Here is a 56,620-nt window from a genome sequence, read left to right as displayed (position 1 = left end):
TTCTTGTCGGGCACGAAGTCGATCAGCATAGGGAAACCTATACCCCATTTGTGAAACGACCGGAGTGTGCAACCGGAGAAAGCGCCGGTTGCACACACTGCCGCTCTTTTCGGAACTCGGGTATGGTCGCCCCAGCCGCCTCTTCCGCGGCCGGGCCGCAAACGGGTGACGAGTGGGCTTTGATTGTGACTGGAACAATTCCTGAACCGACGCTTGACGAATTCCTGCATAAATCGGCGGAGAAAAGAATCGACTGGGTGAACTCGTCCGACGGGTTCACCACGGGCACCGTGGAACGAGTCGGCCTGTTTCTCTCGTTCGCGCGGCCGCGCACCTGTCTGCCCGGCATGCTCGCGTTTTATCTGGGTTGTGTACTGCTGGGCGTGCCGATGGGTATCGACGTTCTGCTCGGTTTCTTCGTCACATTCCTCTACAGCGCCGTGGCGAACCTGTTCAATGCCTATTCCGATATCGCGGAGGACAACCAGAACATCCCGGCCCGGCTGTACCTGCTCGGCCTGTACGGTCGCCGGCGACTGCTGCGGAGCAGTTACGCCGCCGGCGCGGTGATGCTGGTGGCCGCAGCCGTGGTGAGCCCGGCATTCCTGCTGCTCACGGCCCTGTGCCTGCTCATCGCCCACCAGTACTCGTTGCCACCGCTGCGGATGAAGGCGCGGCCGATGGGTTCGCTCGTGTTCTTCGCGCTCGATGTGGCATTGCCGTTCCTGATGGCGCCCGCCGTCGTGGAGAACGGTCCGGCGATCGCGGGAAATTGGTCCTTCCTCAGCATGGCCGCGTATTTGTTGCTGTGGTTCGTCGCCAAGGGATTCGTGAAGAACCTGCCGGATTTCGAGGGCGACCGCGAAGCCGGATTGTCGACCTCGGCCACCATCTTCGCGACACGGCAGCAGGCGGCTGTCGCTGCTGCCGCCGCCACTGTTCTCGTTTATCTCGGTCCGCTTTTCCTGGTGGTCGCCGGGCAATTCGAAGCGAAGTATTTGTTCGCGCTTGCCTGGTTCCCCGTGGCATGTGCGCAGGGCGCACGAATGATCCTGCGCGACGACAATCAATCGGCGAACAACATGCTTCGATTCGACATGATCGTATCGACGGGATATCTGTCTACCTGGGTTTTGCTGGCGGATCCATCTGTTACTTCGCTGCTTGTTGTCGCCGGATCTCTGGTGGTCATTTTCGCTATGGACGCGCTGAAACTCGATACCCGGAAAAAGGAAGACATCGGGTGACGGCGGAAAGGACGACAGCGGTGCGCGACGCGGTATTGCTGAACGAATATCGATCCGGTGAGGAGGCCGATACCTCGGCGGCCGCGCTCGACCTGTCCAACAACGCGCTGCCCTTCGCGCCCCTGCCGAGCGTGCGCACCGCGATCGCCGACGAGGTCGAACACGCGGCCGCCTACCCCGCCGCCGCGTACGGCGATTTGCGCAGCGCCATCGCCGAATTCGCCGGCTGCACACCGGATCAAGTCGTCGTCGGGCCGGGCAGTGTCGGTGTGCTCGCCTATCTGCTGCGCTGGGTCGCCGGACACGGTGGGCGGGTCGTCTACGCGGTGCCCGCGTTCGACGCCTACGAACGGGTGGTCCTCGGCGCGGGCGGTATCGCGGTGCCGGTAATCGGGACACCGGACCGATGGCAGCCCTTGACGGAGATGGTCGCCGCGGCGGGCGACGACGCGGCCGCGATCCTGATCTGTTCACCGCACAACCCGACCGGTGAACAGGTGACGCCCGAGGAGATCGAACAGGTACTGGCACGAGTGCCGGACCACACGGTCGTCGTGGTGGATGAGGCGTATATCGAATTCGACCGGGACAACGACCGGTCGGCGGCCCTGCGAATGGCCGAGGAGCACCCCAATCTGGTTGTGCTCCGCACGTTTTCGAAGGCGTACGGACTCGCGGGGCTGCGGGTCGGTTACGCGGTCGGTCACGGTGACCTGATCGGCGCCTGCCGGTCGATGGCGATGCCGTTCGGGGTGAACCGGCTCGCGGTGGCCGCGGCCGTCGCCTCGCTCGGCGTGGTGAACGAGCTGGAGGCACAGGTCGATTCGGTGATCGCGGTGCGGACGGACTTCGTCGCGGCCATCCGCGGACACGGCATCGACGTGCCCGATTCGTCCGGCAACTTCGTCTGGGTGCCGACGCCGAACCCGGCGGCACTCGTGGCGCACCTCGCCGAGTCGGGCATCGCGGTGCGCTGCTACCCGGACGCGGGCGTCCGGATCACGGTTCCTGCCAGGGGGCACCTCGCCGACGTCGTCGACGTACTCGCGCGGGGATACAGACGAGTGGAGGCACTGACATGCAGATGAACACCAATCTGGGCGCCGACGTGCTCGGGCGGCCACGGTTCGCCGACGCCCTGGTCGACCGGCTGATCGGCCACGATGTGCGCTACCTGTTCGGCATGCCTGCCGAATCGGTGAACTGCCTGGTCGACGCGGTAGGACGGCGGTCGGAGATCGAACTGATCGCAGTGCGGCACGAGAGTGCGGCCGCCTGGATGGCGGTCGGTTACGCGCAGGGGTCGGGCACCGTCGGGGTGTGCTTCGGCACGGCCGGACCGGGTGCCACCCACCTGTTGCCCGGCGTGTACGGCGGGCTCTACGACCGGGTGCCGGTGCTGGCGATCTCCGGCCAGGTGGCGCGCGCCGAGATCGGCACGAAATCGTTCCAGGAGATCGACTCGGCGCGACTGTTCCGTGACGGAACGTGGCGCTCCACCGACATCGTCTCGCCCGACCAGCTCGCCGTCTTCGATCAGACGGTGCTGTCGGTGCGGCTCGAACAGACCTCAGCGCACCTGGCCGTGCCGTCCGACGTGCTCAACTCGCCCCTCGAGGGGCTCGAGCAACAGAGCCCGTACCGGTTCGGCGCACGGACAACGCCCGACCTGGACAAGAAGCGCGTCGAAGATCTGGCCGAATACCTCTGCTCCACACCGGGTGTCATCGTGCTCGGCGCGGGCGGCCGGGCCGTCGCGGACTGTGCGCTGCTGCTCGCGGACGCACTGGATGTGCCGATCGTCGCCCTGCCAGAAGCGGGAATTCCGGACTGGTCGGTGCCGCCGGTCGAGGAGTCCGACGCCCGGCAGGTGCTGTTGATCGGCAGGCCGACCGCCGGTGTGGCACGGCACTTTCCCTCGCTCGAGCTGCTGCTCGAGATCACCGATGTGGCCACGTCGGGCTTCGACGAGGAGAGCAGGCGGATCGGGATCGCCGGGGAGGTTCCGCAGATCCTGCACGCGCTGGTGTCGGCCGTGTGGAGCAGGCGTGGTACCCCGGCCGCGGCGAGCGCCCCTGTCGCACCGACAGATCCGAACGCACCCGAGGGTTGGGGTGTGCTCGCCGACGCGCTCGCCGGTGCGTCGGTGGCGGTCGACCCCGGGGCGACGAGGGAGCTCGCCCGCCGCTATCTCGGTGAGCGCGCGCACCTGCACAGTTCCTGGAATTTCGAGGCTGAGGGTTCGGCGCTGCCGCTGGCCATCGGTCTGGCCCTCGCGAACGGCGCTCGCTCCTACGCGCTCACCGACCTGGACTCGCTCGACCAGTACATCTCCGAATTCTCCACCGCCGCACGCTACGACGTGCCGGTGACCGTGGTGTGCCGGGCCGAGCCCGGTGTGCCGGTGAGCGACCTGGCCAAGGCGTTCGGTATCGGGGTGTTCTGGGCCGGTGACGCCACCGAACTGCGGTCGCGCCTGAGCGAGGACCGGCACGGTCCGGCACTCGTCCTCACCTCGGCGCTCGCGGACGACCGGCCCGCTCCGGCGCCGGATATCGATGCCGTCGACTACGTCACCGATCTCTTCGCGGCACTCGCGCACCGGGGCATCGGCTCGGCGTACCTGTCGAAGAACAGCCGCGCGCGGCTCGGTGCCACCGCTGAGCTGGACCTGCATGTCGTCGCCGATGTCCAGGCCGCGGCCATGCGGGCGACCGCGGCGTACAAGGCCGACGGCACCACCTCCTGCGCTGTGGTGACCACGCCCGCCGAACTCCTCGGCCAGCTCAACGGGCTCTACGACGCGGCCTTCGACGACGCGTCCGTGGTGCTGGTCTCCGTCGAGACCACACCCTGGCTGCTCGATCCGGTCGACGTGCTCGCCGATATCGCCGCCGTCTCGGTGGTTCTCGACGGTGGTGCGCAGGACGCGGTCCGGCTGCGCGACGCCTTCACGACCATCGCCGGTGGTGGACGCGGCGTCACCCACATCCACGTGACACGACGCGCTATCGCCGCCCGCACCAGCGCCGCCCTCGTGGACAGCGCGCGGTCGTTCGCGATCCCGCCGTCGCTGATCGGGCTGCCCGGCCGGGCGACCGCGGCACCCGAGGACATCGTGCGCGCTGCCGAACTCATCGGTGCCGCCTCCGGGGATATCTCGATCATCGTCGGGCGCGGGGCGGCGGGCGCGCGACGCGAACTCGTCGAATTGGCCGCTCGCACAGGCAGTCCGCTCTATTGCACGATGGGTGCGCTGGCGGCCGACGTGGTCGGCGAACACTGCGCGGGACTGGTCGGCACCTCCGGGACCGACGACGCCATGCAGCGGGTCCGGCGCAGCGGGCTCGTGATCGTTGTCGGAGTGTCCTGGCGCGGTTCGGCTTTCGAGATGGTCGGGCACAACCCGGTGATCTCGGTGAACACCGATCCGCTCACCTTTCTTCGTCTGCCGTCGGATTCGGTCGGTCTGCTCGGTGACGCGCGGGAAACCATCGAAGCTCTGGTCGGCCTGCTCGGCGAGGAGCGCGACGCACCCGAGGTCGCCGAACGACCGCGCCGCAAGCCGCGAGAGAGCGCACGCAAGCTCCGCGCCGCCACGGTGGCCCAGATCATCGACAACGAACTGGCGGGTCTCGACAAGCCGTCCACCTTGAGCGTCGACGTCGGCATCAACACGCTCTGGGCCTACCGCTACGTGCGCTCGGCCCACCGCTACCTGTGGACCGCCTCGTTCGCGACCATGGGATTCGCGGTACCCGCCGCCGTCGACGTGGCCGTGCGCCACCCCGACGAGGTGTCCGTGGCGATCGTCGGCGACGGCGGCATCGGCATCACCCTGGCCGAACTGCGCAACGCCGCCGACGTACGTTCGCCGCTGGTGATCGTGGTGTTCAACAACAACGCCCTGGCCGCGATCAAATTCGAGAGCTGGATCATGGGCTGGCCCGACCGTGCGTCGGGCTTCCACGAAATCGACTTCGCCGGGTTCGCCAGGCACTGCGGGGTGCGCGCGACAACCGTGCGCAGCGCCAAGGAGTTCGGCAATGCCTTCCGCACCGCACTCGCCGGTGACGGGCCGACGCTGATCGACGCCAGAATCCCCGCCGCCGAAGCACCCGTGCTCGCCGGACGCGCGCACATCCGCCAATTCGCCGGCCTGCTCACCGGGTGGGCCCGCGACGGCAAGAACGCCCGCACCGGCGCCCTGTCCACCCTGCTGGCCTTCGGCGCGGAGAAGGCGGTGCGCGTCGCGCGCCGCGCCGACCCGCGCCGGTGAAACCCGAGGAGATCGCGATGGCCGGAACACGCCCTGCCACCCCGCAGGCCATGTTCACCCGAATCGCACCGCGCTACGACGCGGTGAACTCGCTGCTCACCCTCGGCGGCGACAAACGGTTGCGCCGCCGCGCCGTCCGCGCGCTCGACCTGCGGCCGGGTGCGGAAGTGCTCGATATCGCCGCCGGGACGGCCGAGATCGGCGCTGCCCTGGCGGCGGTGTACCCGCTGCGCCTGTCGTATGTTGCCGTCGACCTCAACGAGCAGATGCTCGCCGTCGCCGCGCACAAATTCGCCCGGTTGCGCCGCAAGCGGCCGAGCAACGACTGGCAGCTCGCCCTCGGCAGCGCGGAATCGCTCGACTTCCCGTCGTCGAGCTTCGACGCCGCCGTGATGTGTTTCGCGCTCGACGACATGGACGACCCCGCCGCCGCGCTCGCCGAAACGGTCCGGGTGCTGCGCGCCGACGGACGGTTCCTGCTGATCGAACTCGCCATGCCCGACAGCCCGCTGCTGCGCAACCTGCTGAAACTGCGGCTGCGACTCATCCGCGGTGTCGCCGCCATCGCGGGCATGGACTCCGTCGCCCACATGACCAGGGAAGTCGAACTCGATCGCGGCGTCGAACACACCCTCGCGCGCTGCGAGAACGCCGGCCTGGAACTGGAATCCACGGCCCGGCACCTCGGCGGGCTGGTCCGTGCCCACGTCTTCCGTAAGAGGAAAGGTTTGTGATGACCGAGAAATGTCCCCACGCCACGGCGGAGAAGGTGCCATCCGTCACCGGAATCACCAGTCGCAGGCTCTCCAACCGGCACCTGCCCGGCCCGCCCGGTCACCGGATCATGGGCTCCTATCCGGAATACGCCAAGGACCGCAACAAATTCCTGCGTGACGCGGTGCGCCAGTACGGCGATGTGGTGCGGATCAAATTGCCGCTGCGTGATCTGGTGGTGATCGCCAATCCCGAAGACGCACACGCGGCGATGGGCGATACCTCCGGCGACTACAGCAAATTCGGCAACTACCATCCCGCGATTGCCAAGCGGCAGAACGGTTTGTCCTTCATCGAGGGCGAATTGTTCCGCGAGCGCCGTCGCATCGTCAGCCCGCTGGTGACCCGCGACGGCCTCAAGAGCACCTTCCACGCCAATGCCGATGCCTACCTGGCAAGCCTCGAGTCGAATATCGCCGCCGCGACCGACGCCGACGGTGTGACCGACCTGCAGGAGGCGATCTTCCAGACACTGCTGCGCGGCGTGCTGGCCCAGACCTTCACAGAACCGTTCACGCCCAAGGAAATTCACGATCTACACGACGGTCTGTCGACGTTCACGAAGTTCCTCGGTTCCACGCTGAAGATCGCGGATCCGCCGAATCTGGTTCGCCCCTGGGGCCGGTACAAGATCCGGCCGTGGGCGGTGTACTCGGCGGGAAAGATCGTGCGCGACCGAGTGGTCGAACGGCAGAACTCGCCGTCGCTCGGCACCTACAACGACGTGCTCGACGGCATGCTCGCCGGCTACAAGAAGCTCAAGACCCCGATGACGTTCTGGGACCTGTGCTTCGACGTGGCGACCATGACCAGCGCCTCCTACGGCACGACGGCGGGCGCCATCACCCAGACCGTCGTGCGCACCTGCCTGGCCGAGGAAGCCAAGAACCGGCTGGTCGAAGAGGCGAGTTCGGTCGACCTTTCCAAGCCGACCATCGAATCGGTGCGCAGCATGCACTGGGTGAAGGCGTGCTTCGAGGAAGGCATGCGCATGCAGGGCCTTCCGCTGCTGCTGCGATTCACCGCGCGGGGCGCGAACTACCAGGGCTACGACATCGCGCCCAACACCATGCTCGGCGTGCCGATCTCGACGATCCACCGCGACCCGCGCTGGTGGACAGACCCGGACGTGTTCGACCCCGAACGGTTCTACGACCAGAGCAAGCGGGTCGACCAGCCGCGCGTACTGCACTACCTGGCCTGGGGCGCGGGCCCGCACCGCTGCACCGGCGCACAGCTCGGTTACCTCATCGCGCCGTACCTGGTCGCGCTCATCTTCAGCCGCTACAAGATCGAGCTCCCGCCGAACTGGCAGCTCGTGGAAGACCCAGGCCTGGCGCCGATGATCAAGGGCGGCTTCAACGTCCGGCTCACCCCCCGATAACCCACCGACGAGAGATCTGAGAGATTCGCATGAAATTCGCAGAGCGGTACGACATCGCGGCCCCCATCTACGACCGGACGGCGTGGTTCCTGTCCCTCGGTGGCATCGACAAACTGCATCCGGGCCTGGTCGAAGGCCTCGACCTCACCGGTAAGAAGGTGGCCGACCTCGGGTGCGGCACCGGTCTCGCCTTCCCGGCGCTGCTGTCGGCCGTCGGGCCGACCGGGCACGTGATCGGGGTGGACAACAACGCCGCCATCCTCGCCAAGGCGCAGAAGCGGGTCGACGAGAACCATTGGCCCAACGTCACTCTGCTCACCGAGGACATCGCCGAGCTGCCCGTGAACCAGGACGTGGACGTCCTGTTCAGCTGCATCGCGTTCAGCTGTGTGCCGCACCCGTCGGACAAGCTGGCCGAACTGCTCGGCAACCTCACGCCGGGCACCCAGGTGCGCATCATCGACGCGCTGCCGCGCACGTCGGGGCTGAGCCGGTACCCGATCAACGGCTACAACTTCGTGAAGTCGGGCATCGTCGGATCGCATTTCCGGGAGCTGCACCCGTTCGAGCAGGTCTTCCGTGACCGGCTGACCGACGTGGTCGTCGACTACCTGCACGGCGGCATGTACACCCGCCTGACCGGCGTCAAAGGCGCGTAGGCACTCCGCGCGCACCGGCGGCGACGGCGGTGCGCGCGGCCCCTTGGTTACACCTCTTCTCGAGAGACGGCCGAATTGAGTATCTGGGAACTGAAAGTCGACGGCGGTGGCAAGACATTCGGCGAAAGCACCGTGCTCGACGACGTGGACTTCCACGTGGACCGCGGTGAATTCCTCGCCGTGCTCGGGCCGAGCGGCAGCGGCAAATCGACGCTGCTGCGTGTGCTGGCCGGACTCGAACAGCTGACCGCCGGAACCATCAGCTGGAGCACCGACGGTGCCCGGCCGCGCACCGGGGTGGTTTTCCAGCAGGCGCTGCTGCTGCCCTGGCTCACCGTCATCGACAACATCTCGCTCGCCGGCCGGTTCGCCGCGCACCGGCGCGAGTTCGACAGGGACTACCCCGAAACCCTGCTTGCCCGTTTCGGGTTGGGGGCGCTGGCGCAGCGGTACCCCGGCGAGCTGTCGGGCGGGCAGGCGCAGCGCGTCGCCGTGCTGCGTGCCGCCGCCACCCGGCCCCGGCTGCTGCTGCTCGACGAACCGTTCAGCGCCCTCGACCCAGCAACCCGCCTGGACCTGCGGAAATGGCTGGCCGAACTCGTCACCGAGATCGAGGCGACGGTCGTGCTCATCACCCACGACGTGGACGAGGCGATGGATCTGGCCGACCGCATCGTGCTGCTCGACAAGGGCCGCATCCGGCGCGAATGGACCGAGGTGCGCGACGGCGGCGACGCGTTGCGCGCCGACATCCTCGGGCAATACCACCCGGACGAAGTAGTGGTGTCGTGAGCGGGCTTTCACGACGGCACCTGCTCGCCGGGGCGGCCGGACTCACCGCGGCCGCCGGGCTCTACGGGTCGGCCGACCTGGTCCGCAGTGCGGCAGGCGCCGGGCAACGGCGCGAACAGGCACTGCGCATCGGGTACCTGCCGATCACCGACGCGGCGCCGCTGTTGATCGCGCACTCGGCACACCTCTACCCCGCGGGGTCGGTGAGCAGCGCCAAACCGGTGATGTTCCGCAGCTGGTCGGGCCTGGCGGAAGCGTTCGTCTCCCGTCAGGTGGATGTGGCGCACCTGTTGATGCCCATGGCGATTCAGCTGCGGCAGGTGCTCGGGGCGAACGTGCGGGTGCTCGGGTGGAACCACACCAACGGGTCGGCGCTCACCGTCGCACCCGACATCACCGAGCTGGAACAGCTGATCGGCACCCAGGTGGCCATTCCGTTCTGGTGGTCGATCCACAACATCGTGCTGCAGAAACTCCTGCGCGCCCACGACATCACACCTGTGGTGCGCCGGACCGCGTCGCGCGCCAAGCGGACCGTCGAGCTCATCGTGATGAGTCCGTCGGACATGGTTCCCGCCCTCGCCAACAGGTCCATCTCCGGCTATGTGGTCGCCGACCCGTTCAACGCCATCGCCCAGATCAAGAAGATCGGGCGCATCCACGTGTTCCTCGGTGACGTGTGGCGTGAACACGCCTGCTGCGTCCTGGTGACCCGCGACGACGTGATCACCGAACGACCGCACGCCGTCCAGGCCGTGACCGACGCGGTGGTCGCGGCGCAGCTACGGATCGGCACCGACCGGCCGCGCGCCGCGGAAGCACTCACCACCGGCAGCTACCTGCCGCAACCCTTGCCCGCCGTGCGGACCGCGCTCGCCTACCCCAACCCGCCCTACCAATTCCAGCGGCCCGACTGGTCGCCGCAGCTGGTGGGATTCCAGCCCTACCCGTACCCGAGCTTCACCCGGCGGCTGGTCGAGGAGATGCACGAGACCGTCGTCGACGGCGACCGGGGCTTCCTCGACACCCTCGACCCGGCCCGCGCGCACAGCGAGCTCGTCGACGACACCTTTGTGCTGAATTCCCTTGCCGCACAGGGTGGGCGACAAGCGTTCGGGCTCACCGGCCTCGACCGAACTGAACAGGTGCACCTGCTGTGACTACAACGACCCAAGCCCCACCGAAAACCGGCTCGACCGTCTCGCGCTCGGTCCTGGCCAGGGTGTGGCCGCCGGTGCTCGCCGTGCTCGTCACCGTCGGGCTGTGGTGGACGGCGACCACGGTGCTCTCGCCGGAACACTCGCTGCTGCGTCGCACCGCGCCCCAGCACGTGCTGCCCGCCATCGCCGATCTGCACGAACGCGGTGTGCTCGTCTCCGACGCGGGAATCAGCCTGTGGCGGTTGCTGATCGGGCTCGCGATCGCCACCGTGCTCGGTGTGCCGATCGGGTTGCTGATCGGGCTCAGCACGCGGATCGAACAAGCCGCCTCGCCGGTGGTGCAGTTCCTGCGGATGATCTCGCCGCTGTCGTGGACCCCGATCGCCATCGCCGTGTTCGGCATCGGCAACCAGCCGGTGTACTTCCTCGTCGCCGCGGCGGCCGTGTGGCCGATCATGCTGAACACGGTGGCGGGGGTGCACGCCATCGACCGCGGCTTCCTCGACGTGGCGCGCTCGTTCCACGCGACCCGGGGCGAGCAGCTGCGCGTGGTCATCATTCCGGCGGTGCGCGACCACATCCGTACCGGGCTGCGGCTCGGGCTCGGCACGGCCTGGATCGTGCTCGTGCCCGCCGAGATGCTAGGTGTGCGATCGGGACTCGGGTACCAGATCCTCAATGCCCGTGACCAGCTCGCCTACGATCAGGTGGTCGCCATCATCCTGGTGATCGGCGTGCTCGGATTCGCCGTCGATTTCCTTGCGGGCAAGTTGCCGGGGCGGTCCCTGAACAGCCGTACGTACCGATGATTATGTGATGTATGTCACTGACATGTTTGCCCCGGTGAGGTCGTGTTTGTGATTGAGCATGGGAAACCTCCTCTGCCGGCGGCATGGGTTAGGGCAGCCTGACCCATGCCCCTGGAAACTGTGCTGGCATCAGGGGTTTCGGTCTACTAGGCTCCAGACGTTCTGTCTGCTGTGCCGGTCTTCACACTGCTCGGGGAGAAGTTGGGAGCATCTCACAAGGGTGCGCCCGCTTGACGAGTCTCGCGTGTCGCTTGATCGCACGCCGCACCACACCTGATGGATAGGAACTTCAATGAACATCCGTAAAACCGTTGCGGGTGCCGCCTTGGTTATCGGGGCCATGACGGTGGCCGCTGGGACGTCGCATGCCGAGCCCGTGGCGCCCGAGGGCATCAAGTACTCGGTGAAGCTGGTCGACAAGACCGTGGTCGCCACCGTGAAGAATGGGACCTTCTCGCTGGTGGAGCAGGAGGGGGAGACTCCCGAAGCGCCGAAGACCCAGGTTGCCGAGATCAAGGACAGCACCGGTGCTGTCGTCATGGCCATGCCGATCGCGTTCTCGATCTCCGGCACGGAGATCCCGACCAAGGCTGAGGTCGTCAAGGACTCCACGGTGCTCGAACTGACGCCGGAGCGTCCCCAGGGCGTCGAGATCGCGGCCCAGCCGGTCGCGGTCAAGCCGGTCCTGCAGGGCCAGGAGATCGCCTCCGCCCAGGAGAACCAGAAGGCGATCAACGACTTCTCCTCGAAGTTCAGCATCGGCACCGCCATCGGCACCTTCGTCGGCACCGCCATCGGCGCCGTCATCGGTTGCGTCGTCACCATCCCGCTCGGCTGCCTGCCCGGCCTGACGGTCGGCGCCGCGGCCGGTGGCATCATCGGCATGATCGCCATCGGTGGACCGGTGATGGCTGTGACCGGGTTGGAACTGCTGCAGGTGCTGCAGGCGCCGGACGGCACTACTGTTTGGGCTGACAAGCCGAAGTAGAGGCTCGCTGTAGAAGCCCCGCTCCTTTTGTGGAGCGGGGCTTTTCGTGTGTTTGGGGCGGAGTTCGCTAGGTGGTGGTGTCCCAGCCGTAAGGAACTACCTCGGTGTTTTTAGCGCCGGGGAGGTGCGGAACCGCCTTGGTGTTTTGTGCACCACAAAGGTATTGGGCTGTGTTTATTGGAGCGCTGGCGCGCTCGAGCGCGGCCCCTGGGGGGCCGCGCGAACAGCGCTCGAGACTCGCGCTTCGCGCATGCGCTTCGAGCGCTGTTCGCGCGGCCGGGCCGCTACGCCGCTTCGCGGCGATCCCTCCTCGAGGTCGGGATGTGCGGGGTTGGGGAGGCTGTCATGGCGGACTGCCTGGAATGCGGTTGGGGGCGTGCGTCACTCAGGTCTGCCACCTGCCGCACTCCCGCCCACACGGCACGACTCCTAGATCACGCCTTCACGACGTAAGGTGCGACGCTTCCCAGCTTCTCGCAGGTTTCCTCGAACTCTCGTTCCGGGCGGGACTGGCCGACGATCCCCGCCCCGGCACGTAACCACGCCCCTTCGCCGGTTTGGTAGATCGCTCGCAGAACCAGTGTCGCCTCGAGTGCGCCGGTTGGTGAAACACACACGACCGCACCGGAATACAGCCCGCGCTCGTCGTGGTCGTTGCGGAAGACGGAGTCGACGCCCGCTTGTTTCGGGATGCCGGAGGCGGTGACGGACGGGAACAGTACTTCCAGCGCGTCCCAGGCGGTGCGTTCGGGAGCGAGTTCGCCGCGGACGGTCGATGCGAGGTGCTGCACGCTGCCGCGTTCGCGCACGGCCATGAAGTCCGAGACCGCCGTGGTACCGGGAACGGCTACCTCGGCGATCTCGGCGAAGGACGTTTGCACCGAAATGGCGTGTTCGACAATTTCTTTCGGATCGGCCAGCAGGTCGACCCGGGCCGCGCTGTCCGCTTCGGGGCCGAGGCCGAAGGCGCGGGTACCGGCTAGTGGTTCGGTCGTGACCACTCGGTCGTCGTCGACGGAGGCCACCAGCTCGGGGCTGAATCCGGCCGCTTCCAGACCGCCCAGGCGCAGCAGGAAGGAGCGGGCGGGGGTGTTGTTGGCTCGGCCGAGGCGGTAGGTGGCAGGGACGTCGACAGCGAAGGGCAGTGCGACCTTGCGCGACAGAATCACCTTTTGGTAGCTGCCGGAACGGATTTCCTCGACAGCGGTGGCCACCCGGTCCTGGTATCCGGTGACATCGGGCCGCACGTCGACCGGATGCGCCGACGGCAGCTCGGCGCCCTGCGAGGCCGCGATGAGGTCGTGGATATCGCACATTTCGGCGGGGGTGGCGCCGCTGATCCGCACACCGTCGGCGTCGATGCGCACTTCGATGCGGGGAATCATCAAGTTGGCCAGCGAGGTCAGCGGGTTGAGATAGCGGGTGGCGCCGAGGGAATAGGCGCAGAATTCGAACCCGATCCAGCCGTAGGCGTTGCGGCCGTCCAGGGGCAGGCTCGCCAGGGCGGCGTCGACGGCGGCGGCAGGCCTGCCGGTCCACGCGCGGGCGGTGGTCTGCTCGCCCCAGGTGGTGCGCAGTTCGTTGGCGTCGAGTTCGACGCTGCCGAGTGGGTCGGCGGCAAACACCCAGACACCGGGCTGTTCGTACATCACGTACTCACCGAATCGATCGGCCGAGGCCAACCACGACATCGCTGCGGCCGGATCGGTCACATATTCCACCCGTGTGGGCTGTTCCGTCGACGACAACGATCCTCCAAGGTAAAGCTGACCTAATTTAGCTTGGTTAGGTTAGCATTACCTCCAGGTTTTGCTACCCGTGTGCGGGGTAACCTTGCCCACTCATTGTCACCCGCGAACGCGCTGTCGGCGAAGTTCGGTGCGCTACGGCGAATCTGCGGCTTCAATGGAGAGATGATCGACAACGATGGGCGGCCCACGCGCACGACTCCGCAGGCGGACTCGGTAGTCGCCCTGGTCGACGCGGCCTCCGGCGTGGAGCGCGAGGTGATCGGTGCCTGGATCGCCGAGGGCGGGCTGGCGCGCGAGATCGACTCCGACGGACCTGTCACGCAGGTGGATCTCGATGCCAAGGCGCTCATCAAACGGCTGGTGGACCGGCGCGACGACCCGCTGGTCGTCCCGGTCCGGGTGCTGTGGCTGCCGCCCGAGCGCGACGGCGTGCGCCGAGTGACCTTCGCCGACCTGGCCATGCTCACCAACCCGCGCAAGCCCAACCGTCTGGTGCAGCGCCGCCTGCTGCGCACCCACCCCGACCGCCACCAGGTGCTGGTCGGCGCGCCCGCGCGGCTGAGCGAGCTGCGCACCAACTATCCGGAGGCCGCCGCGCTGCTGCGATCGGGCTCGCCCGACGCCTTCGCCCGCTCGGTGCTGCGCGCGGCGGTCGTCGCGCTCGAACGCGCGGAACGCACCGTCATCGGCGACCGCTACAAGGTGCCGCAGCTGGTGGCCGAGGAAATACTGGACTCACCGGAATTCCAGCGCAAACTCGATTACATCGCCGACGAATTCGGCTCCGATCCCGCCCACGTCCACCGCAGCGCGGAGAAGGCACTGCGCGAGCTGGTCGCCGCGCAGAGCAGGCTGGTGTCGGATCTGTTCACCCAGGCCATGCGCCCGGTGCACGCCTCGACCTGGAAGGTCGACACCGATCTCGGCGGCCTGGACGCCCTGCGCTCGCTCAACCGCAAGTACCCGCTGGTCTTCCTGCCCTCGCACCGTTCGTATGTGGACGCCTTCGTCCTCGGCGACGTGCTGGCCCGCAACGACTTCCCACCCAACCACGTGATCGGCGGGGCGAACCTGAACTTCTGGCCGATGGGCCCGATCGCCCGGCGCACCGGCACCGTGTTCATCCGGCGCAGCTTCGGCGACGACGAGGTGTACAAGGCGGTGGTCGAGGAGTACTTCGCCTACCTGCTGTCCAAGCGGTTCAATATGGAGTGGTACTTCGAGGGCGGCCGGACCAGGACCGGCAAGCTGCGCCCACCGAGGTACGGATTGCTCAATTACCTTGCGGCGGCGGTGCGTTCGGGTCGCGTCGAGGACGTGATGCTGGTGCCGGTATCGATCACCTACGAGCGGCTCAACGAGCTCGGCGCCATCGCGAGCGAGCAGGCAGGCGGCAAGAAGAAGCCGGAGGGTATCGCGTGGCTCGCGAGATACGTTCGTAGTCAGCAGCATTCGGCCGGTCGCGTGTATGTGCGCTTCGGCGAGGCGATTTCGGCGCGCGAGCGGCTCGAAACCCATGGCGACCCACTCGGTGAGCGCCCCAAGACCATTCCACTGCACGACACCGCGACCGGGGCCACCAAGGTCCCCGACGAGTCGGAACTCAGTGAAACCGAACGCAAAGCCGTGCAGCGCTTGGCCTTCGACGTGGCGGTACGGATCAACGCGGTCACCCCGATCACCGTCAACGCCCTGGTCACCCTGGCACTGCTCGGCGTGCACGAACGCGCGCTGACGCTGGGCCAGGTGCGCACCGTGCTCGACCCGGTCCTCGGCTATATCGATCGACGCGGCCTGCCCGCGGGTGAATTGTCCAAGCTGCGCGACGAGCAGGGGCTGCAGGTCGTCCTCGAACAGCTGGCGCTGGCCGGGGTGGTCACCGTGTATCGCGGCGGACTGGAACCGGTGTACTCCATCGAACCCGGCGCCCACCTCGAGGCGGCGTTCTACCGCAACAGCGCGGTGCACTGGTTCGTCAACCGGGCCATTCTCGAGCTGGCCGCGCTCACCGCCGTCGAACAGCCGGGCGACGACCCGCTCCGCGCGGCCTGGCGGGCCGCCTTCGCGCTGCGTGACCTACTCAAATTCGAATTCTTCTTCCCCGAACGCGAGGAATTCGCCGACCAGATCATCGAAGAGGTGCGCGTGATCGTCCCCGAATGGGACGAGAACACCCCCGACGACCGCCTCGATCAGCAGTTCCTCGGCGCGCTCACCGAGTCGGGCTTCGTCATGGCGCACCGTGTCCTTCGCTCGTTCTTCGACGCGCAACTCGTGGTGGCCGAGCGGCTCGCCGCCCGCCCGGCCGACGCCGTGATCGACCGCAAGGAATTCATCGACGAATGCGTCGCCGTCGGCAAGCAGATGCTGTTGCAGCAGCGGCTGCACAGTCCCGAATCGGTGTCGACGGAATTGTTCACCAGTGCGTGGAAATTGGCGGACAACCACCACTTGATCGCCCCGGCGGAGCCCGGCGGCGAGGACGGCCTGATCGCGCGCCGCAACGAATTCGCGCAGCAATTGCGTGATCTCGGCGAACGGATCGCCCGGGCCGCCTCGCTCGACCCGTCGAATCGGAACTCGCTGTGAGCGGCATCGACGACGCGGTCACCGCTATCAGAACCGGCCCACAGGGCGATCGGGTGCTGGCCGTCTTCGACACACGAGCCGTGGTCGACGCCTTGCCTCGAAAGCGATTGCCCGGCAGGCGTCGCCGGCGCGGCGACGCTCGACGGAATGCGATGTTGACCGGCTTCCGGCGGGACCATCAGCGGTTCCTCCGTGAAGCCGAACGGGCGTGGGCCGGTGTGCCGGAAGCGGAACTCGAGAAACTGGGTCGCGGCGTCTTCCGCAAGGAGATGTACGGCCGGATCTTTCCCGAAGCCTGGCAGCTGGTCCGTGAACACCGATCCGCCGGGCACACAGTGCTTTTGGTCAGCGAATTGCCGGTGTACCAGGTGGGTCCCTTCGCCGAACTGCTCGGCATCGACAACGTGCTGTGCACGAAGTTCGCCACGGACAACGGAATTCTCACCGGTCAGCTCGACGGGCCGCCGCTGTGGGGAACCGAGAAGACCGAAGCGGTGGGCGAATTCGCCGCAGCACGCGACTGCGAGATCGGTTATGTCTACGCCGACAACCCAGCGCTGCTCGAATCGGCCGGCGTCCGGTCGGTAGCCCCGACTGAGTTCCGGCCACGCACAGCGCCGAGCCCGATCGACTACGCCCGCACCGTCCTCGCCTTCGTCGCCCTCGTCACCGGTGCCTTGACCGGTGTGATCCGCAAGTCCTACACCCGCGATCGCCAGGCCATGGCCGACGCCCTCATGCACGACGGGACCACCGCGACGCTGCGCACCCTCGGCGTCGAGCTGCGCGTGGTCGGAGCCGAGAACGCCCGTGCCCCACGGCCCGCGGTGTTCCTGTTCAACCATCAGAGCCAGTTCGACGTGATCATCGTTCCGAAGGTGCTCAACGGTGGCGTCACCGGCATCGGCAAGAAGGAACTGCGGTCGCATCCGCTCTTCGGGCCGCTCATGCGCTTCGTCGGTGTCACCTTCATCGACCGTTCCGATACCGAACGCGCGAAAGCGGCGCTGGCACCGGTTGTTTCGACGCTGCGCGAAGGCCTGTCGATCGCCGTCGCCCCGGAGGGCACGCGTTCGTACACCCGTGGGCTCGGCCCGTTCAAGAAGGGCGCCTTCCACATCGCCAAGCAGGCGGGCGTCCCGGTGATCCCGATCGTCATCCGCAATGCCGGTGACATCGCCTGGCGCGACTCGCCCATCGCCCGAAGCGGTGTCGTCGATGTGGCGATTCTGCCGCCGATCGATGTGTCGACGTGGAATCCCGCCGCGATGGACGAGGAGATCGAAGAAGTCCGCAGGCTCTACGAACGCACCTTGCTGAACTGGCCGAGCGCCTGACTGCTCACCTCCCGGACTGTGACCAGGGTCTCAGGCGGATGTCGCCGCCCGCCCTTGACCTGAACCATTCTTCAGGTTTGAAGATTGTGTCACCACCGAATGAGGGAGAACATCATGAGCACCGCAGTCACCACCGCAACCATTACCCGCACCCTGCCCGCCCTGAACCGGCCCGTCGCCGTGCTCGGCGCTGTCGCCGCCGCCCTGATCGCGAATCTGATCATCTGGGGAATCGGCGAGGCGGCGGGCGGTTCGTTCACCACAACCACGGACGGCAAAGTCTCCGACGTCGCTCCTGGCGGGGTGATCCTGATGTCGGTGGTTCCGCTGCTGATCGGACTGACCGCCGCGGTGCTGATCTCCTACAAGTGGACCGGGGTGCTGCGAGTCGCCGCCGTCGTCGGCTCGGTGCTGTCGATCGCGACCATCGGCATGACCTTGACCGCCGGCTTCGACACCGCCTCCACCATCGCCCTGTCGCTGATGCACGTGGTGCTGGTGCCGGCCATGGTGATCGCGCTGGAAGGCGTGCGCCGCCACATCGCCGAGCAGTGACACACAGCGAAAAGGCCCGGCCGGGAACGTTCCCGGCCGGGCCTTTTCGCGTGTGGTCTAGACAGAACGGCCGAACAGGAGCTTCCACGGCATGAGTGCCGATTCCAGCTGCACCTTCAGGCTCATCTTCGACGCGCCGACCGTGCGCTCCTCGAACCGGATCGGCACCTCGGCGATGGTGTAGCCACGCTTGATGGCGCGGTAGTTCATCTCCACCTGGAACGAGTAACCGTTGCTGCGGATGGAGGCCACGTCGATGGCGCGCAGAGTGTCGGCCTTCCACGCCTTGAAACCGGCGGTCGCGTCCTTGACGCCCAGGCGCAGAATCAGGTTCACGTAGAAGTTGGCCCAGGCCGAGAGGGCCTTGCGGTACCACTTCCACTCCTCGGCGGTGGAGCCGCCGGGGACGTAGCGGGAGCCGAGCACCACGCCGACATCCTCGGAGGTCAGCTTCTCGAGCATGGCCGGGATCACCTCGGCCGGGTGCGAGAGGTCGGCGTCCATCTGGATCACCACGTCGGCGCCGTCGGCCAGGGCCTGGGTGATGCCCGCGATGTAGGCGCGGCCGAGGCCGTCCTTCTCGGTGCGGTGCAGCACGCTCACCACGTTCGGCAGCTCGGCGGCCAATTTGTCGGCCACCTCGCCCGTGCCGTCGGGTGAGTTGTCGTCCACCACCAGCACATGCAGATCGGGCACCGGCAGCGCCGTCAGCCGCTCCACCGCCACCGGCAGATTTTCCCGCTCGTTGTAGGTCGGCACAACAACGGTAACCCTCAAGGGTCGCCCTCCCTGCTCACCTGGTAACGCCCGGCGGCCCAGGGTGCGGGCGCCGAGGCACGTCATCGATTCGTTATGACCGTACTCGATAGACCTGATGTGTTCCTGAGCGGCCGCCCGGGGCCCTCACCACAGCTGCCCGGCGTGGACCAGCGCGTCGACGACGAGCACGACACCGAACACGACGAAAAGGACACGGACTACCGGCGGTCCGTACCGGGTCACCCCGCGCACGAGCATCCGGTACATCCGCCGTGCCCCACGGGTTCTGCGCAGCGCCAGCGCGAGCACGGCCAGCGGCAGCACCAGCGCAACGAGGCAGTAGGCCGCCACCAGCACCGGCCAGCTCGCGGGCAGCGGACGCTGCGCGGAAATCAGGGCGAGCGCCGCCAGGTACGGCACCGAGGTCGGCACCTTCGCCAGACCGAGGGTGAAACCGATCACCCCCATCAACCACGGGTACTCGCGCACCGGCCGGACCCACCGGCCGCCGGGCGCCGCGCCCGCGTCGACCGGAATCGCCGCCACCGCGATCAGGACGAGCCCGATCACCAGCTCACCCCAGTAGCGCAGGGTGGGGGTGAGGTCGAAGTCGAGCAGGCGGACGAGGAAGTCGATACCGAGCACCGTCGCGACGCCGAACAGCACCGAGACCGCGAAGACACCGCCGAGGAAGCTCAGCACACCGACCAGGGGCGAACGCCTGGCCAGCCTGCTGTCGGCGACCACGGCGGTGGTGATCGCCACCAGCAACACGTCGAGCGCGTCCAGCAGGGCGAACCCGAGCAGCGTGAGCAGGAGGACAGCCATCGCGGCCGACCCTACCGGTCGGTCAGCTCGGCGCCGACCAGGGGTTTCTCGAGAACCGGCCGTCCAAGAGTGCTGGACGGCCCCACGAACGGCCCCAGGTGGTTACGCTTTTCAGTGCCGGCAGCGCCGGGATCCGCGATCGTGAAGGGGCAGACATCGTGGCAGAAATGTCATTCGACCCGTCAGCGCTCGACGCTTATCAGCGTGCGGCAGCTCGGGTTTCCGAACTACTTGGCACTGCGGCCACCCAGACGACCACCGCGGCGGGCGTCGATCTTTCCGGATTGGGCGTGCTCGGCCGCGAATTCGCCGCCGCGTGGACCCAGGCGGCGGGCGCGCACGCCTCGACCCTCAGCACGGCCGGGAATCTCGTCAGCGCCTACCAGGACATCCTGACCCGGTTCGGCGACGATGTCACCGGCGTCGACACGGATGTGGCCGCGGGCCTGCGCGCGGTCGAGAACGAGGTGGCCTGATGCGCACGAAATCGCTCGTCACCGAGAACACCCTGAGCACCATCACCCCCGAAGAGGCCGAGGCCAAGATCGAACCGGTGATCGCGCTGCTCGAGGTGCCGCTGCTGGAATTACGGAAGGCGCTGGGCACCAACACCTCCGCCGATCCCGATCCCGCCGTCGTCTCCGCCCTCACTTCCGCCTCGGCCGCGACCACGGCCACCGAGGACCCGCACCGGCTCGGCCTCTACGCGCTCGAGTCCACCGACACCGCCGCACCGGCGACTCCGGCGCTGCGCCGGACCGCCACCGAGGTGTCGGCCGCGGCCGATCGGGGTGAGCGCCTGAGTACCCTGCTCGGCCAAGCGCATACGACGCAGGCGAACGCGGCCGCCAAGGTGGACGCGATCATCGCGGAGTTCCGGCGCAAGGCCAAATCCGCCGCACCCGCCGTGAACAGCAACAATCTCGACGCCATCGTGGAGCTCGCCGAGGAGGCGATCCAGGAGGCCGTGGGGGTGGTCGGTGCGGCCAGCACCGAGATGGACCAGCACACCCGCGACACCCAGGGGCTCACCAGCGATCTCGGCGGGACCAACGGGGTGACGGTTCCCCCGGGGGCGACCGAGGTCGCGCCGGGCGTGTACGTGCTCGGCACCGGCGGCACCGACACCTCCACCTGGAACGACGAGAAGACGACCGACCCGGCGGTCGCGGCGCAGATCGCGTTGCAGGAGGCGCTGATCGACGGCGGTGTGAGCCTCGGTACGGCGGCCATCGATGCCGGTGTCAGCTTCGGCACGCACCTCATCGACAAGATCGCCGAAGTCGCCATGCACGGCATCGACAAGGGCGCCGAGCTGGCGACGACGGGCATCGACACCCTGGCGGCCGGGGTGGACGGTACGGCCGACACACCGGCAAACACCGCGCCCGCGACGACCGCGCCCGGCACCAATGGCGCTGGCAACAACGGCAATTCGAACACGTTGTTCGGCGGTCTCGGCGGCAACTCCGGTGGTTCCGGAGGTGCGAACCCGGGTGGTTCGGGCGGCGCGAATTCCGGCGGTGCGAACTCGGGTGGCGCGAACTCCGGTGGTGCGGCACCGAAGCCTGAGGCTCCCGCACCCGCGCCTACCAATCCGACGCCCAAACCCGAAGCGCCACAGCAGGCCCCGTTCCAGCAGGCACCCGCGCAGCAGCAGCCGATGCAGGGTGGGGTGATTCCACCCGCCGCGCGCCCGCAACAGGATCAGGAGAGCGAACGACCGTCGAACGCCCCCAAACACGGGCAACCCGGAGTTGTCCCGGCGAACGCCTAGGCCGCGGGCATGGACAACCCGTTCGGTGCCTATTTCTCGTCGCCGGACGCCACCGGGCGCCGTCGTCCGCAGGGTAAACGACGGCGCAGGCGGCGGCGCGAGGCCGAGCCGCAGACCATCGGGACCAACCCGGAGATGTGGCCGCCGCCGGAACCGGAACCGTTCACCGACGCCCCGGCGCCGCCGCTGCTGCCCGAACCCGTCTACCGCCACCCCGACGAGGACGACGACGGGTTCACCGGTGACTGGAACGACTGGACCGATGCCGACTTCCCCGTCGAACCGGTCCGCCACGACGATGTGGATTGGAACGACTGGGCGACGACGACCGCCACCGAGCAGAGCGGTGACCACGTGGAGATGCCGGTGTTGCCCAAGCTCAAGGATTTCGGCGGCGGCGGCCCCATCGCCCGCAGGCCGCGCAAGAACTACAACGACGAACGCTACGACGACGGCCACGGCCGCACGAAGGCCGCCGCCGCGATCAAGGGCGTGGTCGGCGCACTGCTGTTCGTTGTGCTGCTCGGCGTGGCCGCCACCATCTTCCTCGGCCCGAGCGACCGATCCGCCTCGGACACAAGGCAAGCCGGCCTGTCGAACATCACAGCTCCCACTTCGAGCACCACACCACCGTTGCCCGCGCACGCGCTCCCCGGCTGCGAGGAGTTCCGCACCACCTCCATCACCGTGAGCGCCGAACGCGGCGACGCGAGCTCACCTCAGGGCGCAATCCTCGGTTTCGAGTACAGCTACTACGTCGACCGCGACGCCGCCAAGGCCAGGTCCTTCGTCACCGACAACGCCCACGTCGGTGACGAGGCCGCCCTCGCCGCGGGCATCGCCACCCTGCCACCGGACATCAAGTACTGCACCCACATCACCCGTGGCGATTCCACCGATACATCCATCTGGCACGTCACGATCCATCAGCAGTGGCCCGGCGACACGGCCATCGAGAAGGTGCATCAGACCATCAAGACCACCGAGATCTCGACCGGCCGCTACCGCATCACCAGCATCGACCACCGCCGCTGACGCGAAAATCCCCCGCACCGACCGGTACGGGGGATTTCTCGTGCGACCCTGACGGGACTCGAACCCGCGACCTCCGCCGTGACAGGGCGGCGCGCTAACCAACTGCGCCACAGGGCCTTGCTGCTTTCTCGCGGGGCGACTGTACCCCGGTCGCTGCCGTTTCGGGAAACGCGCAGGTGGTGGTGGCTCTCCTCGCTCGTCACCGTCTCGGCGCGCACCGACAGACTTCGGTCACCGGAGGCGATCTGTGATTGACACGACAACGTCGGCACGCCAAGCTAAGCAAGCGCTCATTTACTGTAAGGAGACAGCTCATGAAGGCTTGGCAGGTAGGCCAACTCGGTGAACCACGAGAGGTGTTGCGATTCAACGAGATCGACGACCCCGTCGCCGGTGCGGGACAACTGCTGGTGCGGGTACTCGCCGCTCCGGCCAACTTCCCCGACGTGCTGCTGTGCCGTGGGCAGTACCAGGTGAAGCCGCCGCTGCCGTTCACCCCCGGTGTTGAACTGTGCGGTTCGGTGGTCGCGGTCGGTGACGGCGTCACCGGGTTCGCGGTCGGTGACCGGATCGTCGGCACCACCGACCTACCCGGCGGCGCCTTCGCCGAGATGGCGGTACTCGACGCGGCCAACGCCTTCCCCGCCCCCGAAGCACTCGACGACGCCGAAGCCTCCGCCCTGTGCATCGGCTACCAGACGAGCTGGTTCGCCCTGCACCGGCGCACCCGATTGCGCGCCGGGGAAACCCTGCTCGTACACGCCGCGGCCGGTGGCGTCGGCAGCACCGCCGTGCAGCTCGGAAAGGCCGCCGGTGCCACCGTGATCGGCGTGGTCGGCGGGCCGGACAAGGCCGAATACTGCCGCGAGCTCGGCGCCGATCTCGTCATCGACCGGCACACCTCGGACTTCGTGCCGATCGTCAAGGAGTTCACCGGCGGGCGCGGCGCCGACGTCGTCTACGACCCCGTCGGCGGCGACGCCTACGCCAAGTCGACCAAATGCATCGCCTTCGAGGGCCGCATCCTGGTGATCGGCTTCGCCGGCGGCACCATCCCCCAACCGGCCCTCAACCACGCCCTGATCAAGAACTATTCGATCATCGGCCTGCACTGGGGTCTTTACAAGCAATACAACCCGCAGGCGATCCGCGACTGCCACGACGAACTGACCCGGCTCGCCGCCGCGGACCAGCTGAAGCCGCTGATCAGTGAACGCCTGTCGCTGAGCGACGTGCCCGAGGGCCTCGGCCGGCTCGGCGACGGCACGACGGTTGGCCGCCTCGTCTTCCACCCCTGAACGCGAAAATCCCCTCGACCAGATGCTCTGGTGAGGGGATCTTTTGTGGCCAGGGCCGGGATCGAACCGGCGACCTTCCGCTTTTCAGGCGGACGCTCGTACCAACTGAGCTACCTGGCCGCAGGCACCCGTACGGAATGCCATACGCGAAGCGCCGGATTGCTCCGGCGCTTACTTGCGACCCTGACGGGACTCGAACCCGCGACCTCCGCCGTGACAGGGCGGCGCGCTAACCAACTGCGCCACAGGGCCTTGCTTTACCTACACTACAGTCCGAAGACTGTACCCCCTACGGGATTCGAACCCGCGCTACCGCCTTGAAAGGGCGGCGTCCTAGGCCGCTAGACGAAGGGGGCTCGTTCCGAATCTCTCCGGGGCGGCTTCAACGTTTCCGTTGGGAGCTCGCATAGCTTATGACACCTCGGTGCGCTCTTCCAAATCGCCTGGTCAGGCGCCCAAACCGAGGTCGTCGAGGCGGGCTTGGGCGCGCCAGCCGTCGGTGCGGAAGTGCTGTATCCACACCGGCGTCGCCATGGCCTCGACGATCACCTCGAGCACCTCGGCGAAGCGGGCACGCAGATCGGCGGCCGAACCGGTGCCGATCGGGTCGACGAGATACCGCTGGCCCGCCAGCGCCGCGGCGAGGGTTCTGGTGAACCGGTCGGGGTCGGCGTCGGCGCGCAGCTGACCGTCGTCGATCGCGCGCACCGCGAGCACCCGGGTGGCCCGGCCGAGGATGCGACCACCGCCGTTGCCCGCGTCGCGATGGAAGTCGGGTTCGATCACCAGGCGGTACTCGGCCTGCACGATGGTGTCGTGCTCGAGCCGCAACGCGACTTCGTCGACCATGCCGTGCAGCACGTCGAGCGGACCGAGGTCGGTGCGGGCCAGCCAGCGCTCCGCGCACAGCCGGTACCGCTCGACCGCGGTGTCGAGCACCGCGCGTGCGAGGTCTTCCTTGGAGTCGAAGTGGAAGTACATCGCGCCCTTTGTCGCGCGCGAACCTTCCAGAATGCGGTTGAGCGATGCCGCGGCATACCCGCTCTTCCCGAACTCGACGGCCGCGGACTTGATTATCGCGGCGCGTGTGCGGCGCGCCCGCTCTTGCTGCCGTGCCATGCTCGAAACGCCTCCGAACCTTCTCGTCGCCGCCGATCAATGACAGACCCGCGGCGCGAATTGTGGTTATTTTTCATACTTTTGGTATGTAAACTCGCCGAATGCCGGTACCCCTCCGGCTGGTATAGTTCGCCGGCCCGGGTGCGCCACAGGGGGTGCACACTCGGGCTCAATACCTGTGAGAACCGCCTCCTCCTGCGGTAGCGACTGCCCCTTTGCGAGGAGTTCGCGCGCCTTCGCGTTCACCCCGGCACATCGAACCCCCGATGAATTCCGCGACACCGCACCCACCACCGGGCGCCGGAAAGTGCGGCCCCGGTGATTGTTTCGAAATTCACCAGGTAATCACCGTACCCGCATTCCCCGAACGGCAACATGCGAATGGGACACCCGGTCCGTTTTTCCGGACTGGCAAACCGGGCGCAACCGTGAGCCGTGGCGCCGAATGCGAAAACCGCACTCGCACAGCATTGTTGGCCTGTCCAGCGCCCCCCTGCGGCGCACTCGCGGACCCCGGTATCACCCACACACTCCTGTTGATCGAAAGCTGTTGACCCACAACACTATTCGATGACACGTCGCGACGGGAAGTGGGAACGGCGATGTGCTCCAGCCCGTCAGCCGGGCATCGCGCCGGGGCGCGCCACCGTTACCGGGGCCGACCGGACCATGTGCGCCGGAAGCCCGGCTGATGGGGGACACTATTCGGCGTCGCGGCGAGGTGTCGGTTAGACTCCGCTGCGCGCCCCTTTAGCTCAGTTGGTAGAGCTGGTGACTTTTAATCACTAGGTCGTAGGTTCGAGTCCTACAGGGGGCACCATCACTTCACCGTGACCACTGTCACGTGGCACTTCCCGGCCGCGCCGGAAGAGCCGGCCGTCATGGCCCCTGAACAGGCGAACGACCTCGCCGACAGCACTTCCCGCGCCGCGACACCGAGAGTTCATCCGGTAGGCGCTAACGCCGCCGCCACTACAGCGATAGTCCCTACGCTGCGGACCGAAGACCTAGACTCGTCAGTACGTCCTACCGGCAGCTGCCGATGTTGTGGCGTTGTTCAACTTCATCGGCTTTACGCCCAGTTGCGTTTCGCATCACACCTACGGTGCCGTAAGGTATGGCCGCATCGCGACGTTCGACCGCAAGCACGACAGCGAAGGGTTTTTACATGGCAAGGGATCTGACTCAACTCGAACTGCTCACGGAGTTGGAGCCGGTTGCCGAGGAAAACGTCAACCGGCACCTGTCGCTGGCCAAGGAATGGCATCCGCACGACTACGTCCCGTGGGACGAGGGCCGCAACTTCGCCGCCATGGGCGGCATCGACTGGGATCCTGAGCAGTCCAAGCTCAGCGAGGTGGCCAAGGCCGCCATGATCACCAACCTGCTCACCGAGGACAACCTGCCGTCCTACCACCGTGAGATCGCCGAGAACTTCTCCCAGGACGGCGCCTGGGGCACCTGGGTCGGTCGCTGGACCGCCGAGGAGAACCGCCACGGCATCGTGATGCGTGACTACCTGGTGGTCACCCGTGGCGTGGATCCGGTGGCCCTCGAGAACGCCCGCATGATCCACATGACCAACGGGTTCGCCTCCCCCACCGAGGTGGACGCCGGCTTCCTGCACTCGGTCGCCTACGTGACCTTCCAGGAACTGGCCACCCGCGTGAGTCACCGCAACACCGGCAAGGTGTGCGACGACCCGATCGCGGACCGCATGCTGCAGCGCGTCGCCGCCGACGAGAACCTGCACATGATCTTCTACCGCAACCTCTGCGGCGCGGCGCTCGACCTGTCGCCCGACCAGGCGATCGAGGCGATCTCGCTGATCGTGGAGAACTTCCAGATGCCCGGCGCCGGGATGCCCAACTTCCGGCGCAACGGTGTGCTGATGGCCAAGCACGGCATCTACGACCTGCGTCAGCACCTCGAAGAGGTCGTGCAGCCGGTGCTCAAGAAGTGGAACATCTTCGAGCGCACCGACTTCACCGCCCGTGGCGAGGCCACCCGCGAGCGCCTCGGCGACTTCCTGGAGAAGCTGAGCCAGGACGTCGTCAAGTTCGAGGAGCAGCGCGACCGCATGCTCGCTCGCGAAGCCAAGAAGCGCGAGATGGCCAGCGTCTAGGACTCACGAAAAAGCGCCGCCCGCCGGGATTCCGGTGGGCGGCGCTTTTTCGTACAGCCGGTTACTTCATCGGCAGGGCACCGTCGGCGCTGCCGACATCGGTGATCTTCCAGTCCTGCCCGGCATCGACGGTGATGTTGTAGGTGACGGTGTTGCGCAGGCCGTCGGGGTTCTGCGCGTTGGTGGTGCTCACGTCGACGAACGCGGCGACCTTGTACACCTGGCCCTCGCGCTCGAGCACCTTCGCGGTGATCGGGGTTGCGGTGGAGGCCCAGCGCAGCGGGACGACGATGTCCTCCAGCTTGTCGCCGGTGACGTCGAACTTGCCCGCGAGCTCGGTGGACGTGCCCGCCTTGAGCTTGGCCACCCAGGCGTCGACGTCCTGGTAGTTCAGCGTCGCCGAGCCGACCGAGTAGTCGAGGGCGATCTGTTCGGCCTTCGCGTCGTCGGCGGCCTCGGCACGCAGATCCGAGACATCCGAGCGCGCCGAGCCGTACAGCACGCCGAGCACGACGACGGCGACGGCGAGCACGGCGATGGCGGCACCGCCGACCAGCGACGAGACACTGATCGCCACGGTCGCCTTACCGGGCGCGGCGGGGGTGGTGGTCGTGGCGTCTTCGGCCATGAGGGTCTTCTCCGATGATGTGGGGACAGCACGCCGCCGGACGCGGCAAAGCACAGGCTACTGAGGCGAGGGACATAGCCCGAACGTCGAGTACCACATAAATGCCGTCGAAGCTTTGTGGAGTGGCCCGTGACCCGGCCGAAGTCGCCGGTACGCGAGATCGATCACATCCGGGTGGATGCGAGAATGGCAGACGTGACTATCACGATGCCCCAGGCACCGACCACGCTGCGGATCGGGCCCTACCCGGTCGATCCGCCCGTCGTGCTCGCACCCATGGCGGGCATCACCAACCTGGCCTTCCGCAAGCTGTGCCGCGAATTCGGCAGCAAGACCGCTATCTACGTGTGCGAGATGATCACCGCCCGCGCGGTGGTCGAGCGCAACGAGAAGACGCTGCACATGATGTCGTTCGACGCCGACGAGCATCCGCGCTCGATGCAGCTCTACGGTGTCGACCCGAAGACGCTCGGTGAGGCCGTTCGCATCGTCGTCGGTGAGGGCTGGGCCGACCACATCGACCTGAATCTCGGCTGCCCGGTGCGCAAGGTCACCCGACTCGGTGGCGGTTCCGCGCTGCCCTACAAGCGCAGGCTGTTCGCCAATATCGTCAAGGAGATGGTGAAGGCGGCCGAACCGGCAGGCGTGCCGGTGACGTTCAAGTTCCGCATCGGCATCGACGACGAGCACCACACCTACCTCGACACCGGCCGCATCGCCGAGGCCGAGGGTGCCGCCGCCGTCGCCCTGCACGCGCGCACCGCATCGCAGCTGTACTCCGGCACGGCCGACTGGTCGGCCATCGCCCGGCTCAAGGAAGCCGTCACCACCATTCCGGTGCTCGGCAACGGCGACATCTTCACCGCCGACGACGCCCTGCGCATGATGAACGAGACCGGGTGCGACGGCGTGGTCGTCGGCCGTGGTTGCCTCGGCAGGCCGTGGCTGTTCGCCGAGCTCAGTGCCGCCCTGCGCGGCGAACCGGTCCCCGAGGGCCCGACCCTGGGCCGCGTCGGCGAGATCCTGATCCGCCACGCCACCCTGCTCGCCGAGCACGACGGCGAGGACAAGGCGATGCGCGATATCCGCAAGCACATGGCCTGGTACCTGATGGGCTTCCCGGTCGGCTCGCAGCTGCGCCGCAGCTTCGCCACCGTGTCGGCGCTGAGCCAGATCGAGGACCTCGTCGCCCAGCTCGATCCGGACGTGCCCTTCCCCACCGACGCCCTCGGCCCACGCGGTCGCCAGGGCTCGCCGCAGACCAAGGTCGTGCTGCCCGACGGGTGGCTCGACGACCCCGAGGACGACACCGTGCCCACCGCCGCCGATGTGATGCACAGCGGGGGGTAAAGCTTCGGCGCTGGTCAGCGCGTCGCAACCGGATTCCGTGCGAATCTGTTGTGCACTGGAGTGGCTACTCGTGGCGGAATCGTTATCATTGCGGACATCGTTCGGCTCCGGTTCGACCGAGCAGCCGAACGATGACGCGTATGCGGCAGATAGAGAAGTGAGGTTCGCTGGTGGGTGACGATCGGCGCGGGCGTACGCCCCGGCCCGGAGGTCGCGCCCCGTGGGAGCGCTATCCGGCTGCCGAACCGCCCGCACAGAAGGACACCGGTTCCCGCCGATCACGGCACGCCGACGCCGATCCCGACGCGGCCCCGCTCACCGTCCAGGACCTCGTCGACCGGGTCGACAGCGAACGAACCAAACGCAACCGCCGCGCCCCCGCCGATCCATCGGGTACTTCCCGCGCCGGCCGCCGCGCCCGCGACCAGGCACCCCGCCCGACCCCCCGCCCCGACATCGCGGCACGCGCCGAGGGTTCGGCCGGCGACGCCCCCGCCGCACCGCATCGCGCCGACTCCCCCGCCGACCGCATCGCGACGACCGCGATTCCCGCGCAGGGCAAGACTTTTCCCACGCCGGGCAAGACCGCGCCCGCCCAGGGCAAAACCGCACCGGCGAAGGGGAAGACGGTCCGCACGGCACCGCCCGCTCGTCGGGTCGACGAGCAGGTCACCGATATCCTGCCCACCGTCACCGAGACCCCGGCGGCCCCGCCGAAGCGCGTCGAGCCCAAGCGGGTCGAAACCAAGACCGCCGCCGCCCGGACACCCGAACGGCGCCGCGCGAAGCAGGCACGCCTGGCGGGACGGGTCGCGGTCACCTTCTTCGCCGTGCTGGCGCTGGTGGTCACGGGTGGTGGCTGGAGTTACCTGCGGGCGACGAACAACGGCTTCACTCAGGTGTCGGCCCTCGACGGTGCCACCGAGGACGTGCTCGACGGTGACATGCAGCTCGGTGACGAGAACTACCTCATCGTCGGCACCGACACCCGCGCGGGCCTGAACGCCGACATGGGCGCGGGCTCCACCGTCGACGCCGAGGGCGCGCGCGCCGACACCGCGATGCTGGTGCACATCCCCAAGGACCGCTCCCGCGTGGTGGTCGTCTCCTTCCCGCGCGACCTCGATGTCACCCGGCCGCAGTGCGCGGGCTGGGACAACGACAAGGGCAAGTACACCGACCAGAAGTTCCCGTCGGCCATGGGCGACAAGCTCAACGCCGTCTACGCGCTCGGTGGGCCGCGCTGCCTGACCGACGTGGTGCGCAAGATGTCGGGCTTGAGCATCGGCCACTTCATCGGCATCGACTTCGCCGGGTTCGAGGCGATGGTCGACCAGATCGGTGGCGTGGAGGTGTGCTCGACCAAGCCGATCATCGACGGTGTGCTCGGCACCGTGCTCGAGAGCTCGGGCAAGCAGCGCGTGAACGGCGAGACGGCCCTCAACTATGTGCGGGCCCGGCACGTGGTCGGCGAGGAGCGCAGCGACTACGACCGCATCCACCGGCAGCAGACCTTCCTCGCGGCCCTGCTGCGTGGTGCGCTGTCGGGTCAGGTGCTGCTCGACCCGGCCAAGCTGCAGGGTTTCGTCGAGGCGTTCCGTCAGCACACCTTCGTCGACGGTGTCGAGACCAAGGACCTGATCCTGCTCGGCCGGTCGCTGCAGAAGGTCAACGCGGGCGCGGTCACCTTCATCACCGCCCCGACCGCGGGAACCACGTCCTACGGCAACGAGATTCCGCGCGAAGCCGACATCAAGGCGATCTTCCGCGCGATCATCGACGACCAGCCGCTGCCCGGTGAGCAGACCGCGCCGCCGATCACCAACCCAAGCACACCCGCGGCCCCCACCCAGGCACCCAAGATGTACGCGGTGAGCCCGGCGTCGGTGTCGCTGCTGGTGACCAACGGCACCCAGACCGCGGGCATGGCCAGGCAGGCGGCCAACAAGCTGTCGAACTTCGGTTTCGGCATCTACAACGTCGCCAACGCCACCGAATACACCGACACCACCGAGGTGCGCTACGCCGAGGGCAACGAGGCGGCCGCCGCGACCGTGGCAAGTGCCATCCCCGGCGCGGTCCTGCAACGCGACGACGACCTCAGCGGCATCATCGAGGTGGTCGTCGGCTCGGACTACACGGGCCAGGTGCGTACCCCGACGACGGTCGGCGCCGAGCTGCCCGCGGTGTCGCTGGGCGAGCCGGTCTCGGCCGCGCCGGTGCGTCTGCCCTCGGATCTCGAGCACATGAACGCCGCCGACACCAGCTGCGACTGAGCCTGCCCGATTCACGACGCGCGCTGAGCTGGCACGACTGTGCCACACGGCATTAACCCGGTGTTGGGTGACAGGGGTACCGGTACCCACTAGGGTCAGCCATTATGCGTGTCATCTACAACGAGCAAATGGCCGAGCTCGCCAATCTGCTCGGCGAAATGGCCGGTCTCGCCGGCCAGGCCATGGAGCAAGCAACCCAGTCGCTGCTGCAGGCCGACCTCGCGCTCGCCGAGCAGGTCATCGGCGAGCAGGATCGGATCTCGGTGATGATCGCCGAGGCCGAGGAGAAGGCGTTCGCGCTTCTCGCGCTGCAGGCTCCCGTCGCGGGCGACCTGCGTCAGGTGGTCAGTGCCATCCAGATCGTCGGCGACGTGAATCGCATGGGCGCGCTGGCCCTGCACGTCGCCAAGGTGACCCGCCGCCGCCACCCCAACCACGCCCTGCCCGAATCGGTGAACGGTTACTTCGCCGAGATGGGCCGCATCGCGGTGAACATGGGCGCCGGTGCCAAGGAGGTGCTCGAGACCCGCGATCCCGAGCGCGCCGCTCAGCTCAATCAGGACGACGAGGCGATGGACGACCTCCACCGCCACCTGTTCACCCTGCTGATGGACCGGGAGTGGAAGTACGGCGTCGCCGCCGCCGTCGACGTCACCCTCCTCGGCCGTTACTACGAGCGCTTCGCCGACCACGCCGTCGAGATCGGCCGCCGCGTGATCTTCCTGGTCACCGGTGTGCTCCCGGACGGCGAAATCGAGAGCTGAAGCAGTACAACGAGAAAGCCCCCGCCCTCCCGAAGGAGTGCGGGGGCTTTCTCGTTGGATCCCTTATCCGAAGCGGCCCGAGATGTAGTCCTCGGTGGCGCGCTGGGTGGGGTTGGAGAAGATCTTCTCGGTGTCGTCGATCTCGATGAGCTTGCCGGGCTTGCCCTGGGCCTCGAGGTTGAAGAAACCGGTCTGGTCGCTCACGCGGGCGGCCTGCTGCATGTTGTGCGTGACGATGACGATCGTGAACTCCTTCTTGAGTTCGGTGATCAGGTCCTCGATCGCGAGGGTGGAGATGGGGTCGAGGGCCGAGCAGGGCTCGTCCATCAGCAGCACGTCGGGCGAGACCGCGATCGCGCGGGCGATACACAGACGCTGCTGCTGACCACCCGACAGACCACCACCGGGCTTGTCGAGGCGGTCCTTGACCTCGTTCCACAGGTTCGCACCGCGCAGCGAGCGCTCGGCGACCTCGTCGAGTTCCTTCTTGTTGCGCACACCCTGCAGCTTCAGCCCGGCCACCACGTTGTCGCGAATCGACATGGTGGGGAACGGGTTCGGGCGCTGGAACACCATGCCGATGGTGCGGCGCACACCCACCGGGTCGATCGCCGAACCGTAGATGTCCTCACCGTCGAGCAGCACGGCACCTTCGACGCGGGCGTTCGGGGTCACCTCGTGCATGCGGTTGAGCGAGCGCAGCACGGTGGACTTGCCACAACCGGAGGGACCGATGAAGGCGGTGACGCTGCGCGGGAGCACGGTCAGGTCCACGTTCGACACGGCGTGGAAGCTGCCGTAGTAGATGTTGAGATCTTTGACGTCGATCCGCTTGGCCATGGGAGTTTCCGTTCGCTTCTATCGGTTCCGGGTGAGCAGCTTGTTGACCGCGGCGGCAGCCAGGTACAGCAGCGCGATGAGCAGGATCAGCGTGAGCGCCGCACCCCAGACACGCGCGCGACCGGCCGGCTCCGGGTTGGCCAGCTCCTGGTAGATCAGCAGCGGCAGCGAGGCCATGTTGCCGTCGAAGATGTTCTGGTTGATCGACTTCGAGTAACCGACCAGCACCAGCACGGGCGCGGTCTCACCCATCACGCGGGCAAGGGCGAGCAGGATGCCCGAGATCATGCCCGGCGCGGCGGTGGGGATGACGATCCGCAGGATGGTCTTCCACTTGGGCACGCCGAGCGCGTAGGAGGCCTCGCGCAGCTCGTCGGGCACCAGCTTCAGCATCTCCTCGGTGTTGCGCACCACCACCGGAAGCATCAGCAGCACCAGTGCCAGCGACACCGCGAAGGAACTCTGCGGCATACCGAGCGTGGCGATCCACAGCGCGAAGATGAACAGCGCCGCGACGATCGAGGGCACACCGGCGAGGATGTCGACCATGAAGGTGGTGACCTTGGCCAGCTTGCCGCGACCGTATTCCACCAGGTACACAGCGGCCATCACACCGAGCGGCACCGCGATGACGGTCGCGATCAGCGCCTGCACGATCGTGCCGTAGATCGCGTGGTACACACCACCGCCGGACTGGTCCGGCAGGATGCCCTTCTGCGAGTTGAACCACCAGTCGGCGGTGACGATCGAGCCGATGCCCTTCACCAGGACCAGGCCGAGCACCCACACCAGCGGGATCAGCGCGATCACGAAGCACAGGGTGACCAGACCGGTGGCGATGTTGTTCTTGATCCGCCGACCGTTGCTGACATGGCGGAACGTCGGCGCCTTGACCGGCTTGTCGAGGGTCGATGTGGTGGTCATCAGCCGTTCACCTTTCCACCGGAGGCCAGGCGGGCCAGGGCGTTGACCACGAAGGTCAGCGCGAAGAGGACGAAGCCCGCGGCGATGTAGGCGCCGGTCGGCAGCGGGGAGCTGAATTCCGAGGCGGCCGAGGCGATCTTGGAGGCGAAGGTGTAACCACCGTCGAACAGCGACCAGGTGCCCGCGTTGCTCGCGGTGCGGAGCACGACGAGCACGGCGATCGTCTCGCCGAGCGCGCGGCCGAGGCCGAGCATGGAACCGGCGATCACACCACTGCGGCCGTAGGGCAGCACGGTCATCCGCACGACTTCCCACTTCGTGGCGCCCAGCGCCTGGGCGGCCTCGATGTGGGCGCGCGGGGTGAGCGCGAACACCTCACGGGCCACCGAGGTGATGATCGGCAGGATCATCACGGCGAGCACGACACCGGCGGTGAAGATGGTGCCGCCACCGGCGATCGAGACGTTGCCGTCGGAGAACAGGAAGAACCAGCCGAGGTTGGAGTTGAGGAACTCCTGCACCGGCGCGATCTGCGGGGCGAGCACGAGGAAGCCCCACAGACCGAACACGATGGACGGCACCGCGGCGAGCAGGTCGATCAGCATGGTGAACGGCTTGCCCAACCGCGACGGCGCGTACTGGGTGAGGAACAGCGCGATGCCGACGCCGATCGGCACCGCGACGATGAGCGCGAACACCGAGCTCAGCACCGTGACCATGAACAGGTCACGGATGCCGAAGCGCAGGTTGTTCGCGTCACCGGTGGAGAATTCCGTGCTGGTGAAGAAGTTGGCGTTGTCGGCCATGAGCGAGGGGACCGCGCGGATCAGCAGGAACAACGCGATCAACGCGATGGCCGCGACAATGGTCGCGCCCGCCGCGGTGGCCAGCCACCGAAAGATCGTCTCGGCGTTCAGGCGCCCGGAACGACCCTTCTCCGGGGCCTTGTCGAATTTCGGTTCGGTCGGCATATGCGAAGTATCTCCGGCCGCCCGCGGGCCCGTCGAATCCGACGAGCCCGGTGCGGTCACCTCAGGGTGCATGGTCATGGCCTACGCAGCGATCAGGAGATGGCGTTGATCGCGGTGGTCAGCTTGGTCTTGAAGGCGTCCGGCAGCGGCACGTAGCCGGCATCGGACAGACCGCTCTGGCCGTTGGTGACGACTGAGGTCAGGAACGCCTTGACGGCCTTGCTGGTCTCGGCGTCGGCGTACTTCGAGCACACGATCTCGTAGGTGGCCATCATGATCGGGTACGCGCCCGCGGCGGTGGGCTTGTAGAACGAGCTGGTGTCGAGCACCAGGTCGTTGCCCTCGCCCTTGATCTTCACGCCGTCGATGGACTTGCCCGCCGACTCGGCCGACAGCGCGACCGGGTCCTTGCTCGCCGAGGTGATGATCTGGGCGATCGACAGGCTCTGCGCCTTGGCGAAGGACCACTCGTTGTAGGTGATCGAGTTCTTGGTGTTCTTGATGGCGGCCGAGGTGCCCTCGTTGCCCTTGGCACCCTCACCGACACCGCCGTTGAACGACTTGCCGCCGCCCTTGCCCCAGGCACCGTCGGACGCGGCGTCGAGGTAGAGCTGGAAGTTGTCGGTGGTGCCCGACTCGTCGGAGCGGAAGATCACGGCGATCTTCTCCGAGGGCAGCTTGGCGTTCGGGTTGAGCGCCTTGATCTCGGGGGCATCCCAGGTGGTGATGGCGCCGTTGAACACCTTGGCGGCGGTCGGGCCGTCGAGCACGAGGTCGGTGACGCCGTCGACGTTGTAGGTGATGGCGATCGGGCCGAAGACGGTCGGCAGGTTCCACGCCGGGCTGGCGCAACGCTCCTGGGCCTTGGCGGGCTCTTCCTTCTTGGAGCTCAGCGGGGAGTCGGAGCCACCGAAGTCGGTCTGCCCGCCGATGAACTCGTTGACGCCCGCGCCGGAGCCGCTGGAGGTGTAGTTCAGGGTGTAGCCGTCGCAGTTGGTCTCGTAGGCGGCGACGAAGCGCTCCATCGCGTTCTTCTGCGAAGAGGCACCGGACGCCTTGAGCGCCTTCTTGCCGCCGCACTCGACACTGGTGTTGGCGTTGTTGCTGGTGTCGCCACCGGTGTTGTCGTCGCTGCCACAGGCGGCCAGAGACATGGCACCCGCGGCGAAGACGCCGACCAGGGCGCTGGTGCGCTTGAAGTTCACTTTTCCTCCGACATTGCTGACGAACTCGCTCGGTCCCTCACCGGCCCGGGCGAGTTGGGTGGTGCGGATCGCGGGTGAACGCGAGCACCAGGCGACGACTGTGCCGCCCAGAAGTAACGTAGGTTCGCCCGGTTGACAGTTGGCCCGAGGTGGGTTAACGGAGAATGAACAGCCCGGCGCGATTAGACCGAGCGTGTGATGTTTGCCCCAGTTTTACTCGTCGGTACCCGGTCATCCTCACAATATTCAGGGTCGCCGAGGAACTGTGAGCTGTCTCGCAGCCGGTCAGCTCAGCGCGTAGGCGACGTCGATATGGGCGGGTGCGAAACCCAGTTTGGTGTAGGTCCGCACGGCGGCGTGGTTGTCGGCCTCGGTGTAGAGCAGCACCTCGGTCAGGCCGGTGTCGCGCAGGTGGTGCAGTCCGGCCAGGGTGAGCAGTCGACCCAGGCCACGGCCCTGCGCGGCGGGGTCGATGCCGACGACGTAGACCTCGCCCGCCGGGGCGGCGTCGGGGTGCGCCTTGGTCCAGTGGAAGCCGAGCAGGCGGTCGGGATCGGCGGCGTCGAACGCCAAGAAGAGCCCGGCCGGATCGAACCAGGATTCGGCGCGGCGGGCGGCGACGTCGCGCTCGGTCCAGCCGCCCTGTTCGGGGTGCCAGGCGAAGGCGGCGTTGTTGACCCGCAACAGTTCGGCATCGTCGGCGGGGCCTTCGTAGGTGCGCAGGACGAGGCCTTCGGGGACCTCGAGTGGCGGTAGCTCGGGGGTTGCCAGGCTGCGGCGCATCTGCCAGAGTTCGCGTGCTGTCGTCAGTTTCAGGGCGGCGGCGAGGGCCTTGGCGGCGGGGAGATCGCCGTGTGCCCAGACGCGGGCGCCCTTGCCGCCCTCGGTGAGAGCCTTGCGGACGAGGTCGGTACCGATGCCCTGTTCGCGGGCTTCGGGGTCGACGGCCACTTCTGCCATTGCGGGGTGATCATCATGTGCCGCAACGAGATTCGCGTAGCCGGCGATCTCGCCGTTGCGTTCGGCGAGCAGATGTCTTGTGCCGGGGGTGGTTTCGGCGAGCGAGAGGACCGCCTGCTCGGAGACGGGGGCGACGCCGTCGGTGGACTTCGCGCGGTCGAGCAGGGCGCGGATGTTCTCAGCGGTGGTGGAGTCGACGGTCTCGGTCCACTTCAAGGTTGCCCCCTGTGTTTTGGGCGAACGTCGGGTGAGGTGCCCGGCTCTTCGGGTTTTGTGATTGCGGGAGGTACTGGCTGTGTTTTTGGAGCGCTGGCGCGCTCGAGCGCGGCCCCTGGGGGGCCGCTACGCCGCTTCGCGGCGGACCCTCCTCGAGGTCGGGTCGTGCGGGGGTGGGAATGCTGTCATGGCGGATTTGGGGTGTTCTCAGGGGGTGCTGCCGTTGACGGGGGTCAGGTCTTCGCCGTCTACGTCCTCGTCGGTGAAGGTCACCGGTTCGCCCTTCGCGGCTGTCGACCTTGCCGGGCGGACCGCCTTGTAGCCGACGTTGCGGACGGTGCCGATGAGGGATTCGTATTCGCTGCCGAGTTTGGCGCGTAGGCGGCGGACGTGGACGTCTACCGTGCGGGTGCCGCCGAAGAAGTCGTAGCCCCAGACCTCTTGCAGCAGTTGGGCGCGGGTGAAGACCCGGCCTGCGTGCTGGGCGAGGTACTTGAGCAGCTCGAATTCCTTGTAGGTGAGGTCGAGCGGGCGGCCTCGCAGGCGGGCGGTGTAGGTGCCTTCGTCGATCACCAGTTCGCCGAGGGTGATCTTGCCCGTGTTCTCGGGGCTGGCCACGCCGCCGTTGCGGCCGACGAGCAGGCGCAGGCGCGCGTCGAGTTCGGCGGGGCCGGTGCCGGGCAGCAGGATGTCGTCGAGGCCCCAGTCGGCGTTCACCGCGACGAGTCCGCCCTCGGTGAGCACGGCGACGACCGGCACCGACGAACCGGTGCTGCCGAGCAGCCTGCACAGACCGCGCGCGGCGGCCAGGTCGGTCCGGGCGTCGACCAGCGCGACGTCGGCACTACCGGCCTCCAGCAGGGACGACACCTCGGTCGGCGCGGGGCGGACGTTGTGCGCCAGCAGCGTCAACGAGGGCAGCACCGCATCCGGGTTGGGGTCGGAAGTCAGTAGGAGCAGCTCCACCGGGCCCTCCTCCTATCTCGTGTCTGCGCGACGAGAGCAGCCGCACAGCTACGTCGCCGAAACACAGGGTTAGTCGGTGCAACATTAGCGCGTCACAGGCCATGACCTCGCAACACGGGCACACTTACGAGTGTTCGGCCGATACCCGGGCACCCGGCACCCGCCTGCGTGGGCGCTACTCTCACCTCATGCGCAAGCTGATCATCGGGCTGCTGTGCCTGGCCGGGTTGGCGGTGGTGATCGATTTCGGCGCCGCCGCCTACACCGAGTACCACGTGTCGCGGCAACTACGGGCGGGCGCCGACCTGTCGGCCGATCCCGAAGTGACCTTCCACGGTTTCCCCTTCACCGCCCAGGCCCTGGCCGGGCGCTACGACAACGTGGCGATCCGGGCCCGAAGCATGCGCCCGGACATCCCCGGCGAGATCGGCATCGAGGCCACCCTGAACGGTCTGCACGCACCCGCCGGTGAGCTGCTCGACGGTGCGGCGCGCTCGGTGCAGGTCGACCGGGTCGACGCCCGCATGCGCATCGAACCCACCGAGCTCGGCAGGCTCTTCGGCATCCCCGACCTGCAGGTCCACACCCGTCCGGCCGACAAGTCCGACGGCACGGGCGGTTCGGGTGGTTCCGGCATGACCACCGGGGGCGCGCTCGTGCTCACCGGCACGCTGCCCACCGCGCCCAACGGGCGCATCCTCGGCGCGGGTGTCACCCCGTCGAGTTCGGCCAAGCGCGTGCCGGTGCAGATCCAGGCCGACCTGCTGCTCGACGGCGACCTGGTGCGCATCCAGGCCACCGGCTTCTATCACGACAAGAACAGCGGCCCGGCCGACACCGCCAAGACCAGCGAATCGGAGATCCTCGAGGCCGATCGCGGCGCGGTGCTCGAGCGCTTCAGCCGTACGATCGATACCAAGGAGTTGCCGTTCGGGGTCCGGCCCACCGAGGTCGAGGCGCTGGGTGGGCACATCGTCGTCGAGGGCGTCGGCCGCAACGTCACCATCGACCTGGACCGATTGCAGCAACCATGATCGAACTCGCCGTACTCGCCGCCGTCGTGCTGGCCGCCGTCGCGGTCGGCCTGCTGCTGCGCCGCAACCAGGGCCGGGTGCGGCCCGCCACCCTCGACCCCGACACCGAACAGCGCGCCCGCCTGCTCGACGCGGTCGGTGTCTCCGGTTCGGCGCCCGCGGTGCTGCACTTCTCGGCCGACTGGTGCGGCCCGTGCGACGCCGTGCGCCGGGTGGTCGCCGGTGTCACCGCGGAGCTGGCCGATTCGCCGAACGCACCGCGCGACATCGAGATCGACATCGACGCCGAACCCGCGCTCGCCCGCGAACTCAACGTGCTCTCCCTGCCCACCACCTTCGTCTTCGACGCCGAGGGCAAGGAGCGTTTCCGCATCTCCGGCGTACCGAAGGCGGGCGACCTGCGCACCGCCCTCGAGCCGCTCACAGTGTGACGTTGTCCCCGGTTTCGAGGGGGCCTGCCCATTTCCCGGGAAGACCGGGTAAACTCTTCATCGTGCAAACCGACCACGAGCTGATGCTCACCCGACGCCGCACAGTTGACCTGTGTCGCCTCGGTGGTTGTTGCTGCCTGTGCCGCTGACCGGTCGGCTTCTCTCCGAGATTCCTGACGCCGACCTCTGTTCGCCGCGCGAGTGATCGTTTCGATCCCCCGGCGAACTGGCAGATCCCACTGAATCGTCTCAGCGCAGGAGTTCGCACCATGACCTCGTTTTCTGATTCCCCACCCCGCATCGACGTCCGCGGGCCGCGTTTCGTGGCCTGGGTGACGACCGGGGTGCTCGTCGCGGTGCTGCTGGTCGCGACCGTTTCCCCCGTCGCCGCCGCGATCCTGATCGGCCTGCAGGCCGTGGTGTTCGCGATCGGCGCGGCGGCCGGTCCCACCAAGCACCCTTACGGCCGGATCTACGCGGCGTTCGTCGCGCCGCGACTCGGCCCGCCCACCGAGACCGAACCCGTGCCGCCGCTGCGTTTCGCGCAGGCACTCGGCTTCGTGTTCGCCGGTGTCTCCCTGCTGGGCTTCGCGCTCGGCTCCCCGATCGTCGGCGCGGTGTTCGCCGGCTTCGCCCTGTTCGCGGCGTTCTTGAACGCGGCCTTCGGGGTCTGCCTGGGCTGCCAGATCTATCCCCTGGTAGCCCGCTTCCGCCGGTCGCCTGCTCCGGCACCGAACTGACCCACCCTGCACGTCTGTTGAAAGGAACAACATGGCTCGCTCCGATGTCCTGGTCTCCGTTGACTGGGCCGAAGAGAACCTCAACGCCCCCGGCGTCGTCTTCGTCGAGGTCGACGAGGACACCTCCGCCTACGAGGGTGGCCACATCGAAGGCGCCGTTCGCCTGGACTGGAAGAACGACCTGCAGGATCAGGTCCGTCGCGACTTCGTGAACCAGGAGCAGTTCTCCGACCTGCTCTCGGCGCGCGGCATCGCCAACGACGACACCGTGGTGCTCTACGGCGGCAACAACAACTGGTTCGCCGCCTACGCCTACTGGTACTTCAAGCTGTACGGCCACAACGACGTCAAGCTGCTCGACGGCGGCCGCAAGAAGTGGGAACTCGACGGTCGTCCGCTCTCGCGTGACGCGGTCAACCGCCCGGCCACCCAGTACAAGGCCTCGGCTCCCGACCTGAGCATCCGCGCCTTCCGCGACGAGGTCATCGCCGCCATCGGCACCAAGAACCTGGTCGACGTGCGCAGCCCCGACGAGTTCTCCGGCAAGATCCTGGCTCCCGCGCACCTGCCGCAGGAGCAGAGCCAGCGTCCCGGCCACATCCCGGGCGCGATCAACGTGCCGTGGAGCAAGGCGGCCAACGAGGACGGCACCTTCCGTTCCGACGAAGAGCTCGCCGAGCTCTACAAGGATGCGGGCTTGGACGGCGAGAAGGAGACCATCGCCTACTGCCGCATCGGCGAGCGTTCCTCGCACACCTGGTTCGTGCTGCAGGAGCTGCTCGGCCACCAGAACGTCAAGAACTACGACGGCAGCTGGACCGAATACGGTTCGCTCGTCGGTGCACCTATCGAGTTGGGAGCGTAATCAATATGTGTGCAGCACCTACCCAGGGTCAGGCCATCCCGGCCGGCGTCGATGTGGAGAAGGAAACGGTCATCACCGGCCGTGTCCTGAGCACCGACGGTCAGCCGGTCGGCGGCGCGTTCGTGCGTCTGCTCGACGGCAACGGTGACTTCACCGCCGAGGTCGTCGCCTCCGGCACCGGTGATTTCCGCTTCTTCGCCGCGCCGGGTTCGTGGACCCTGCGCGCGCTGTCGGCGTCGGGCAACGGTTCGGCCGAGGTCCGCCCCGAGGGCGCGGGCATCCACTCCGTGGACGTCGCGGTCGCGAAGTAACGACCTCACAACGGCCCTGGTAGTTCCCGTGCGGGAACTGCCGGGGCCGTTTTCGTATCTCCGTTCCGGACTCGCTAGACTCCGAAACGTGGTCCTCTTCTTCGAGATTCTCCTCATCGCCGTGTCGATCCTCATCGGCTGGTTCGGCCTGTACGTCTTCTACCGGCTGTTCACCGAGTCATGAGCGGGCTCGCGAGCGAAGGTTCCGATCCGGCCGAGCGAGCGAGTGACGTGCAAGACGCTTCGGCACAGCGTCGCAGTGGCGACGAGGCGGTGAATGTCGCCGCCGAGCGTGCGAAAGAAACCGGGGTCCGAAACATTTCGGTCCTCGGCGGTCTCCCCATTCCCGAGGACACCGCGAATCTGCGCGAGGGTCCCGATCTGAACCACGCCATGCTCGCGTTGCTGCCGCTGGTCGGCGTGTGGCGCGGCGGGGGCGAAGGCCACCACCCCGCCGACGGCGACTACCGCTTCGGTCAGCAGATCATCGTGTCCCACGACGGTGGCGACTACCTGGTCTGGGAATCGCAGACCTGGAAGCTCGACGCCGAGGGCGGCTACGACAGCCCCGACCTGCGCGAGAGCGGATACTGGCGAGTCGGCACCGATGCCGACACCGAGATGCTCGAACTGCTGCTCACCCACAGCTCCGGCATCGTCGAACTGTTCTACGGCACCGCTCGCACCCAGTCGTCCTGGGAACTGGCCACCGATGTGGTGATCCGCAGCCAGTCCGGCGCTGTCGTCGGCGGCGCGAAACGCCTCTACGGCATCGTCGAAGGCGGCGACCTTGCCTACGTCGAGGAACGAGTCGACCCGGACGGCGAGCTCATCCCCCGCCTCTCGGCTCGGTTGCAGCGCTACATCGGCTGAGATCCCAACCGGACGCCCCGCGGTTTCGCGGGGCGTTCGTCGTTTCCGCGGCGGAAATGGAGCGACCCCCGAGCCATACCGTCCGTTCCGGGGAACGTGGCGGTCCCGGGTGGATAGTCCGGGGGCTCGGGGGTCGGGTGTCTGCCTGGGATTCGCTCAGCGCACCGCTGGGGAATCTCCCGCAGGGGTGCTGCTAGCGGGCAGCCACCTCACGCATCCGTTGAACATACATTCTTCAGACCACCTCCTCTCTTGTGTACCGATGAATCTATCGGGCTGTCGCGAGGTCGGCAATTGATTTTCCGAGGGGCTCTGAGCTGCGGATATCCACCGGTGGCAGGCGAGGCCGGAGGCCGCTCGGCACGCGCTCAGGAAGGCTTGCGGTCGACGTGGCAGGCGCCGCTCGGGTCGACGGTGACCACGGTGTCGGCGCGATGGTCTTCGGGGAGCTGATGGGTGACGACCACGACCCACCGCTCCGGATCGACCAGACCGCTGTCGCGGTCGAGCAGATCGCGCAGCAACTGCTCGCCCTCGGCGGCGGCGAGATGTTCGGTCGGTTCGTCGAGCAGGAGTGTGCCCGCGGGCGAGACGAGCGCGCGGGCGAGCAGCAAGCGCCTGCGCTGACCGCCGGAGACGGCCGCCGCACCCGCGGTGAGGCCGGTGCGGATCCCGTCCGGCAGGGTGTCGAGCCAGGGGCCGAGCCCGACTGCGCGCACGGCGCTTTCGGCTTCGTCCTCGGTCAGGTCGCCGCGCGCGACCCGCAGGTTCTCCAGAATCGACGTGTCGAACAGGTGCGCGTCCTCGGCGAAGAACGTGACACCGTCCAGCGGTGTGTCGAACAACCCGGCCCACGCCATCAACAGGGTCGTCTTCCCGGCGCCGCTCGGTCCGACGACGGCCACCCGGCGCCCCTCCGGCATCGGGATCCGCCCGGGCATCGGGTCGGTGACAGCTTCGGTGACGCCGAGCGACCCGGCGGACGGTGCGCGCAGCCGGTGCAGGGCCGCGCGGGCCGTCGTGCGCGCGGTCCGCTCGTCCGGGCGCGGGGCGGGCGCGCCGAGCGGTGTGGGTGCGAGGGCGCGCAGGCGGTGCAGAGCCGCCCGGGAGGTGGTGAGGGTGGTGGCGGCGGCCGGGAGCGCGCCGACGGCTTCGAAGGCCGACAGCGGGACGAGCACGAGGACGGTGAGCGCCATCGGACTCATCCCGCCGGGGGTCCCACCGGTGGCGCCGTAGGCGACGACGCCGACCAGCAGGGCGCCCAGTGCGCTGACACCGATCGACAGCGGGGTCGCCGCCGCGGCCCAGGCGCTGCGCGCGGCCGCGCTGTCCTCGGCGACCACCGCGCGGGCCGCCGTCTCGTCGGCGTGGGTGAGCGCGGCGTCCAGGCGACCCGCCACCCGCAATTCGGCCGCGTGATCGAGCACGGTGAGTGCCTCGGCGGTGAATTCGGCGCGGTCGTGGCGCACCGCGCGTTCCTCGTCGCGAGCGGCCGCGGCCGACAGCCACGGCGCGAGGATGCCCGAGACGGCAAGGGCCACAGCGAGAATCACCGCCGCCGGTACCGAGATGACCGCGATCAAGCCGACCGCCGCCACCGACAACACCACCGCGACGGCCACCGGAACGAATACCCGGACCACCACCGCGCCGAGATCGTCGATATCGGCGCCCACGCGCACCAGCAGGTCTCCCCGGCGCAGTTTCCGTGCGGCCGCGCGGGTGTCGTCGGTGCGCGCGAGTTCGGTTCCGCGTCGTTCCCGCCACCACCAGATGTCGGACCGGGCGAAGGTGCGATACACCTCGGTGCGCGCCGTCGTCATCGCCCGCAATGCCACGTCGTGGGTGGCCAGCCGTTCCAGATACCGGCACACACCACGCGAGATGCCGAGCGCCCGAACGGCGGTCACCGCGACGCCGATGTGCAGCACCGGCGGCATCTGCCAGGACCGTGCGATCAACCACGCCGCCAGCGCCGCCAGCGCCAACCCACTGCCGAGCGCGAGGACGCCCCACGCGATCGCCACCGCGACCCGCCACGGGGACAGTCCGAGCAGCCGCCACATGTCCCGCAGATCCGTGATCACGGCGCCGCCTCCACGCTGCGATCAGCGCGCACAGAGTCGTCGTGGGCGACTTCGATCACCACGTCCGCGGCGGCGAGCACGGTCGGCCGATGACCGACGACCACCACGGTGGCTCCCGCCGCGGCGATGTCGCGCAGCGCCGCCAGCACGCGCTGCTCGCTCTCCGCGTCGAGGTGGGCGGTCGGTTCGTCGAGAAGCAGGATCGGCCGGTGGGCGGCAAGCACCCGGGTGAGGGCGAGGCGCTGCCGCTGCCCCAGCGAGAGACCGGTGCCGCCCTGGCCGACGACGGTTTCCCAGCGTTGCGGCAGACCGTCGAGCACCTCGTCGAATCCCGTTGCCGCGCTTGCTCGGTCGAGGGCGTCGCCCCCGCTGTCGCCGGCACCGAGCAGGTCGACGTTCTCGCGCAATGTGCCCGGCACCAGCACCGGCCGTTGGGGCAACCAGGCGATGCGCGCCCACCAGCTTTCCGAAGCCATGTCGCGGACATCGCGTCCGTCGACGAGCACCGCACCGCGATCGGGCTCGATCAATCCGAGAATCGCCTGCAGCGTGGTCGATTTGCCGCACCCGTTCGGGCCGGTCAGCGCGGTCACCACGCCGGGCCGCAACTCGGCGGTCAGGTGATCGGGGGCGTTGCCCTCGCGCGCGGCGACCGTCAGCCCGCGCAGTTCGACGACCGCGCCCGCCGCGTCCGGAACCGGTGTGTCGGCAGCCTGCGACGGGCCGGGCGGGACTGCGCGGTCGAGCACGGCGAAGGCCCGGTCGGCCGCCGCCATTCCGTCCTGGGCCGCGTGGAACTTCTCCCCCACCTGGCGCAGCGGCCAGTACACCTCCGGGGCGAGGATCAACGCGACCAGCCCCGCGTACAGGCTCATCTCGCCGTACACCAGGCGCAAGCCGATGGCCACGGCGATCAGGGCGACGCTCAACGTCGCCAGACCCTCGAGCACCATCGAGGACAGGAAGGCCATCCGCAGCGCCTGCATCGTCCGCCTGCGCAGCGCGTCACCGAGTGCCCGCACCTGTCCCGCCATGCTCGACGACTCGTTTTCGCGCCCGAGTGCCCGCAGTGTCGGCATGCCCGCGAACAGGTCGAGGAGCTGATCCGAAAGCCGGGTGGTCGCGGCGAGCGTCGCCTCCGCCCGGCCCTGGGTGAGCAGACCGATGAGCACCATGAAGATCGGGATCAGCGGGAGGGTGATCACCGCGATCACCGCCGAGGTCGGATCGTGGAAGGCGATGACGACCAACACGATCGGCGGGACGAGGCAGGCCAGCAGCAGGGCGGGCAGATATCCGGTGTACCACCCGCGCAGGCCGCCGAGACCGTTGCCGACGACGACGGCGATCTCGGTGCGCCGCGCGTCGAGTTCCCTCGGCGTCAGCTCGGCCCCGGCCCGCAGGACGGCGGTCTCGAGTTCGGCCACCACCGCGCTGCCCGCCCGGTGCGCCAGCCTGGCCTGCCACCAGCTCGCGGCGCCGCGCACCGCGACGGCCACGGCGAGCACGACCAGTTCCGTTGTCCACGCGCCGAGCGAGCGGCTGCCGGGATCGGTGATGACGCCCGCGAGCACCCGGCCGATCATCACCGCCATGACCACGATCGTCGCCGTGATCACCAGCGCGAGCAGGACCGCGATCACCAGGTGTGGCCGCGCCGAGCGCGCGTAGCGCCACAGGCGCGGGTCGACCGGTCCGCGGCGCGGTTTGCGCGCCGCCGCGCTCGGGTCGACCACCGGAGTCACGCGCTCAGCCTTTGCCTTGCAGCGGCAGCCCCACCGGCGGCGGGATGTGCTCCACCCGGATCCGCTGCCGGAACACCCAGTACGTCCAGCCCTGGTAGATGATCACCACCGGTGCGGCGAAGGCGGCGGCCCAGCTCATCACCTTCAGGGTGTAGGGCGAGGAGGAGGCGTTGTCGATGCTGAGGTCGAACAGCGGGCTGATCGTCGAGGGCAGCACGTTCGGGAACATCGAGCCGACGATCAGCACCGTCACCGCGATCACCGTGACGGCGGTGCCCGCGAAGGCCCAGCCGTCCCGGCCCACCACGGTGGCCACACCGCCCAGCAGCAGGCCGAGCACCGCGACGCCCAGCGGCACCCAGGTCCAGCCGGCGCCGTAGGCGAGCTGGGTCCACAGCCCGAATCCGCCGACCACCAGTGTGGTCGGTACCAGCAGCGCCCGAGCGATTCGCCGTGCGTCGTCGCGGACCTCGCCGCCGGTCTTGAGAGTCAGGAAGATCGCGCCGTGCAGGGCGAAGAGGACGGCCGTGGTCAACCCGCCGAGCAGGGCGTAGGGGCTGAGCAGATCCCACACCGATCCGACGATCTGGCGTTCTTCGTTCAGCGGAACCCCGCGCACCATGTTGGCGAAAATCCAGCCCCAGGCAAGGGCGGGTACCCACGATCCGATGCCGATGCCGCGGTCGCACCAGGCCCGCCATTTCGGGTCGTTGATCTTGCCGCGGTATTCGATCGCGCAGATGCGCAGGATCAGCGCGACGAGCAGGACGAGCAGCGCGAGATAGAAGCCCGAGAACAGGCTCGCGTACCACTCCGGGAAAGCCGCGAACATGGCGCCCGCGGCGGTGATCAGCCACACCTCGTTGGCGTCCCAGACGGGCCCGATGGTGTTGAGCACCACGCGGCGACGCGGATCGGAGCCCCGCCCGAGGATCGGCATCAACATGCCGACCCCGAAATCGAATCCCTCGAGCACGAAGTAGCCGGTGAACAGAACGCCGACCAGAATGAACCAGAACAGTTGCAGATCCATCGACGGCTCCTAGTACGCGAAGGACAGTTGTTCGACCGGCTCGTTCCGGCGCTCCGGTTTCTCCGATGCCGGTTTCTCGACCCCGGCGACCACGTATCGGCGGATCAAGTAGAACCACACCACCGCGAGCACAGCGTAGAGGGCGGTGAACACGATCAGTGAGAACAACACCGTGCCGGGCGAGTGGTCGGAGACCGCCTGTTGCACCGTCATCCGGATGGCCGGGTCGCCGGTCGGATTGGGCGCGACCACCCACGGCTGACGTCCCATCTCGGTGAACACCCAGCCCGCGCTGTTGGCCAGGAACGGGGTGGGAATGGCGAGCAGGCTCAGCCAGGAGAACCAGCGCTGATCGGGCACGCGGCCGCCACGGGTGAGCCAGAAGCCGGCCAGCAGCAACAGCACCGATCCCGCGGCCAGGCCGATCATGGCGCGGAAGGACCAGTAGGTGACGAACAGGTTCGGCCGGTAGTCGCCGGGACCGAATTCCACGTTGTAGGTCTTCTGCAGATCGACAACGCCTTCGAGGGTCACGCCGCTGAATTTGTCCTCGGCGAGGAAGGGCAGCACGTACGGGATCTTCAGCACGTGGATCACGCTGTCGCAGTTGTTGTGGGTACCGACGGTGAGGACGGAGAAATCCGGGTCGGTCTCGGTGTGGCACAACGATTCCGCCGACGCCATCTTCATCGGCTGCTGCTGGAACATCAGCTTGCCCTGGACATCACCGGTGACCGCGACGGCGATCCCGGCGAGCGCGACAACGACCAGCGCGGCTCGGCCGACGGGCCGCCACACGGTGCGCGCTTCCGCGAGTTTGGCCGCGTCCCCGCTGCGCGCGTTGCGCACCATCCACCAGCCTGCGACGCCGGCGACCAGGGTCCCGGCGGTGAGGAACGCACCTGCCACCGCGTGCGGGAAGGCCGCCATGGCGGTGTTGTTGGTGAGCACCGCCCAAATGCTTTCCAGCTCAGCGCGTCCGGTCTCGGGGTTGTAGCGCGCACCGACGGGGTGCTGCATGAACGAGTTGGCGGCGATGATGAAGTAGGCCGAGGCGTTGACGCCGATCGCCACGATCCAGATCGTCGCCAGGTGCACCAGTTTCGGCAGCCGCGTCCAGCCGAAGATCCACAGGCCGATGAAGGTCGACTCCATGAAGAAGGCGATCAGCGCTTCCAGGGCCAGCGGCGCGCCGAAGACGTCGCCGATGAAGCGGGAGTACTCGCTCCAGTTCATGCCGAACTGGAATTCCTGCACGATGCCGGTGGCGACGCCCATGGCGAAGTTGATCAGGAACAGTTTCCCGAAGAATTTGGTGAGCCGGTACCACTTCTCGTCCCCGGTGACGACCCATGCGGTCTGCATCATGGCGATCAGGGGCGCCAGACCGATGGTGAGCGGTACGAAGACGAAGTGATACACCGTGGTGATTCCGAACTGCCACCGGGAGATGTCCAAGGTGTCCATCCGGCCTCCATCCACTACTACGACGTCCTGTAGTAGAGAGTACGCGTACGGATACCCCCATGAAGGGTGACAACCGCCACGGCTCAGCGCAGGGGCGCGCCCACCCGCGCCCCACAGGCGCTCACCAGTCGCCGATGGTCCCCGGCCGGTCGATCCCCGCGTCGACCATGTCCATGATCTCCTGAGCGTTGTCGGGCGCGGACAGCCGCACACCGTCGAGCTGATTCACCCTGGCCGCGAGCGTGACGCTCGACAGCAGCCAGATGCTGTCGCAATCGAACAGATCGGCGGTGAAGATCGACTGGTACTTGCACTCCCAGCCCTTCTTCTCCGCCACCGTGAACAGGGCCCGCTGCGTGACGCCCGGCAGTACGCCGATCTTGGCGGGCGGGGTGATGAGCTGCTTGTCGCGCACGATCACCACGGTCGAGCGCGGGCCTTCCAGCACCCGGTGTTCGGTGCTGTGGAAGATCACGTCGTCGGCGCCCATCCGCCGGGCGAACCGCAGCGCGGCCATGTTCGTCGCGTACGACAGCGTCTTCGCGCCGAGCAGCTGCCACGGCGCCGCCTGCGCCAGGTCCACGGAGATGCCACGGGCCAGCGACATCACCTTCACACCTTCGGCACGCGCCTGCGCGACCCGCGCGGGCACCGGGGAGACGAGCACGTACGCGGTCGGTGTCGGCTCGTCGGGCACGAGACCCGAGCCGGGCGCGTCGAATTCGGAATCGCGGCCGCGGGTGTAGATCAGGCGGAGCACGCCCTCTTCCTCGGCGCCCCACTCCTTGACCGCCAGCTCGACCGCGCTGCGCCATTTCGCCAGCCCCGGCTCGGGCAGTTCCAGCGCCTGGGCCGAGCGGCGCAGCCGGGCCAGGTGGAATTCCAGCGCGGTGGCCGTGCCGCCGCGCACCAATATCGTTTCGAACACACCGTCGCCACGCAGTGCTCCGATGTCGTCGGCATAGAGCGACGGCGTGTTCGCGTCAGCGACCACACCGTCGAGTGTCACAAGAACCCGTTCTCCCATGTGACGAGCGTAGGCGTTATAGCTCTGTTATGCCTACGGCTGCCGTGGATCCGACGCGGCGCGACCGCCCACCCTCGGCGCGTGCCGGCGGACACGCCTACAGTGGTGGTGTGTCCGTGGACGTCGCCCCCAGTCCTGTTCTCCAAACCCCTGGCGCCGTCGCGGGTGCGCCGGGCTCCCCTGATGCCGCGGTCGCCTGGCACTACGGCGACCCGTTCGGCGAGCAGAAGGCCGCCGCGCAGCGCGTCGCCGTCGTCGACCGGTCGCATCGCAGTGTGTCCCGCATCACCGGCGCCGAGCGGCTGAGCTGGTTGCACACCATCACCAGCCAGCACATCGCGAACCTGCCCGACGGCCACAGCGCCGAATCACTCGACCTGGACCTCAACGGCCGCGTGCTGCACCACTTCGTGCTCACCGACCTCGACGGCGCCCTCTGGCTCGACACCGAGGGCGGGCACGGCACCGAGCTGCTCGGCTTCCTGCAGAAGATGGTGTTCTGGGCCGATGCCAAACCCGAGGCCGCCGACTACGCCGTGCTGAGCCTGCTCGGCCCGGAGACCGACACGCTGCTCCCCGCCCTCGGTCTCGGCGAACTGCCCGGGCTGTACGCGGCCGCGGCGCTGCCCGGCGGCGGATTCCTGCGCCGGATGCCCGGCGACTCCTTCGACCTGCTCGTCCCCCGCGCCGACCTCGCCACGTGGTGGACGAAGCTCACCTCGGCCGGTGCCCGGCCGGCGGGCATGTGGGCCTACGAGGCACTGCGCGTGGCCGCCCTCCGCCCGCGCGTCGGCGTCGACACCGATGAGCGCACCATCCCGCACGAGGCCCGCTGGATCGGCGGTGTCGAGGAGCAGGGCGCGGTGCACCTGAACAAGGGCTGCTATCGCGGCCAGGAAACCGTTGCGCGCGTGCACAACCTGGGCAAACCGCCACGCAACCTGGTGCTGCTGCACCTCGACGGTTCCGCCGACGAACGGCCCGCCACCGGCGACGACGTCACCGCGGGCGGGCGCACCGTCGGTCGCCTCGGCACCGTCGTCGACCACTACGAGCTCGGCCCGATCGCGCTGGCCCTGGTGAAACGCTCCGTCCCGGCGGGCACCGAACTGGTGGTCGGCTCCATGGCCGCCGCCATCGACCCCGACTCGGTCCCCTCGGACGAGGGTGTGCAAGCCGGGCGCGCCGCCGTCGACCGCCTGCGTGGTCGATGAGCCGCCCGCACTTGCGCGCCGGTGACACCGGCCGTGTCGAGGCCGTGTGCGTGGTGCACGCCGAACTCGAGATGCGCACCCGCGTGGGCCGCAGCGCCATCGACAAGCGTCCGGTCGCGGGTCGCGTCGGGGTGCGCGCGCTCGGACTCGACGGCGACCACGTGTGCGACACCGTCAACCACGGCGGTGTGCACCAAGCCGTCTACGCCTACGCCGAAGAAGACGCCCTCCGCTGGGCCGAGGAACTCGACCGCGACCTGCCCGCCGGCTGGTTCGGCGAAAACCTGCGGGTCACCGGCCTACCCCTCAGCGACGCGGTGTTCGGAGCCCACGTCGCGATCGGCGACACCCTGCTCGAGGTGAGCGCTCCCCGCGTTCCGTGCGCGACCTTCCAGCAATGGTCCGGCGAGAAGCAGTGGGTGAAACGCTTCGCCCTGCGCGCCGACACCGGCACCTACTTCCGGGTGCTCACCGAGGGAACGATCGGCGCGGGCGACGAAGTACGGGTGGTGCACGTCCCGGCCCACGGCATCACCGTGCGCGACCTGTTCACCGGCGCCGACCCCGCACTGCTCACCCGGCTGCTCACGGAGGAACCGACCATCTCCGACGACATCCGCATGCAGATCGACCGGCACAACCGGAAACGAACCGTGGAGGTCCGCGCATGAGTGTCGAACTGGTCGAGGTGGTGCGGTCCGGCTTCCGCGAGTGCGTGCACCGCGGTTCGGTCGTCGTGCTCGACGCCGACGGCACCCCGACCGTCGAGCTCGGTGAGGTGCACGGCCCGATCTTCCCGCGCTCGACGAACAAGCCCATGCAGGCACTCACCCTGCTGCGCAACGGCTTCGACCCCGTCGACGACGACGAACTCGCCATCACCACCGCCTCCCATTTCGGCGAGCCCGACCACATCGCCCTGGTCACCCGGCTGCTCGACCGCTTCGGCCACACCCCGGCAGACCTCGCCTGTCCACCTGACCTGCCGTTCGAGGAGAACGCCCGCGCCGCCGCCATCACCGGTGCGGGCCGCAGCCCGCTGTACATGAACTGCTCCGGCAAACACGCCGCGATGCTGGCGACCTGCGCGATCAACGACTGGCCGCGCACCGGATACCTCGACCTCGAACACCCACTGCAGCAGACGGTTCTCGCCACCATCGCCGACGTCACCGGCGAACCCGAGACCGACCTGGGGATCGACGGCTGCGGCCTGCCGATCGTCCCCGTCTCGCTGATCAACCTGGCGCGCGCCTTCGCGGCGTTCACCACCGCCGAGCCCGGCACCGCCGAACGCCGGATCGCCGATGCCGTGCGGAGCAATCCGCGAGTGATTTCCGGCACGAACGGGCCAGATCTCCAAGCGATGTCGGCCACGCCCGGACTCTTCTGCAAAATCGGCGCCGACGGCGTGCACGCGGGTGCGCTCCCGGACGGACGTGCCTTCGCCTACAAGATCGACGACGGTCACGACCGCGCCCGAATGCCCCTGACGCTGGCGATTCTGCGCAAAATCGGCATCGATTGGACCGACGAACACACCGACCTCGCGGCCACCGCGGTCCTCGGTGGCGACGCCCGCGTCGGGGTGATCCGGGCGATCCCCGGAGTGCTCTGACGCCCGTTCGACAGCTCTTCACCCACTCCTGGGAGCGCGACCGCCGGACACACGCTAAAGTGTCTGTCAGGAAGAGTATTAATTCGAACGGGGCCGCCAACAAACCCCAGGCCGCCCCGCAGTGACGCGAGGGGGTCAGCCATGGGCCGTGGCCGGGCTAAGGCAAAGCAGACCAAAGTCGCACGTGAGCTCAAGTACAGCTCCACGCCGACCGACTTCGCGAGCCTTCAGCGCGAGCTGGCGGATAGCACTCCACTCCACTCCCGAGGGAGTGGCGGCTTGCTATCCGACGAGCACGACGCGGATGATTCGCCGTCCCGTTGGAACAACGAGGACGACGACTACGACAGCTGGCGTCGCTGACCGAACGCCGGTGAAGGGGGAGGCTCGTGGTGGCCTCCCCCTTCAGCCGTTGTTCCGCGCAACGTCGCAGGCTCGCAGCAGCAGTACGGCGAACATCCGAATACACGACGAGCGTCCTGTGCACACACAGGACGCTCGTCGTGTTCGCCGGACTCGAGACCCCGACCTCCTCGAGGTGGCGGACCCTACCTTCTTCGGGTAGCCGCGCGGGGGTGTCGGCAAACCCCTGAACACGACAAAAGCCGGGCCGCGCGTTCGCGACCCGGCTGAGTTGTCGGACGATCAGAACCTGGGGTGGTCGCCCAGCAGCACCGCGCGCGGCGCGTCGGCGTCGGCGGCCTTCTTGACCTGACCCAGTGTCCAGCAGTCGATGTGGCGGGCGGTGAGCACCGCGAGGGCGCGGTCGGCGTCCTCGGGGGCGACGATGGCGACCATGCCGACGCCCATGTTGAACGTCTTCTCCATCTCGAGCCGCTCGACCCGGCCGCGCTGGGCGATCATCTTGAACACCGGCGCCGGGTTCCAGGTGCCGCGATCCAGTTCGGCGACCAGGCCGGCGGGCAGCACGCGCGCCAGGTTGGCGGCCAGACCGCCACCGGTGACGTGCGAGAAGGTGCGCACGTCGGTTTCGGCGATCAGCGCCAGGCAGTCCTTGGCGTAGATGCGGGTCGGCTCGAGCAGTTCCTCACCGAGGGTGCGGCCGAATTCCTCGACGTGCCCGGTGAGCGACATGCGGTCGATGTCGAGCAGCACCTTGCGGGCCAGGCTGTAGCCGTTGGAGTGCAGACCCGAGGAGCCCATCGCGATGACGACGTCGCCCGGGCGCACCCGGTCGGGGCCGAGCACGGAGTCGGCTTCGACCACGCCGACGCCGGTGGCCGACAGGTCGTAGTCGTCGGGGTCCATCAGCCCGGGGTGTTCGGCGGTTTCGCCGCCGAGCAGCGCGCAGCCCGCCTTGATGCAGCCTTCGGCGATGCCGGAGACCAGTTCGGCGACCTTCTCCGGGACGACCTTGCCGATGGCGATGTAGTCCTGCAGGAACAGCGGTTCGGCGCCGCACACCACCAGGTCGTCGACGACCATGGCGACCAGGTCGAGCCCGACGGTGTCGTGCTTGTCGAGCGCCTGGGCAACGGCGATCTTGGTGCCCACGCCGTCGGTGGAGGCGGCGAGCAACGGCTCCCGGTACCCACCCTTGAGCGCGAACAGTCCGGCAAATCCGCCGATCCCACCCTGCACCTCGGGTCGGCTGGCCTTCTTCGCCAATGGTCCGAACAATTCGACGGCGCGGTCACCGGCTTCGATGCTCACGCCCGCGGCGGCGTAGGAAGCGCCTGCACCGCTGGGTGTCTGTTCAGTCATTGTGGGGAAAGCTCCAAACCGAATCGGCGGATAGATGCCTGTCAACTCTAAGTGATCCGCCAGTCCCCTCGTCGTGCGGCTCCTCGGTCCTGCCGACGAACGGGCCCGCGGGTGGTGGACTCGTCCCACCCGCGAGCCGCTCGGTGCGGTTGCCGACGGCCCGCCTCAGCCTGCGGCGAGTTCGGTACGACGGCGCCGCTGTTCCACCGGGTCGGGGACGGGAACGGCCGCGACGAGCCGGCGGGTGTAGTCGTGCCGGGGATTGCGCAGGATCTGTTCGTTGTCGCCTTCCTCGACGCAGGTTCCGTCGCGCAGCACCATGATCCGGTCGGCCAGCTGGTCGACGACGGCGAGGTCGTGGCTGATGAACAGGCACGCCCAGCCGCAGCCGCGCTGCAGTTCGGCGAACAGTTCGAGGACCGCGGCCTGCACCGACACGTCGAGGGCGCTGGTCGGTTCGTCGGCGACGAGCAGGTCGGGGTCGAGGACGAGGGCACGGGCCAGGCTGGCCCGCTGACGCTGCCCGCCGGACAGTTCGTGCGGGTACCGGTTCTCGGTGCCCGCGGGCAGGTGGACGTCGTCGAGCATGTGCCGCACCCGTTCCCGGATGCTCGCCTTGTCACCGACCCCGTGCACCAGCAGCGGTTCGGCGACGCATTCGCCCACGGTCATCCGTGGATTGAGCGAGCCGGCCGGGTCCTGGAACACGAACCCGAAGCGTCGCCGGATCGGCCGCAGCTTGCGCGGGGACAGGCCCGCGATGTCCTGGCCGCGGATCAGCACGTGCCCTTCGGTCGGCCGTTGCAGGGCGGCGACGCACCGCCCGATGGTCGACTTGCCCGAGCCGGATTCGCCGACCAGGCCGAGGGTCTCCCCCGGCCGGATCTGCAGGCTCACCTTGTCGACGGCCCGGAACGGCGGTCTGCCGAACGGTCCGGGGAACGTGACGACCAGGTCGCGCACGTCGAGCACCGGCTCGACGGTCCGGTCCGGCTCCGGGCGCGCCGTCGTCGACCCCAGGTGCGGCACCGCGTCGAGCAGCGCCCGCGTGTACTCGGCCTTCGGACTGGCGAACAGCTCGTGCACCGGCGCCTGTTCGACCACCTCGCCCGCGCGCATCACCACCACCCGGTCGGCCAGATCGGCGACGACACCCATGTTGTGGGTGATGAGCACGATCGCGCTGCCGAGCCGGTCGCGCAGGTCGCGCAGCAGTTCGAGGATCTCGGCCTGCACCGTCACATCGAGCGCGGTGGTCGGTTCGTCGGCGATGATCACCTTCGGTTCGCACGAGATGGCGATGGCGATCATCACGCGCTGCTTCTGCCCGCCGGACAGCTGGTGCGGGTAGTAGTCGACCCGGTGCTCCGGATCGGGCAGCCCGACCAAGCGCAGCAACTCGACGGCCTTGGCCTTGGCGTCCTTCCGGCTCATCCCGCTGTGCGCCCGCAGGGCTTCGCAGATCTGGAACCCGACGGTGAACAGCGGGTCGAGCGCCCGGGCAGGTTCCTGGAACACCATCGACACCGCACCGCCGCGCAGGGCGGTGAGCTGCTTCTCGGTCATCGACGTGACCGGTCGATCGCCGATCGTCACCAGACCACGCACCGACGCGGACTGCGGCAGCAGCCCGATCGCGGTACGTGAACTCACCGACTTGCCCGACCCGGACTCGCCGACGATGGCGAGCACCTCACCGGGGAACACCTCGTAGGACACATCGCGTACCGCGTGCACCGGGCCCGCGTCGGTCGTGAAGGTGACCGACAGGCCCGAAACGGCCAGTGCGGCAGTCTTCTCACTCATCGACGGACTCCTTCGAAGTGACCGCACGCCTGGTACGCAGCAACGGATTCAGCGATTCGTCGAGACTCTCCCCGACCAGCGTCATGCCGAGTACCACGAGCACGATGGCGGTGCCGGGGAAGATGGAGGTCCACCAGATCCCGTTGGACACATCGTTGAGCGCCTTGTTCAGGTCGTAACCCCATTCGGCGGCCTGGGTCGGTTCGATGCCGAACCCGAGGAAGCCGAGCGCGGCGAGGGTGAGGATGGCATCGGCCGCGTTGATGGTGACGATCACCG

General features: G+C 68.0%; 51 protein-coding genes and 5 tRNA genes (2 of these 56 cut by a window edge). 32 read left to right on the top strand and 24 right to left on the bottom strand.

Features of this window, described 5'->3' with window-relative positions; all coding sequences use genetic code 11:
• Positions 1-29: the 5' end (the start) of a haloalkane dehalogenase gene (locus ACWEVR_RS15705; protein WP_452467496.1), read on the bottom strand. 832 nt of this gene lie to the left of the window's left edge; 29 of the gene's 861 nt are visible here — the first part of the coding sequence; it begins with the start codon at positions 27-29; its stop codon lies off the left edge, out of view.
• Positions 30-122: 93 nt separating this feature from the next.
• Here ACWEVR_RS15705 and ACWEVR_RS15700 point away from each other — a divergent pair, with 93 nt between their 5' ends.
• The 10 genes from ACWEVR_RS15700 (at position 123) to ACWEVR_RS15655 (ending at position 12,092) form a co-directional block, all read left to right on the top strand.
• The gene (locus tag ACWEVR_RS15700; RefSeq protein ID WP_452467495.1) at positions 123-1,247 is read left to right on the top strand and encodes a UbiA family prenyltransferase; all 1,125 of its coding nucleotides are present in this window, start codon (positions 123-125) and stop codon (positions 1,245-1,247) included.
• Positions 1,244-2,335 (top strand): aminotransferase class I/II-fold pyridoxal phosphate-dependent enzyme, encoded by a 1,092-nt coding sequence (locus tag ACWEVR_RS15695; RefSeq protein ID WP_452467494.1) that lies wholly within the window; start codon positions 1,244-1,246, stop codon positions 2,333-2,335. The genes ACWEVR_RS15700 and ACWEVR_RS15695 overlap by 4 nt, the downstream gene beginning before the upstream one ends.
• Positions 2,332-5,526, top strand: coding sequence for a thiamine pyrophosphate-dependent enzyme (locus tag ACWEVR_RS15690; RefSeq protein WP_452467493.1), 3,195 nt, complete (start codon positions 2,332-2,334; stop codon positions 5,524-5,526). The genes ACWEVR_RS15695 and ACWEVR_RS15690 overlap by 4 nt, the downstream gene beginning before the upstream one ends.
• A gap of 17 nt (positions 5,527-5,543) precedes the next feature.
• Positions 5,544-6,260, top strand: a complete 717-nt coding sequence (locus ACWEVR_RS15685) for a class I SAM-dependent methyltransferase (protein WP_439269094.1) — start codon at positions 5,544-5,546, stop codon at positions 6,258-6,260.
• Positions 6,260-7,684 carry a cytochrome P450 gene (locus tag ACWEVR_RS15680; RefSeq protein WP_356985539.1) on the top strand — a complete coding sequence of 475 codons (1,425 nt, stop codon included), beginning with the start codon at positions 6,260-6,262 and terminating at the stop codon, positions 7,682-7,684. Before ACWEVR_RS15685 ends, ACWEVR_RS15680 begins: the two co-directional genes overlap by 1 nt.
• Positions 7,685-7,713: 29 nt before the next feature.
• Positions 7,714-8,343: a class I SAM-dependent methyltransferase gene (locus tag ACWEVR_RS15675; RefSeq protein ID WP_181698768.1), complete on the top strand. Its 630-nt coding sequence runs from the start codon at positions 7,714-7,716 to the stop codon at positions 8,341-8,343.
• A 75-nt stretch (positions 8,344-8,418) separates the two neighbouring features.
• Positions 8,419-9,135, top strand: a complete 717-nt coding sequence (locus ACWEVR_RS15670; RefSeq protein WP_452467492.1) for an ABC transporter ATP-binding protein — start codon at positions 8,419-8,421, stop codon at positions 9,133-9,135.
• Positions 9,132-10,295 (top strand): ABC transporter substrate-binding protein, encoded by a 1,164-nt coding sequence (locus ACWEVR_RS15665; protein ID WP_452467491.1) that lies wholly within the window; start codon positions 9,132-9,134, stop codon positions 10,293-10,295. The genes ACWEVR_RS15670 and ACWEVR_RS15665 overlap by 4 nt, the downstream gene beginning before the upstream one ends.
• Positions 10,292-11,104: an ABC transporter permease gene (locus ACWEVR_RS15660; RefSeq protein WP_452467490.1), complete on the top strand. Its 813-nt coding sequence runs from the start codon at positions 10,292-10,294 to the stop codon at positions 11,102-11,104. Before ACWEVR_RS15665 ends, ACWEVR_RS15660 begins: the two co-directional genes overlap by 4 nt.
• A gap of 292 nt (positions 11,105-11,396) precedes the next feature.
• On the top strand, positions 11,397-12,092 hold the full coding sequence (locus ACWEVR_RS15655; protein ID WP_067497071.1) for a hypothetical protein: 696 nt from the start codon (positions 11,397-11,399) through the stop codon (positions 12,090-12,092).
• A gap of 434 nt (positions 12,093-12,526) precedes the next feature.
• Here ACWEVR_RS15655 and ACWEVR_RS15650 read toward each other — a convergent pair whose 3' ends face one another.
• Positions 12,527-13,813, bottom strand: a complete 1,287-nt coding sequence (locus tag ACWEVR_RS15650) for a salicylate synthase (RefSeq protein WP_452467489.1) — start codon at positions 13,811-13,813, stop codon at positions 12,527-12,529.
• A gap of 192 nt (positions 13,814-14,005) precedes the next feature.
• On the opposite strand from ACWEVR_RS15650, the gene ACWEVR_RS15645 reads away from it, so the two are divergent.
• The 3 genes from ACWEVR_RS15645 to ACWEVR_RS15635 all read left to right on the top strand — a co-directional run bounded on the left by ACWEVR_RS15645 (position 14,006) and on the right by ACWEVR_RS15635 (position 18,324).
• The gene (locus tag ACWEVR_RS15645; RefSeq protein ID WP_452467488.1) at positions 14,006-16,432 is read left to right on the top strand and encodes a glycerol-3-phosphate 1-O-acyltransferase; all 2,427 of its coding nucleotides are present in this window, start codon (positions 14,006-14,008) and stop codon (positions 16,430-16,432) included.
• On the top strand, positions 16,429-17,769 hold the full coding sequence (locus ACWEVR_RS15640; RefSeq protein ID WP_452467487.1) for a 1-acylglycerol-3-phosphate O-acyltransferase: 1,341 nt from the start codon (positions 16,429-16,431) through the stop codon (positions 17,767-17,769). Before ACWEVR_RS15645 ends, ACWEVR_RS15640 begins: the two co-directional genes overlap by 4 nt.
• Positions 17,770-17,883: 114 nt before the next feature.
• Positions 17,884-18,324: a DUF6069 family protein gene (locus ACWEVR_RS15635; RefSeq protein WP_452467486.1), complete on the top strand. Its 441-nt coding sequence runs from the start codon at positions 17,884-17,886 to the stop codon at positions 18,322-18,324.
• A 57-nt stretch (positions 18,325-18,381) separates the two neighbouring features.
• Here ACWEVR_RS15635 and ACWEVR_RS15630 read toward each other — a convergent pair whose 3' ends face one another.
• Complete coding sequence (locus ACWEVR_RS15630; protein ID WP_210740475.1) at positions 18,382-19,143, bottom strand: polyprenol monophosphomannose synthase; 762 nt, start codon at positions 19,141-19,143, stop codon at positions 18,382-18,384.
• Between the two features lie 84 nt (positions 19,144-19,227).
• On the bottom strand, positions 19,228-19,911 hold the full coding sequence (locus tag ACWEVR_RS15625; RefSeq protein WP_452467485.1) for a GAP family protein: 684 nt from the start codon (positions 19,909-19,911) through the stop codon (positions 19,228-19,230).
• Between the two features lie 158 nt (positions 19,912-20,069).
• Here ACWEVR_RS15625 and ACWEVR_RS15620 point away from each other — a divergent pair, with 158 nt between their 5' ends.
• Genes ACWEVR_RS15620 through ACWEVR_RS15610 form a run of 3 tightly spaced genes read left to right on the top strand, consistent with a single transcriptional unit; the run spans position 20,070 to position 22,723 of the window.
• Entirely contained in the window at positions 20,070-20,387 is a 318-nt protein-coding gene (locus ACWEVR_RS15620) for a hypothetical protein (protein WP_357153269.1), read from the top strand.
• Positions 20,387-21,688: a hypothetical protein gene (locus ACWEVR_RS15615; protein WP_452467484.1), complete on the top strand. Its 1,302-nt coding sequence runs from the start codon at positions 20,387-20,389 to the stop codon at positions 21,686-21,688. Before ACWEVR_RS15620 ends, ACWEVR_RS15615 begins: the two co-directional genes overlap by 1 nt.
• Positions 21,689-21,697: 9 nt before the next feature.
• Entirely contained in the window at positions 21,698-22,723 is a 1,026-nt protein-coding gene (locus ACWEVR_RS15610; protein WP_452467483.1) for a hypothetical protein, read from the top strand.
• A gap of 43 nt (positions 22,724-22,766) precedes the next feature.
• Here ACWEVR_RS15610 and ACWEVR_RS15605 read toward each other — a convergent pair.
• Positions 22,767-22,840 (bottom strand) — tRNA-Asp (locus tag ACWEVR_RS15605).
• A 197-nt stretch (positions 22,841-23,037) separates the two neighbouring features.
• Between ACWEVR_RS15605 and ACWEVR_RS15600 the strand changes: the two genes are divergently transcribed.
• Entirely contained in the window at positions 23,038-24,021 is a 984-nt protein-coding gene (locus ACWEVR_RS15600; RefSeq protein ID WP_452467482.1) for an NADPH:quinone oxidoreductase family protein, read from the top strand.
• A 46-nt stretch (positions 24,022-24,067) separates the two neighbouring features.
• On the opposite strand, the gene ACWEVR_RS15595 is transcribed toward ACWEVR_RS15600, so the two are convergent.
• The 4 genes from ACWEVR_RS15595 to ACWEVR_RS15580 form a co-directional block, all read right to left on the bottom strand.
• Positions 24,068-24,141 (bottom strand) — tRNA-Phe (locus ACWEVR_RS15595).
• Positions 24,142-24,199: 58 nt separating this feature from the next.
• Positions 24,200-24,273, bottom strand: a tRNA-Asp gene (locus ACWEVR_RS15590).
• 31 nt (positions 24,274-24,304) lie between these two features.
• Positions 24,305-24,377 (bottom strand) — tRNA-Glu (locus tag ACWEVR_RS15585).
• 91 nt (positions 24,378-24,468) lie between these two features.
• Complete coding sequence (locus tag ACWEVR_RS15580; protein WP_067492354.1) at positions 24,469-25,140, bottom strand: TetR/AcrR family transcriptional regulator; 672 nt, start codon at positions 25,138-25,140, stop codon at positions 24,469-24,471.
• Positions 25,141-25,884: 744 nt separating this feature from the next.
• On the opposite strand from ACWEVR_RS15580, the gene ACWEVR_RS15575 reads away from it, so the two are divergent.
• A tRNA-Lys gene (locus tag ACWEVR_RS15575) sits at positions 25,885-25,960 on the top strand.
• A gap of 348 nt (positions 25,961-26,308) precedes the next feature.
• Positions 26,309-27,265: an acyl-ACP desaturase gene (locus tag ACWEVR_RS15570; RefSeq protein ID WP_067492353.1), complete on the top strand. Its 957-nt coding sequence runs from the start codon at positions 26,309-26,311 to the stop codon at positions 27,263-27,265.
• Between the two features lie 61 nt (positions 27,266-27,326).
• Here the strand turns inward: ACWEVR_RS15570 and ACWEVR_RS15565 are convergent, their stop codons facing one another.
• Positions 27,327-27,893, bottom strand: coding sequence for a hypothetical protein (locus ACWEVR_RS15565; RefSeq protein WP_452467481.1), 567 nt, complete (start codon positions 27,891-27,893; stop codon positions 27,327-27,329).
• Positions 27,894-28,100: 207 nt separating this feature from the next.
• Between ACWEVR_RS15565 and dusB the strand changes: the two genes are divergently transcribed.
• From dusB to phoU, 3 genes are all read left to right on the top strand, one after another.
• On the top strand, positions 28,101-29,243 hold the full coding sequence (dusB, locus tag ACWEVR_RS15560) for a tRNA dihydrouridine synthase DusB (protein WP_157104953.1): 1,143 nt from the start codon (positions 28,101-28,103) through the stop codon (positions 29,241-29,243).
• A 170-nt stretch (positions 29,244-29,413) separates the two neighbouring features.
• Positions 29,414-31,519, top strand: a complete 2,106-nt coding sequence (locus ACWEVR_RS15555; RefSeq protein WP_452467480.1) for an LCP family glycopolymer transferase — start codon at positions 29,414-29,416, stop codon at positions 31,517-31,519.
• 104 nt (positions 31,520-31,623) lie between these two features.
• Positions 31,624-32,283 (top strand): phosphate signaling complex protein PhoU, encoded by a 660-nt coding sequence (gene phoU, locus ACWEVR_RS15550; RefSeq protein ID WP_067492349.1) that lies wholly within the window; start codon positions 31,624-31,626, stop codon positions 32,281-32,283.
• 63 nt (positions 32,284-32,346) lie between these two features.
• Here phoU and pstB read toward each other — a convergent pair whose 3' ends face one another.
• The 6 genes from pstB to ACWEVR_RS15520 all read right to left on the bottom strand — a co-directional run bounded on the left by pstB (position 32,347) and on the right by ACWEVR_RS15520 (position 38,365).
• A complete protein-coding gene (pstB, locus tag ACWEVR_RS15545; protein ID WP_067640881.1) occupies positions 32,347-33,123 on the bottom strand; it encodes a phosphate ABC transporter ATP-binding protein PstB in 777 nt (258 codons plus the stop codon).
• An 18-nt stretch (positions 33,124-33,141) separates the two neighbouring features.
• Positions 33,142-34,047, bottom strand: a complete 906-nt coding sequence (gene pstA / locus ACWEVR_RS15540; protein ID WP_067640879.1) for a phosphate ABC transporter permease PstA — start codon at positions 34,045-34,047, stop codon at positions 33,142-33,144.
• Positions 34,047-35,018: a phosphate ABC transporter permease subunit PstC gene (gene pstC / locus ACWEVR_RS15535; protein WP_067640877.1), complete on the bottom strand. Its 972-nt coding sequence runs from the start codon at positions 35,016-35,018 to the stop codon at positions 34,047-34,049. The genes pstA and pstC overlap by 1 nt, the downstream gene beginning before the upstream one ends.
• Before the next feature lie 92 nt (positions 35,019-35,110).
• Positions 35,111-36,223, bottom strand: a complete 1,113-nt coding sequence (pstS, locus tag ACWEVR_RS15530; protein ID WP_452467479.1) for a phosphate ABC transporter substrate-binding protein PstS — start codon at positions 36,221-36,223, stop codon at positions 35,111-35,113.
• A 285-nt stretch (positions 36,224-36,508) separates the two neighbouring features.
• Positions 36,509-37,399: a mycothiol synthase gene (mshD, locus tag ACWEVR_RS15525; protein WP_452467478.1), complete on the bottom strand. Its 891-nt coding sequence runs from the start codon at positions 37,397-37,399 to the stop codon at positions 36,509-36,511.
• A gap of 207 nt (positions 37,400-37,606) precedes the next feature.
• Entirely contained in the window at positions 37,607-38,365 is a 759-nt protein-coding gene (locus ACWEVR_RS15520; protein ID WP_452467477.1) for a winged helix-turn-helix transcriptional regulator, read from the bottom strand.
• A gap of 188 nt (positions 38,366-38,553) precedes the next feature.
• Here ACWEVR_RS15520 and ACWEVR_RS15515 point away from each other — a divergent pair, with 188 nt between their 5' ends.
• The 6 genes from ACWEVR_RS15515 (at position 38,554) to ACWEVR_RS15490 (ending at position 42,619) form a co-directional block, all read left to right on the top strand.
• Positions 38,554-39,399, top strand: a complete 846-nt coding sequence (locus ACWEVR_RS15515; protein WP_067492559.1) for an LmeA family phospholipid-binding protein — start codon at positions 38,554-38,556, stop codon at positions 39,397-39,399.
• Positions 39,396-39,830, top strand: a complete 435-nt coding sequence (locus ACWEVR_RS15510; protein WP_452467476.1) for a thioredoxin family protein — start codon at positions 39,396-39,398, stop codon at positions 39,828-39,830. Before ACWEVR_RS15515 ends, ACWEVR_RS15510 begins: the two co-directional genes overlap by 4 nt.
• A 269-nt stretch (positions 39,831-40,099) precedes the next feature.
• The gene (locus tag ACWEVR_RS15505) at positions 40,100-40,570 is read left to right on the top strand and encodes a DUF4395 domain-containing protein (RefSeq protein ID WP_452467475.1); all 471 of its coding nucleotides are present in this window, start codon (positions 40,100-40,102) and stop codon (positions 40,568-40,570) included.
• A 31-nt stretch (positions 40,571-40,601) separates the two neighbouring features.
• Positions 40,602-41,435, top strand: a complete 834-nt coding sequence (locus tag ACWEVR_RS15500; RefSeq protein ID WP_067492342.1) for a sulfurtransferase — start codon at positions 40,602-40,604, stop codon at positions 41,433-41,435.
• A 5-nt stretch (positions 41,436-41,440) separates the two neighbouring features.
• The gene (locus ACWEVR_RS15495) at positions 41,441-41,746 is read left to right on the top strand and encodes a DUF1416 domain-containing protein (RefSeq protein WP_067492341.1); all 306 of its coding nucleotides are present in this window, start codon (positions 41,441-41,443) and stop codon (positions 41,744-41,746) included.
• 180 nt (positions 41,747-41,926) lie between these two features.
• The gene (locus ACWEVR_RS15490; protein WP_452467474.1) at positions 41,927-42,619 is read left to right on the top strand and encodes an FABP family protein; all 693 of its coding nucleotides are present in this window, start codon (positions 41,927-41,929) and stop codon (positions 42,617-42,619) included.
• A gap of 368 nt (positions 42,620-42,987) precedes the next feature.
• On the opposite strand, the gene cydC is transcribed toward ACWEVR_RS15490, so the two are convergent.
• The 5 genes from cydC to ACWEVR_RS15465 form a co-directional block, all read right to left on the bottom strand.
• Positions 42,988-44,685: a thiol reductant ABC exporter subunit CydC gene (gene cydC / locus ACWEVR_RS15485; RefSeq protein ID WP_452467627.1), complete on the bottom strand. Its 1,698-nt coding sequence runs from the start codon at positions 44,683-44,685 to the stop codon at positions 42,988-42,990.
• 17 nt (positions 44,686-44,702) lie between these two features.
• Positions 44,703-46,451 carry a thiol reductant ABC exporter subunit CydD gene (gene cydD / locus ACWEVR_RS15480; RefSeq protein WP_452467473.1) on the bottom strand — a complete coding sequence of 583 codons (1,749 nt, stop codon included), beginning with the start codon at positions 46,449-46,451 and terminating at the stop codon, positions 44,703-44,705.
• A 4-nt stretch (positions 46,452-46,455) separates the two neighbouring features.
• A complete protein-coding gene (cydB, locus tag ACWEVR_RS15475) occupies positions 46,456-47,484 on the bottom strand; it encodes a cytochrome d ubiquinol oxidase subunit II (protein ID WP_452467472.1) in 1,029 nt (342 codons plus the stop codon).
• A gap of 9 nt (positions 47,485-47,493) precedes the next feature.
• Entirely contained in the window at positions 47,494-48,951 is a 1,458-nt protein-coding gene (locus ACWEVR_RS15470) for a cytochrome ubiquinol oxidase subunit I (protein WP_452467471.1), read from the bottom strand.
• A gap of 121 nt (positions 48,952-49,072) precedes the next feature.
• Positions 49,073-49,978, bottom strand: a complete 906-nt coding sequence (locus ACWEVR_RS15465) for an aminodeoxychorismate lyase (RefSeq protein ID WP_452467470.1) — start codon at positions 49,976-49,978, stop codon at positions 49,073-49,075.
• Positions 49,979-50,088: 110 nt separating this feature from the next.
• Here ACWEVR_RS15465 and ygfZ point away from each other — a divergent pair, with 110 nt between their 5' ends.
• The 4 genes from ygfZ to ACWEVR_RS15445 all read left to right on the top strand — a co-directional run bounded on the left by ygfZ (position 50,089) and on the right by ACWEVR_RS15445 (position 53,173).
• Positions 50,089-51,192, top strand: coding sequence for a CAF17-like 4Fe-4S cluster assembly/insertion protein YgfZ (gene ygfZ, locus ACWEVR_RS15460; RefSeq protein WP_452467469.1), 1,104 nt, complete (start codon positions 50,089-50,091; stop codon positions 51,190-51,192).
• Positions 51,189-51,863, top strand: a complete 675-nt coding sequence (locus tag ACWEVR_RS15455) for an MOSC domain-containing protein (RefSeq protein WP_452467468.1) — start codon at positions 51,189-51,191, stop codon at positions 51,861-51,863. Before ygfZ ends, ACWEVR_RS15455 begins: the two co-directional genes overlap by 4 nt.
• Positions 51,860-52,810, top strand: coding sequence for an asparaginase (locus ACWEVR_RS15450; protein WP_452467467.1), 951 nt, complete (start codon positions 51,860-51,862; stop codon positions 52,808-52,810). Before ACWEVR_RS15455 ends, ACWEVR_RS15450 begins: the two co-directional genes overlap by 4 nt.
• Positions 52,811-52,951: 141 nt before the next feature.
• On the top strand, positions 52,952-53,173 hold the full coding sequence (locus tag ACWEVR_RS15445) for a DUF3073 domain-containing protein (RefSeq protein ID WP_084457250.1): 222 nt from the start codon (positions 52,952-52,954) through the stop codon (positions 53,171-53,173).
• 282 nt (positions 53,174-53,455) lie between these two features.
• Here the strand turns inward: ACWEVR_RS15445 and purM are convergent, their stop codons facing one another.
• The 3 genes from purM to ACWEVR_RS15430 form a co-directional block, all read right to left on the bottom strand.
• A complete protein-coding gene (gene purM, locus ACWEVR_RS15440; RefSeq protein ID WP_067640787.1) occupies positions 53,456-54,535 on the bottom strand; it encodes a phosphoribosylformylglycinamidine cyclo-ligase in 1,080 nt (359 codons plus the stop codon).
• A 165-nt stretch (positions 54,536-54,700) separates the two neighbouring features.
• Positions 54,701-56,341 (bottom strand): ABC transporter ATP-binding protein, encoded by a 1,641-nt coding sequence (locus tag ACWEVR_RS15435; protein ID WP_452467466.1) that lies wholly within the window; start codon positions 56,339-56,341, stop codon positions 54,701-54,703.
• Positions 56,334-56,620, bottom strand: partial view of an ABC transporter permease gene (locus ACWEVR_RS15430; protein WP_452467465.1) — the 3' end only. It continues 652 nt past the right edge of the window; only the last 287 of its 939 coding nucleotides appear in the window; its start codon lies off the right edge, out of view — the gene reads right to left on this strand; it ends in the stop codon at positions 56,334-56,336. The genes ACWEVR_RS15435 and ACWEVR_RS15430 overlap by 8 nt, the downstream gene beginning before the upstream one ends.

Source organism: Nocardia sp. NPDC003979, assembly GCF_053605015.1.
Note: the sequence above shows the minus strand (reverse complement) of the source record. Positions and strands in the feature narration are given on the sequence as shown.

Excerpts from the sequence above, each read along its gene's own strand:
- ACWEVR_RS15700 (WP_452467495.1), top strand. The coding sequence starts at position 123 with ATGGTCGCCCCAGCCGCCTCTTCCGCGGCCGGGCCGCAAACGGGTGAC.
- ACWEVR_RS15690 (WP_452467493.1), top strand. The coding sequence starts at position 2,332 with ATGAACACCAATCTGGGCGCCGACGTGCTCGGGCGGCCACGGTTCGCC.
- ACWEVR_RS15685 (WP_439269094.1), top strand. The coding sequence starts at position 5,544 with ATGGCCGGAACACGCCCTGCCACCCCGCAGGCCATGTTCACCCGAATC.
- ACWEVR_RS15680 (WP_356985539.1), top strand. The coding sequence starts at position 6,260 with ATGACCGAGAAATGTCCCCACGCCACGGCGGAGAAGGTGCCATCCGTC.
- ACWEVR_RS15675 (WP_181698768.1), top strand. The coding sequence starts at position 7,714 with ATGAAATTCGCAGAGCGGTACGACATCGCGGCCCCCATCTACGACCGG.
- ACWEVR_RS15655 (WP_067497071.1), top strand. The coding sequence starts at position 11,397 with ATGAACATCCGTAAAACCGTTGCGGGTGCCGCCTTGGTTATCGGGGCC.
- ACWEVR_RS15645 (WP_452467488.1), top strand. The coding sequence starts at position 14,006 with ATGATCGACAACGATGGGCGGCCCACGCGCACGACTCCGCAGGCGGAC.
- ACWEVR_RS15635 (WP_452467486.1), top strand. The coding sequence starts at position 17,884 with ATGAGCACCGCAGTCACCACCGCAACCATTACCCGCACCCTGCCCGCC.
- ACWEVR_RS15625 (WP_452467485.1), bottom strand. The coding sequence starts at position 19,911 with ATGGCTGTCCTCCTGCTCACGCTGCTCGGGTTCGCCCTGCTGGACGCG.
- ACWEVR_RS15615 (WP_452467484.1), top strand. The coding sequence starts at position 20,387 with ATGCGCACGAAATCGCTCGTCACCGAGAACACCCTGAGCACCATCACC.
- ACWEVR_RS15610 (WP_452467483.1), top strand. The coding sequence starts at position 21,698 with ATGGACAACCCGTTCGGTGCCTATTTCTCGTCGCCGGACGCCACCGGG.
- ACWEVR_RS15600 (WP_452467482.1), top strand. The coding sequence starts at position 23,038 with ATGAAGGCTTGGCAGGTAGGCCAACTCGGTGAACCACGAGAGGTGTTG.
- ACWEVR_RS15580 (WP_067492354.1), bottom strand. The coding sequence starts at position 25,140 with ATGGCACGGCAGCAAGAGCGGGCGCGCCGCACACGCGCCGCGATAATC.
- ACWEVR_RS15570 (WP_067492353.1), top strand. The coding sequence starts at position 26,309 with ATGGCAAGGGATCTGACTCAACTCGAACTGCTCACGGAGTTGGAGCCG.
- ACWEVR_RS15565 (WP_452467481.1), bottom strand. The coding sequence starts at position 27,893 with ATGGCCGAAGACGCCACGACCACCACCCCCGCCGCGCCCGGTAAGGCG.
- dusB (WP_157104953.1), top strand. The coding sequence starts at position 28,101 with ATGCCCCAGGCACCGACCACGCTGCGGATCGGGCCCTACCCGGTCGAT.
- phoU (WP_067492349.1), top strand. The coding sequence starts at position 31,624 with ATGCGTGTCATCTACAACGAGCAAATGGCCGAGCTCGCCAATCTGCTC.
- pstB (WP_067640881.1), bottom strand. The coding sequence starts at position 33,123 with ATGGCCAAGCGGATCGACGTCAAAGATCTCAACATCTACTACGGCAGC.
- pstA (WP_067640879.1), bottom strand. The coding sequence starts at position 34,047 with ATGACCACCACATCGACCCTCGACAAGCCGGTCAAGGCGCCGACGTTC.
- pstC (WP_067640877.1), bottom strand. The coding sequence starts at position 35,018 with ATGCCGACCGAACCGAAATTCGACAAGGCCCCGGAGAAGGGTCGTTCC.
- ACWEVR_RS15515 (WP_067492559.1), top strand. The coding sequence starts at position 38,554 with ATGCGCAAGCTGATCATCGGGCTGCTGTGCCTGGCCGGGTTGGCGGTG.
- ACWEVR_RS15510 (WP_452467476.1), top strand. The coding sequence starts at position 39,396 with ATGATCGAACTCGCCGTACTCGCCGCCGTCGTGCTGGCCGCCGTCGCG.
- ACWEVR_RS15505 (WP_452467475.1), top strand. The coding sequence starts at position 40,100 with ATGACCTCGTTTTCTGATTCCCCACCCCGCATCGACGTCCGCGGGCCG.
- ACWEVR_RS15500 (WP_067492342.1), top strand. The coding sequence starts at position 40,602 with ATGGCTCGCTCCGATGTCCTGGTCTCCGTTGACTGGGCCGAAGAGAAC.
- ACWEVR_RS15495 (WP_067492341.1), top strand. The coding sequence starts at position 41,441 with ATGTGTGCAGCACCTACCCAGGGTCAGGCCATCCCGGCCGGCGTCGAT.
- ACWEVR_RS15490 (WP_452467474.1), top strand. The coding sequence starts at position 41,927 with ATGAGCGGGCTCGCGAGCGAAGGTTCCGATCCGGCCGAGCGAGCGAGT.
- cydC (WP_452467627.1), bottom strand. The coding sequence starts at position 44,685 with ATGTGGCGGCTGCTCGGACTGTCCCCGTGGCGGGTCGCGGTGGCGATC.
- cydB (WP_452467472.1), bottom strand. The coding sequence starts at position 47,484 with ATGGATCTGCAACTGTTCTGGTTCATTCTGGTCGGCGTTCTGTTCACC.
- ACWEVR_RS15470 (WP_452467471.1), bottom strand. The coding sequence starts at position 48,951 with ATGGACACCTTGGACATCTCCCGGTGGCAGTTCGGAATCACCACGGTG.
- ACWEVR_RS15465 (WP_452467470.1), bottom strand. The coding sequence starts at position 49,978 with ATGGGAGAACGGGTTCTTGTGACACTCGACGGTGTGGTCGCTGACGCG.
- ACWEVR_RS15455 (WP_452467468.1), top strand. The coding sequence starts at position 51,189 with ATGAGCCGCCCGCACTTGCGCGCCGGTGACACCGGCCGTGTCGAGGCC.
- ACWEVR_RS15450 (WP_452467467.1), top strand. The coding sequence starts at position 51,860 with ATGAGTGTCGAACTGGTCGAGGTGGTGCGGTCCGGCTTCCGCGAGTGC.
- ACWEVR_RS15445 (WP_084457250.1), top strand. The coding sequence starts at position 52,952 with ATGGGCCGTGGCCGGGCTAAGGCAAAGCAGACCAAAGTCGCACGTGAG.
- purM (WP_067640787.1), bottom strand. The coding sequence starts at position 54,535 with ATGACTGAACAGACACCCAGCGGTGCAGGCGCTTCCTACGCCGCCGCG.
- ACWEVR_RS15435 (WP_452467466.1), bottom strand. The coding sequence starts at position 56,341 with ATGAGTGAGAAGACTGCCGCACTGGCCGTTTCGGGCCTGTCGGTCACC.